Origin of the sequence: Bacillus sp. S71, from assembly GCF_016625265.1 — a bacterium.
GTDB lineage: Bacteria > Bacillota > Bacilli > Bacillales > Bacillaceae_G > Bacillus_A > Bacillus_A cereus.
Genome location: NZ_JACVUW010000002.1, coordinates 288,358 through 345,560, shown reverse-complemented (window position 1 = coordinate 345,560; position 57,203 = coordinate 288,358). Strand labels below are relative to the sequence as shown.

Genomic DNA, 57,203 nt, shown 5'->3' with positions numbered 1-57,203 from the left:
AGGGATTTTCATTGAGTTCATACGGAAGCTTTATCGCACTTTTATGTTACATAGTAACTGTACTGCTTCTATATTTTATTGGTGATGCCGCAAACATCTCCATTTTACAATTCCCAAAAGAAGAAGCATTCCAATTAGAATCAGAAAAACATACTGCACGATCCATTGTACCACTACTCCTAGCTCTTCCTGTATATATCATCGTTTTATATAAAAGTAAAAAAGTGTAAAGGCTACCTATTTCATTTATTTCGGTGGTTTTTACATTTTTTGTTATATTTCCCCTATTTTAAACATCATTCCGTACTAAACACCCAGCTAGTCATTTAAAATGAGAAAATCCCCTAGAAAAAATTCCACTCTCTGTCCAGTCACTCACTACCGAACTTACATAGATTATAAGTGTGAAGGGGGTGATGAGGATTATGTTTGGATCATTTGGATGCTGTGATAACTTTAGAGACTGTCATCATCATGAAAGAGAGTGCAGACATCATGAGAAAGAGAAAGAGAGAGAAGTAGTTAGACCACAACAACCAGCTGTATGTAACGTACTTGCTAGCATTTCAGTTGGAACAGAGCTTTCTCTTTTAAGCATTAGAGGTAATGGCACTTTCAACAATGTAATTTTTGAAGGTTTCGCTAACGGTGTTGCTCTTTTCTCTGCTTTAGCTCGTAATAACAAAGACGACAAAGATAACAATAAAGACGATAAGAACAATCAAAATCGAAATACTTTTACTGGTATTTTACGTGTATGCCCAACTGATATCGTTGCTATCGCTATCTAATTCCGTTCCTTATCCTCTATAGTAAGAAAATAAGATTTATTTTTCTCATAGAAAAAACCTGAGACCGATTTCAAATCGACTCAGGTTTTTTTATTGGTTATATGCTTTTAACTAGTTCAACAACTTCTTCAGCAGTTGACATCATTAATGCTTTTTCTGCTAATGTTTCCATTTCTGCTTTTGACAACTTGCTTAGTTGTGTTCTTGCAGGAAGAATAGATGTTGCACTCATACTGAACTCATCTAAACCTAATCCTAATAATAATGGGATAGCAAGTGAATCGCCTGCCATCTCACCACACATACCAGCCCATTTGCCTTCTTTATGAGCAGCATCGATAACCATTTTTACAAGACGTAAAATAGATGGGTTATATGGTTGGTATAAGTATGATACTTGTTCGTTCATACGGTCTGCAGCCATTGTGTATTGGATTAAATCATTTGTTCCGATAGAGAAGAAGTCAACTTCTTTCGCGAATTGATCTGCTAATACTGCTGAAGCTGGGATTTCAACCATCATACCAACTTCAATAGAATCAGAAACAGTTGTACCCGCTTCTACAAGTTTCGCTTTCTCTTCTAATAAAATTGCTTTTGCTTGACGGAACTCATCAAGAGTTGCAATCATTGGGAACATAATTTTTAAGTTACCGTATACGCTAGCACGAAGTAATGCACGAAGTTGTGTACGGAACACATCTTGCTCATCAAGACATAAGCGAATTGCACGGTATCCTAAGAATGGGTTCATTTCTTTTGGTAAATGTAAGTATGGAAGCTCTTTATCTCCACCGATGTCAAGTGTACGAACAACGACTGGTTGACCTTCTTTTACACCTTCAAGAACTGCTTTATACGCTTCGAACTGCTCTTCTTCTGTTGGAAGATTGTCACGACCCATGTATAAGAATTCTGTACGGTATAAGCCAACGCCTTCTCCGCCATTATCGATAATACCTTGTACATCATTTGGTGTTCCGATATTTGCAACAAGCTCAACATGATGTCCATCACTTGTTACAGTAGCTTGGTCTTTTAATTTTGCCCATTCAGTTTTTTGCTCTTCAAATTTCGCTTTCTTTTCTTCAAACGAACGAAGAGTTTCTTCTGATGGGTTTACAATTACTTCTCCATCTAAACCGTCAATGATAACGATATCGCCGTTTTGGATTTTCTCCATAACAACTTTCGTACCAACAACAGCTGGAATTTCCATAGAGCGAGCCATAATTGCAGAGTGAGATGTACGTCCACCGATATCAGTAGTGAAACCTTTTGCATACTTACGGTTTAACTGAGCTGTATCAGATGGTGTTAAATCTTCAGCAATAATGATTACCTCTTCAGAAATTGTACCAGGATTTGAGAAGTTAATCCCTAGTAAATGTGCAAGAACGCGTTTTGTTACGTCACGAATGTCCGCAGCACGTTCTTTCATATATTCGTTATCCATGTTTTCAAACATAGAAATAAACATTGATGCAACTTCATCCATTGCAAATTCAGCATTTACTTTTTCGCTATTTACTTTATCTTTTACTGGGTTTACTAGTTCTGGATCATTTAACACTAATAAATGTGCTTCAAAGATCGCAGCTTTGTCAGCACCTAGCTCAGCAAATGCGTGGTCCTTAATAGCTTCTAATTCAGTTTTTGCTTTCTCAAGCGCAGCGTCTAAGCGTGCAATTTCTGCAGCTTCGTTTGTAATTGATTTCTTTTCGATGTTAAATTCAGGATTTTCAAGTCTGAAAGCCTTTGCAATAGCAATCCCACTTGATGCAGCGATCCCTTGAATGTTAAGAGTCATTATTCTCCTAATCCTTCGTTTTTCATAGTTTCTTCGATAGCTGCTAGTGCTTGAGCTGCATCATCACCATTTGCAGTGATTTTAATTTCTGCGTTTTGTTGAATGCCTAAAGACATAACGCCCATGATTGATTTTAAGTTAACGTTCTTTCCGTTATACTCTAAGTTAATGTCAGAACCGAATTTGCTTGCAGTGTTTACAAGTAGAGTTGCTGGACGAGCATGAATTCCTGAGTCGCTAGTTACTTTAAAGATTTTTTCCATGATAATTTATCTCCTTTAAATTACAGTTTTTTTTAGTTGTATAGACGTGAGTACTACATCATCTATTGTATATAATAGGCGATGTTCGGTCAACCACATCGCCTATTATAATTATAAACATTTTGCGTCAAATTCCTACTGAATGTCAATAATAGCGGTTTCGCCCTTCTTAACATTTCCATCTTTTTTCAATTCGACTTGTTGCCCTTGTTGTAAGTTTGTAAATACAATTGGTGTAATGATAGATGGTGCATTTCCTTTTACAAATGCAAGATCTACTTTTAATAATGGTTGGCCTTGCTTCACTTTATCACCTTGTGCTACAAGTGCCTCGAATCCTTCACCATTTAATTTTACAGTATCAATACCAAAGTGGATTAAAATTTCTTTTCCACCTTCAGATTGAATACCAATCGCATGTTTTGTAGGGAATACATTGACAATTTCACCGTTAACTGGAGAAACTACTGTTCCTTCAGTTGGCTCAATTGCAAATCCGTCTCCCATCATTTTTCCTGAGAATACTTGGTCAGGCACTTCTGTAATTGGTAAGATTTTCCCTTCAATTGGTGATACAATTGTTTCATTTTCATCAACTTTTTGAGGAGTTTCTTCCACTTTTACAGGTTCTTCTTTTTCAACATGAGGTGTACGACCTGACATTATATCATGAATTTGTGATTTTAATGTGTCAGATTTCGGTCCGAAAATAGCTTGAATGTTATTTCCAACTTCAAGTACACCAGCTGCTCCAAGTTCTTTTAAGCGGTCTTTGTTTACATTCTTTTGTTCGTTAACTTGAACACGTAAACGAGTAATACAAGCATCTAAAGAAGCAATGTTTTCTTTACCACCAAGTGCTACTAATACTTCACGAGGAAGTTCGCCTGCTTCTGTTTTTCCTGCACCGTCATTCGCATTTGCCTCTTCACGACCAGGTGTTTTTAGATTCCATTTACGGATTGCAAAGCGGAATCCGAAGTAGTAAATAACTGCTAGTACAAGACCAACAATAATTACCCACCACCATGCTGTACGGCCTGGTAGTACACCGAATAATAAGAAGTCAATTAAACCACCAGAGAATGTCATACCAATTTTAACACCTAAAATTTGCATTGTCATAAATGATAGACCAGCAAATACAGCGTGAATTCCGAATAATACTGGCGCTACGAATAAGAATGAAAATTCAAGTGGCTCTGTAATACCTGTTAAGAAAGATGTTAATGCTGCAGAACCTAAAATACCTGCTGCTAATTTTTTATTTTCTGGACGTGCTTCATGGTACATTGCTAAAGCTGCTGCTGGAAGACCGAACATCATGAACGGATACTTACCAGTTGTAAATGTACCTGCTGTTAATTCTACACCGTCTTTCAACTGTGCCATAAAGATTTTTTGGTCACCACGGATTAATTCGCCAGCTGCATTTGTATACTGACCGAATTCGAACCAGAACGGTGAATAGAAAATGTGATGTAGTCCAAATGGAATTAATGAACGTTCAATTAAACCGAATATAAATGCTGCGATTGTTCTATTTGCATCAATCATTTGATGTGAGAACGTGTTTAAGCCACCTTGAATGTATGGCCAAACGAAGCACATGATAATACCTACTATTAAAGAGAATGTTGCAGTTGCGATCGGTACGAAACGCTTACCTGCAAAGAAACCTAAGTATGATGGTAATTCAATGTTGAAGTATTTATTATAGCAATATGCCGCTACTATACCGACGATAATACCACCAAATACCCCTGTTTGTAGCGTTGGAATACCTAATACGTTTGCATACGCTGGATCTGCAAATCCAATTTTTACTGGGTCTGCTCCAGAACTTGTTACTTTCACTAGCTTATCTACTTCTAAGAACACACTCATCGTTTTGTTCATAATTAAGTAGCCGACGAATGCTGCTAAACCAGCTACTCCATCTCCACCAGCTAAACCAATTGCTACCCCAACTGCGAATAATAATGCAAGGTTAGCGAAAATAATATCACCAGATTGTTCCATAATTTTTGCAACCATTACGAACCAATCTGCTTTTAAAGCAGGAATAACATTTGTTAACTGTGGATTTTGAAATGCATTACCAAATCCAAGTAAAATACCTGCCGCCGGTAAAATCGCTACTGGAAGCATTAACGCTTTTCCGACTTTTTGAAGAACACCAAAGATCTTCTTAAACATGGAAACCCTTCCTCTCTTATCTATATTGATACCTTCCGACAAACGCCAAAAAGACATGAGGAAAAAAAGATAGAACGATAGCTATACAAAGGGTAGTATATCCCTTTCTCTAGCTTACATTCCTTACTTTTCTCCACTCATGCCTGATCGAATCAGTAACACGTGTCAAAAATAGGTTTACGTATAAGTTCACTATAATTAAGGCAAACGTTTTCGTTACTCACCTTAATGTGTTTGTCGAAATTTGTATAACTTTGCAATAGTTATTATACATAACTATTGTAAGCGATTCAATCATTTTTTTTAACGTTTTCATTTTAGACAAAAATATATGACTTATTACACATGCTCTGCCTTTACTAAGCGTTGCAAGTGCATCGTTAAATAAATACTTTCAGCTTCATATACAGGTAGTTGCAACTCTTTTTGCATGACCTTGACTAGCTTCCAAGCTACGTTATAGCAAACTGGATACTCCGCCTTTAGTAAATCAGCAAAACTTTGCGATTCTTCTACTTTTTCTCCTTTTTTCACCCTCTCAATAGCATATTGAAGATGACGAATAAGGCGTAAATAATGAATGCTCTCTTGATCTAATGTAATTTCTAAGTTTGTCTCAATTAAAGATACAAGTTGTGCAATGAGACGGGAGTTTTGATTAACTGAAGATAAATCAGAATTTGTAAGCGAACTGTAAATGTGAAGTGCAATAAAACCAATTTCTCCTTCTGGCAATGTAATTTGCAAACGAGAATTTAAAAGTTCTACAACACCTTCCGCAATTTCATACTCCTCTGGATAGAGCATTTTTGTTTCAACTAAAAAAGGATTATCAATTGTAAGTCCTTGTTTTAACCTTTTAATTGCAAATGAAATATGATCTGTTAACGCAATATGAATATGTTCATTTAGTGGAGATTTCGCTTTTTCTTGAATGTACAGCATAATATCGTTCATCAATTCAATTAATTTTTCACTAACATGCGGCACTAATAATTTATATTGTTCACGATCACGTTCATTTTTTAAGACAAACATTTTTTCGATTTGTTCTTGCTCCAATACATCTTTCGCTTTTTTCCCAAATCCAATTCCTTTACCAATCACTACTACTTCCTCGTGTTCAGGATGGCTAGCAATGATGACATTATTATTTAAAACTTTTTTAATTTCTAGATAATTATTCATATAACACCACCCTCGTACTTAAATAGCCTACTTTTATGTTACAGAATATTCTTCTTTGTCGTCAATGTAAAACATCTGCCATTTAATAAAAATTCATTTTTTAGACATGTTTATATATGATGCGTATAATGTAAGAGCAACTGTACATAGAAAGGAGATAACAGCATGATTAAAATGTTTGTAAGTGATATCGATGGTACAATGATGCAACACGGAGGTCTTATTGATGAACAAGATGTTGCGGCACTACGCAGCCTCGCCGAGCAAAATGTTATTCTTTGCTTCGCTTCCGGAAGACTTGATAATGAAATTGCAGACTTAATGAAAGCTGTAAATACAAATTTTCATCGTATTAGTGTAAATGGTGTTTTTGTATATACACATGAAAATAAACAACTATTATCTGCAACTTTTGATTCCAGCATACTTCCCGATTTGTTAGCTATGACGAATGAAAATCCTTATTTCCGTTATGTAAGTGATGAGCATAATTATTACATTGAAGAGAAAACACCTTTTATTCAAGAACTTGAACAACAAGTAACAATGACTTCTGTTGAAGAACCAAACTTACTACAGAAGATTGATGATACAATTTTCCCAAATAAAATTTCTGTCGGTGGAACAAAGGAGAGCTTACAACTCCTTCAAAAAAAAATTGATGAAAAATTCCACGGGAAAGTTAGTACTTTCATCTCAGCAGAACAATGTTTAGATGTAATGCCACCGAATGTTAGTAAAGGCTCTGCCATTTCTGTTTTATTAAATGAGTTTGAAATAAAACCTGAGGAAATTGCTTGTATAGGGGATTCTTACAATGATATTCCTATGTTTTCTTTAACTCCTCACAGTTTTGCTATGTCGCAAGCAGATGATGCAGTAAAAAAACACGCTCACTATGTAGTAAATCACGTCAAAGATGCTGTTAACCACGTAATTGCTCATAATAAAAATACGACTCATTCCTTATAAGGATGAGTCGTATTTTTATTTCTTTACATGTTATCCATTTTCATTTCGACTGTACTTCACAAACTGAAATATACTATTTGTTACGTGCGATATTCGTAATAAATTTATAACGATCTCCACGATAAATACATTTCACGTACTCTAGCGGTATCTCACCTTCTGAATATGACCATTGACGCATTACAAGTACAGGCGCCTTTTTAGGAATATGCAGATGTTCAGCTTCATTTTCCGTCGCAACAGAAGCTTCAATTGACTGAGTAGCGCTAACAAGTTTAAAGCCCAGTTTTTTCTCTAAATGTTCATATAAAGATTGTTGCAATATCTCTTCGTTAATATCTTTTACAAGAGCTGGCGACAAATATGTCGTCTCAAAAGCAATCGGTTCATCATCAGCTAAGCGAATACGCCTCACTTCATAAACCGATTCCCCCTCCTGTATTCTCAACCGGTCTGCTATTTTAGCAGTAGCTGGAACTAGGCGGAAACTAAGTAATTGACTACTTGGGTTCATTCCACGAGAAATCATATCTTCTGTGAATCCCGTCATTCCTTGCAATTTTTGTTCCACTTTCGGAAGTTGGACAAATGTTCCAATTCCACGCTTCCGATATAAATAGCCTTGTTCCACTAAATTATTAATCGCCTGTCTGATTGTCATACGACTCACTTCGAACTTATCACAAAGTTCATTCTCAGATGGGATTTTATCTCCCGGCTTCCATTCGCCGTCCTCAATTAGCTGTTTCACCCACTCTTGAATCTGATAATAGATCGGAAATGGTGAATACTTGTCGATGTTCATCAGCAATCGCCTCACTGCATAAAGATAGAGCTTCTTGATCTGCGATTACGGTTACATTCGGATGACGTTGTAAAACTGTAGCCGGACACTCTTCACTATATTCACCTTGCAATAATTCTTTAACAGCTTCTGCCTTTTTAGAACCCATAGCAACAAGTAGAACTTGTTTCGCTTTCATAATGCTTCCAATTCCCATTGTAATCGCATGAGTTGGCACATCTTCTTCTTTTTCGAAGAAGCGAAGGTTTGCTTGGCGTGTAGATTCTGTTAATTCAACAATGTTCGTTGGAGAATTAAACGGTGTTCCTGGCTCATTAAATCCGATGTGACCGTTTTCACCGATTCCAAGAATCTGTAGGTCAACTGGGTTAGCAGTTAGAATGCCCTCGTAACGTTTGCACTCTTCCTCTAAATCACTTGCCATCCCGTTTGGTACATAAGTTTGTTTAAATGGAAGATGATCAAACAACTGTTCTTGCATGAAATAGTGATAGCTGTTTTTATCTTCATGTGGTAAATTTACGTACTCATCTAAGTTTACAGTGGTTACACGGCTTGTATCAAGTTTATTTTTTCGCATTTCTGCATAAATACCTAATGGAGAGCTTCCTGTAGCCATTCCTAATGTTGGATTTTCTTTTGTTTTTACAACTTCTTCAATTAATTTATAACCTGCTTCGGCTAGTTCTTCTGGAGTTTTTACAACAAGAATATTCATTTAATTACTTCCCTTCCTTCATATGAATTCCTAAACGAACCGTATCATATACATGTAAATCTTCATTCATCACAACAAAGTCTGCATCTTTTCCTACTGCTAATGCACCTTTATTATTTAATCCAAACTCTTCTGCTTGGTTAACTGATGTCATCAGTACTGCATCTTCGATTGAACAACCCGTAAATTCAATTACATTTCGGAAAGCTTGATCCATTTTTAGAATACTACCAGCTAACGTTCCATCTTCTAATCGAGCACTACCATCTTTTACATGTACTGGCTGTCCGCCAAGCTCATATAATCCATCTTCAAGACCTTTTGCGCGCATTGCGTCAGTAATAACACTTACTTTTTTCGGTCCTTTTAACTTATATGCTAATTTCACCATATCAGGGTGAATATGAATACCATCTGTAATTACTTCAACCATTACATCTGGATTTAATAACACATGACCAACAACTCCTGGTTCACGGTGATGTAATCCACGCATTTGATTGTATAAATGTGTCGCATGTGTAATCTTTCTATTTTTTAGTTGCGCATCAATTGCATCTGTATGCCCCATTGTGCCCACTACACCAGTTTCAGCAAGATATTGTTCAAACTCTAATGCTCCCTCTTCTTCTGGTGCATATGTTACTAATTTAATTAAATTCCCACTTGCTTCTTGCCATTGTTTAAATTGCTCAATATTTGCAGGAACGATATGTTCAAGTGGTTGTGCACCTGCACGTTTCTTTGAAACATAAGGTCCTTCTAAGTGAATATATTCGAAATGCGCTCCTTTTTCTTTTGCTTCTTTCGCAGCAGTTAGCGCTGCTTCAATTGCCTCTGGAGCTTGTGTCATTGTTGTCGGGAAGTAAGTTGTAACCCCTTCTTTTAACATTTCTTTACCTAGAGTTACTAACCCATCGCTATTTGCATCCATCGCATCAATATCGTATCCACCATGAATATGAACATCGATCATACCTGGAATTACAATCTTCCCTGTAGCATCAAAAACAGTTTCATTTTCTTGTGGTACATATTGAGCCATCAAACCAATTTCTTTAATGGTTTCTGCGTAACGGATAAATCCGTTTTCCACTATTTCTTGACCTGTGTAAATTTTGGCATTGATGACAATTTGCGTTTTCATTTTCATCGATCCTTTCCCATGAAATACCTACTTGTTATTATTACCTTATTCGCCTAGTTCCATCTTAATATATGCACGAGTAGTTGTCTATACATTCTAATGAAATTTCCTTTTTATTCAACAAAAAAGGAAATTTCTTACGTCCCTTATAATTATAATATATATTATTCATTTTTCCAAAAAGGGACAGTATCCACCCCTAATATAGAAATCACTTCAACAATGGCATTAACCCGCTAGACTCTAACATAACATGTTCACCATCTGTTTCTATTTCTACTGTACGTTTATTCGTTCTATATACCATTATACCGTGCCTTTTTAAGCGTTTTACTACACTTTGATGAGGATGTCCATACGGATTACTACTCCCGTAAGACAGAATAGCAAACTGCGGTTCCACTTTTTTTATAAACGTTTCACTTGTTGAAGTATACGAGCCGTGATGCCCCACTTTTAAAACATCTGCATGTACATCAAATTGTTTTAATATTTCATGTTCTGTCCGTACATCCGCGTCACCCATTAATAAAAAATCCGCTTTTCCATATCGCACCTTTAAAACAATTGAGGATTCATTATTTTCATCTTTTGATTTCCCATTGTTTAATACTTGTATAGAAACATGTGGATCCAGCGGTATATATTGTCCTTCCTTTACTGAAACGAAAGGTATCCCTCTTTTTTTAATATTATTCCGATATGTATGATAAGTAAGAGAACTATATGTTTTTCCGCTATCTAATATAAGCGATACCGGCATTTGCTCTACAATTGGAATTAGCCCCCCTATATGATCCATATCAGGATGGGTACTGACAATTACATCTAAATGATTAATCCCTTTCTCAATTAATTTCTGAATAATAACCTCTCCTGCTTCATAAGGTCCTCCATCAATTAACATTGTTTGTCCGTTTGGCATTATGATAAGTGTTGCATCACCTTGCCCCACTTTTAAAAAGCTCACTTTCATTTTACTAAGATGTTGCCGATGCATATGTAAAGGAGACGTAGTATGAATAGACATCATATACCTTTTAGCTGATGCGCTATTTAAAGAAAAACATAATAAAACAGAAACTAATAATAGAATAATCCGCATACCTCTCATAACTCGTCTCCTTTTTTCATTTAGTATGGCACTGTAAATAATTGATATACAAAAAAAAGCTTAGCAAAATGCTAAGCTTTTATTTCGATATCTCTTGTAGGGAACCGAAGAATAAATCCGCTTCATTCATTTGTTCATTCTCTTCAGAAAGCGGCGGTAAATCATCTAATGTTTTCAATCCAAATGTGTCCAAAAATTCTTTTGTTGTTCCGTATAAAATAGGACGCCCTGGTCCTTCTGCTCTTCCCATTTCTTTTATAAGTAAATGTGAAACCAACGTTTGTAACGCCTTATCGGTTTTAACTCCTCTAATCTCTTCCATTTCAGTCCTTGTGATTGGTTGACGATATGCAACAATCGCTAACGTTTCAAGGGCAGCTTGTGAGAGTGAAGCAGCTGTTGGTGTATCTATTAATTTTTGATAATATGAAGCATGTTCTTTCTTTGTAGCAAAACGATATACTTTTGCATACTGTACAATTTGCAAACCACGGTTTGCACCTTCACATTCTTGTTGCATTTCTTCTAAAATATTAATTACTTCATTCATTTCAATTTCAAGAACTTTCGCTATTTGTTCTGGATAAATCCCTTCATCACCAGAAACAAATAAAAGGCCTTCAATAATTGACTTTTGTTCTTTCCTATCCATTTCACGAGCTCCTTCCTTCTATTTTCCCATAAAAATACACATCAAAAAACCGAATCACAATCAATGCGTTCGGTTCAATATTTCTTCTCTTGTTCCAAACGATACATTAAAACATAGCATGAGATAAAGTGTTTCTATCCCAATTTCATATACTTGCTCTATGCAGATTTATTAGAGCTTGATACGAAAATTTCATCAAAATTATGTTCTTGCTCAATTATGATTTGTTGATTTTTCATAAGTTCCAGAACTGCTAAAAATGTTACAACCATTATTTCACGTTCATCATCAACAAACAAATCATGAAAACTTTGGCGACCACCCTTTATTTTTAACTGCTTTAAAATATCAGTCATTCGCTGTTCAATTGGTATTTCTTGACGAGTAATACGTGTTGTTACAGGTTTTTTTGCCTTTTTACGGCGCATTAATTTTTGAAATGCCGCTAGCATATCATATAACGTAACATCAAGAGGCAAGCTTGTCTCTTCTTCTTGTTGCAACGATGTAAAGTCAATTGGTGGACGTGTATATAGCTGTGCTCTTTCTTGTTCTCTTTCTTTTAACTCAGTAGCAACTTGCTTATATTTCTTATATTCAATTAACCTCTCCATCAATTCTTGACGAGGATCATCTATAAAATCATCACCGTTATCAAGTACATCTTCTTCATGTTTCGGCAACAACATTTTACTTTTAATTTGTAATAACGTTGCGGCCATTACTAAATACTCACTTGCAACATCTAATTGCAGTTCTTTCATCGTATGCACATAAGATAAATATTGCTCTGTAATATCTGCTACAGGAATATTATATATATCAATTTCATAACGATGTATTAAATGTAACAATAGATCTAAAGGCCCTTCAAAAGCCTCTACTTTAAAATTATATTGCACAAAGCATCCCACCACATTTTTTCTATAACAACATAAGTATAGAGCATACTCATGTTCTATCCAACCTTTTTAAGAAATTTAATTAAAAATAGACCGATGCCTATGTCATCATGCCCACCACTTCATATGATAACAGTGTAGTAAGAACAATGTAGGAGGTCAAAAAACTATGGGTCACGTTGATTGTGGTTTTAGCGGTGGGTTCGCATTACTTGTTGTACTGTTTATTTTGCTAATTATTGTAGGAGCAGCTTGCTTCTGCTAATATGAACAATAACGGCTAGGGGGAAATCTCCTAGTCGTTTATTGTTCATATTTCTATGATACACTTATATGTATAACCGTTAGATAGGGGCGAGAAAACATGTATCCTACCGAATACATACAATTTTTAATTCATTTCCAAGGAGATTACGACTATTTTGAATGCCACGAAATACTAGAAGAGTACTGGAAGACAAAACCAAGAGGAAATCGTGATCATTACTTAGTTGGTCTCATTCAAATTGCAGTTTCTTTATACCACCAAAGACGTGCTAACTGGAATGGTTCCACAAAAATGATGAAAAGCGCAATCACAATTTTAGAAAAAAGCGGTGTGTCTTTACAACGTTTAGGAATTAATCAAGTACAACTTCTTTCCTTGCTCAATGAAAGATTGCAATCTATCCATAAAAAAGAACGTTTTGTACCTTTATTTTTACCCTTATCAGATCCATTGTTAGAGAAGCAGTGCATAGAGTTATGCAAAAAACAAAACCTCTCTTGGAAAGACTTGAATGCTATTCCAAGTGAATATATTATACACAAGCACACTTTGCGTGATCGCACAGAGGTCATTACTGAACGAAACGAACAATTACAAAAAAGAAAGCAGAGATAATAAACTACTTATCCCTGCTTTCACGAATGTATATTTTGTTCTAGCCCTTTACATTTTTCGCAAAAACTTGCTGTTTGCTCATTTCCGCAAATTGTAAACTCAAGAAATTTACTCTTTAACTCTTGAACCATCTTCGTTCCAATCCCCACATGACGGTGAGACGGATTTACACTTAAATGCTGAATTTCTAATACTTGATTCTCTTTTTTTACAATCCCCATTATTCCAACAAAATCTTCATTTTCTTTCCACAAATACAATTGCCAATCATCTTTTGCTTCATATTCTTTCATTGTCAATTGTAATGTTTTCAAATCTTTTTCAGTTGGCATAAACGAAAGAAGCCCCATTGCGATTTTTTCATAACTTTTTTTAAAACGAATTAACATAACCCTTATCCCTTCTCACAAAAGTTACAAACTAGTAATCCCCTCAATCACTCTTTTCATATCACATTCATTTTACAATATTTTCAACAGAGTGAGAAGAGTCTAAAACAACTTGATAATCATACAAAGCGAAAAGAAGAAAGTCAAATCTATGTTTCAGCACTATTCCTTTAATAAATAGAGTGAAAAAAAGAAAATTTTATATAGAATGAAAAGAAACATATCATTCAACATCACTTCATTCATAGTTACCCTAAAGCAGCACAATTCTAGCAAAATTAATATAACAAAAAGTATTTGTGGAAACATATAATGTAATGTATTCTATGTAATTTGTTAAAGGTTTGTTCTCACAAGCAATATATTTTAGCAACAATACTACTTGTATGATGCTGCAGAAGAAGTACTCAATCTCATTAAAAATAAAAAAGAGAGCAAAAGCTCTCTTTTCCCTTACCTTATTCTTCCCAAACTTTAACTTCTTTCATTACATCGCCTTGACGCATTTTTAATACTGTTTCAATACCGCTTGTTGCTTTACCAAATACAGTATGAACGCCATCTAAATGTGGCTGTGGCTCATGAACAACAAAGAATTGGCTACCGCCTGTGTTACGGCCAGCGTGAGCCATAGAAAGTGATCCTACAAGGTGTCTATGAGGGTTTCCATCAGTTTCACATGGAATAGAGTAACCTGGACCACCAGCACCTGTACCTGTTGGGTCTCCACCTTGGCTTACGAAGCCAGGAATAACACGGTGGAATGTAACACCGTCATAAAATCCTTGCTCTGCTAATTTTTTAAAGTTTTCTACTGTTTTTGGCGCTTCTTCTGGGAAAAATTCCAATTCGATTTTTTCACCGTTTTCCATTAATATGTATCCTAAAGTTTTCATATGTATATGTCTCCTTTCAACTATCTCAGCACTATATTACCACATTCATGACTAGAAACAAAAAGAATCCGACAATCTAGATACTTCTTTTTTGAAATGTGGAAAAAGCTAGGTGACAAATAAGAAATATATACTATAATAACTTTGTTGCCCGAAAATTTTAGAAAGAGAAAGGGAGCGGTTTTTCGTGAAAACGAAATTATTAGCTCTGCTATTAGCTGTAACGGTATTTATGATGCCAACAGCTTCATTTGCAGACATCATCGAGGGAGAATCAATTGTTACACTAGGAGAGAACTTATCCGAACAACAAAAACAAGATCTGTTAAAAGAAATGAAAGCACCGAAAGATGCTACAATTATCACTGTATCTAATGCGGAAGAACATAAATTTCTAGAAGGCATTGTTCCAAAAGCACAAATTGGTACGAGAGCAATTTCTTCTTCTATGATTACATACACAAAACCAGGATCTGGTCTTATTGTACGATCAAAGAACATTAACTGGGTAACAGATGCAATGTACACTAACGCTTTGATTACAGCAGGTGTAAAAGATGCAGAAATTCAAATTACTGCACCTTTTAAAGTTTCAGGAACTGCAGCTTTAACTGGATTAATGAAAGCATATGAAACTGCGTCCAATAAACCAATTCCGGAAGAAGTTAAAAAAGTAGCGAATGAAGAAATGGTACAAACAGCCCAGCTTGGTGATAAAATTGGTGAAGAAAAAGCAGTTCAACTTGTTGCAAAAATTAAAGAAGAAATTGCAAAAGAACAGCCAAAAACAACAGAAGATTTACGTTCATTAATTAAAAAAATTGCTGATCAACTCGGCATTACATTAACAGATGAACAGTTAGATAACCTAGTAGCGTTATTTGATAAAATGAAGAATCTTAATATCGATTGGAATCAAGTTGGTAGTCAATTAAACAAAGCAAAAGAACACGTTTCTGCCTTTTTAGGATCTGAAGAAGGACAAAGTTTTCTAGATAAAGTGAAAGATTTCTTCTCAAGTATCATTGATTTTGTTAAATCTTTATTCAAGTAAAAAAGAAGCCCGCCAGTGACGGGCTTCTTTTTTATACAAGTAACGGTAATTTCATAACAGCCTCTTCAACCGAACGCACTATATGATTTGCTTTCTCCTTTACATATGGATGGGCATGATGAAGAGTAAATGAATGCGGGGTTACTTCAAACATAGAAATATCATTGAAGGAATCTCCAATACAAGCAACTTCATTTGCTTCAATTTGCAAATGGTCCATTAGTCGCTTTAGAGCACTCCCCTTACTCACGCCTCTTGGCATAATATCAACATAGCGTTTACCTGATATAAAAACTTCCGCTTCGCCTTGAAACATATCTCGTAGCTCTTGATCTAACGTCACAATTTTCTCTTCTTCTCCAAAAACAAACAATTTTGCAGGGTGTACAGTCTTACCAAACTCTTCTTCTAACGCTTCAATTTCAGCGATATGCACGCCCATATACGCTTCAAAATTATGGTGATGTTCATTTTTCCTTTTTGTATATCGTTGCTCATTTGCACAAACAATATCCGCTAGTCCTTTTTTATGTATATATCGATATATTTCCTGGGCAACCGTATTTTCAAAACTCGATTCATGAAATAAATTCCCATTTGGAAGTAACATTGTCGCTCCATTTAAGCCAGTTGTGTAATATGGGAATGAAAACCTTTTTACAACTTCATCAATTCTGTGTGTAAAGCGGCCAGAGGCAAAACAAATATTTGTCCCTTTCTCAGCTAACCAACACAGCGCACGTTCATCTTCTTTTTGCATATGATTCACATCGTAAACGAGCGTGTCATCTAAATCACTTACAAATAATTTAATCATGTCCTCTTCCCCTTCCATACACAATATCTACTCTAAGTGTACACAAAAAATGTTTGATTTTTGTTAAAAAACAATAAATTTTTACTAAAAAAAATAAACGGGTGTATAATCCCGTTTATTTTTGTCTTTTTACATTTTGAGGTCTTACAATACTTGGTCGTACTTTTAAACTAGACATCGTTGGACGGAGTAAAATTTTTGTTAACGCGCCCCAATCAAATGGTAAAAACGGCCATAAATAAGGTGTTTGTAAACTTTTTATAGACGTTAAAAATAAAATTAATATCGTCATACCAATTACAAATCCCATCTCATGGAAGAGACCTGTTAAAATAATAACAAACAATTTCCCAACCTTATTCCCTAATCCTAATTCATAACTCGGTGTTGCATATGCACCAATCATCGAAACCGCTACATACAAAATTACTTCTGGCACAAACAAACCTACATCAATTGCAATTTGACCAATTAATATGGCGGAAATCAACCCTGCTGCAGACGATAATGGGGTTGGAGTATGAATAGCAGCCATCCTTAAAAACTCAAGTCCGACCTCTGCCATTAACACCTGTAATAGGATTGGTAAATGCGTCATCTTAGTCGGTCCAATAAAAGCAAGATTTGCTGGTAAAAGAGTTGGATCAAATACAAACACTAACCAAAATGGTAATAAAAATAACGAGAATATAACACCTAAAAAGCGCACCCAGCGTAAAAATGTACCGACAGCTGGATTTTGTCTAAACTCTTCTGCATGCTGTAAATGGTGAAAATATGTTGTCGGTGTAATCATAGCACTTGGCGATGTGTCAACAAGTACTAACACATGTCCTTCTAGTAGATGATTTGCTGCTACATCTGGCCTTTCTGTATATCGAATAAGCGGGAATGGGTTATAGCTTTGCTTTACAACAAATTCTTCTACTGTTTTATCCGCCATCGTAATTCCATCTACATCAATGTTATTTAATTCTTGTTTTATAATCTTTACTAAATCTGGATTTGCAACATCTTGAACGTATGTAATACAAATATCCGTTTGTGATCTATCTCCTACTCGAACCATTTCATTTCGAAGTCGTGGATCTCGAATTCTCCTACGAATTAACGCTGTATTTACAACGATATTTTCAACAAATCCATCCCTCGCACCGCGTACTACCTTTTCGGTATCTGGTTCTGTCGGTGTTCGCCCTGGATAACTACGAACATCAATCGCGAACGCTTCCGTTTCACCTTCCACAAATATCACAATGAGCCCTGATAATACTTGGAGCATTACCTCATCCATCGTTTTCACTTTGCTTACTTGTTGATGGATTAAGCGATTCTCTAAAAGCTTCACTGTATCTTCTTCTACATCCCTTATCTCATTTGTATCCACCGCTTCTTCTAAAATAGGGATAATATAATTTGTATCACAAAGTCCGTTTACAAATAACACACCGATTTCTTTATTCAAAATTTGAAATTTACGAATGCCAACATCGTATGTAACGCCTAGTCCAACTGTCTGCTTTAAATAATTTTCATTATCACTTATGAAAGTTGATATAGGGATATCCACTTTTTTAGGCTTCGTCATAAAAACCACTCCTTTCCAAAATTAATTGAATCGCTTTTCTAGTAATAGGTGATCCCCTCTCCCATTCATCATTCCCGCACATCTTACCAATGTCACCGACTCCAACGATGACAGGAACATTCAAGTCATCTAAACAATAAATTGTATCTCCGCTAATTCTGCCAATTTCACCATCTGGAAGTCCAAATTTATCAACACCGTATTCGGTTAAATTTCCGTTCCGATCTACACTTACATCTACACGTGCCCATTCCCAATGATGCGTATTAGACGCTACCGCTAAAATACCGAGCACATCAATTTGTTTATGGGTAGCTACATATTTTAAAGCCTTTTCACCAGATCCTTCTCCAATAAATCCACTGTCATCAAACATGACAAATACAGGGTCATATGGCGTTTGCATAATAAGCTCAACAACTTTTTTCCCTGTCAATTTGGTTGGATTACTTTGTGATGCTGAAATACACCTTCCCCCAAATTCCTTTGTTAAAAGCTCAATTGTCCGCTTTGCATATTCATCTCCATCTGTGACCAAAACAACCCTTCGTCTCATTTGATTTATCCTTTCGGTTTACATATAAGTGCTATAAAAAACGAAAACAATATCGCTGCGGAAATGCCCGCAGACGTTAAACTAAACATGCCAATACCAATTCCTAAATATCCATGTTTTTCTGCTGCATGCATTGCTCCGTGCAATAGTGAATGTCCAAAACTTGTAATAGGGACTGTTGCTCCAGCACCTGCAAACTTTATTAGTTTATCGTACAATCCAAATCCATCTAAAATTGCTCCGATGACTACAAAAGTTGCCATTAAATGAGCTGGTGTTAACTTTGCGAAATCTAACAATAGTTGCCCAATTACACAAATAGCTCCACCTACAAGAAATGCATATATAAAATCCACAATTCACTCTCCTTTAACTCTCTCAAATACGACACCATGTGCAATTGTTGGAATCGTTTCTTTCTGTTGCATCATTATCGGGCTTAATAATGCGCCAGTGGCAACGACAAAAATTCGTTGTAAATTCCCTTTTTGCATCTCGTGTAATAAATGGCCATATGTGACAACTGCTGAACAAGCGCAACCACTACCACCTGCAAACACTTCTTCTTGACTTGATTCATAAATCATTAATCCGCAATCATTGTATATATGTCCAAGATCGTAACCTTCCTCAAGTAAAAGTTGTTTTGCAATCGGTGTCCCAACAGCTGATAAATCACCCGTAACAATCAAATCATAGTCATCGGCACTTCTTCTTAAATCTTCAAAATGCTGTTGAATTGTATGAGCTGCTGCTGGAGCCATCGCTGCCCCCATATCCAAAGGATTTGTGATTCCTAAATCTTGCACTTTTCCGATTGTAGCCGCCGTAATTTTAATTGCACTTTTTTCATTGCTAATTAATATAGATCCTGCACCAGTCACAGTTGAATTTGCTGTCCCTGGTTTTTGCCCACCGTACTCTGTTGGATAGCGAAATTGTCTTTCAGCCGTTGCATTATGACTACTTACTGTAGCTAAGACACGATTTGCAAATCCACCGTCTATAAAAGCTGAGCCAACTGCTAAAGTCTCCATAGACGTCGCACAGGCGCTAAACATTCCTAAAAAAGGAATGCCCCACTGACGCGCAACATAATTTGCTGTCACTGTTTGATTTAATAAATCTCCCGCTAAAAAGAAATCAATTTGCGATGTTTTTATATTCCCTTTTTGCACTGCTTGTTGAATTGAGTCTGACATTAATCTTCGTTCGGCGAGCTCCCAATTTTCCTCTCCACAATGCAAGTCATCATATGAAATATCAAAATCTTTTCCAAGAGGGCCTTCAGCTTCTTTCGGACCGACAGCAGTACCCGTTGCATTCACATATATGTCGTTTTGAAATACCCACGTTTGTTTTCCGGTCAACCTCATACTAGCCCCTCCTTTAAGACATAAAAATTTTAAAGGTATACCTTATTAACCCAATGATATATGCACCAACAACCCCAAATACAATCACACTTCCTGCCAGTTTAAACATATTTGTCGCAATCCCTAGAACAATCCCTTCACTCTTATGTTCTAAAGCAGCGCTTGCCATAGAATTTGCAAATCCTGTTACCGGTACCGCTGATCCTGCTCCAGCAAATTGACCGATTTTATCATATACACCACACCCTGTTAAAATCGCGGATAATAAAACAAGGGTTGCAACAGTTGGGTTTCCTGCCTCTTGTTCACTGAAGTGAAAATAATGTATATAAAATTTCATCAATACTTCTCCAACTGTGCAAATGAGTCCACCTACAAGAAATGCTTTGATACAATTTAGTAAATAGTTTGGCTTTGGATGATACTCCTTCACTTTATTTATGTAATCATCCTTCAATTTCTGACTTGTCATTTATATACTGCCTCCTACTTTACGAAATAAATCCAGTGAAACAACGATCCTATTACTTTCCCAAGTACAAGAGCAACGAGTAAAACAATAATCTTCCCCTCTACCCCTACTCGTTTCGCTAAAATAGGCAGAACATTTAACACCTCTGTTAATGCCGCAGCAAGCATTCCGATGAATGTGCCACAAAATATCCCTAATATAACGAGCCAATACTGCGACGTTTGAAATGTAATGTTTTTCAAACTGCACCAAGCCCCTGTTAAAGTACCTGCAATGACTGCCCACTCAAAATATTGAATATGCTTTCCACTTCTCGTTAATTGAGCTAAACGGGGGATTATACCAAGTACAGCTAAAAATGCGACATATCCGCTACCTACCGCTATCCCTCCAGCTAAACCAATTAAAATAACAAACCCAGACTCAATCATCGGCAAGTTGTTTCATATTATCCTTGTTTTCATTAACGATTACATATTGATCAAGTGACTGTTGGTATTGAAACATCTCAACTTCTAACGGACTCGGCTCTTCATTAATTCGCTTTTGAAATACATGATTAAAGAATAGAACCATCCCTAAACCAAGACCTACAGAATAAGGAATTTGAAATAAAAGTGGTTGTGCATTAAATTCTCCAGTAATCATGTAATATAACCGTTGATGTACTTGTTGCATACTTACATCCTCATGGAAATAAATGATTGCAAGAGCTGCTCCAATGAAAAGTAAAAGCCATACAAGCCCGAAAAAAATTGGGTGTGCCTTCTTTTTTTCGTATATAATTTCAACAAGAGTTTGTCCGGAACCGAGTAAATTAATTTGTACGTGAGATGCTTTCTGTTGAATAATCTCAATTACTTTCATAACATCAATTACAACATGCGTCTTATCATGCGCTGTTATTTTGTAAACTATCTCATTTTGTAACAACTCAACTACGGAAGAATCTCCGGCAAGTTGAGCAACATCGCCCAGCTTTACTTCATAAGTAGGAGAAACTTTTAAACGATTGCGCATTTTAATATAAATCGTTTGTTCCAACTTTCATTCACCCCTTCACTCTTCCTCGTAGTTGTAGTATGGTTATTGAATTTTTTTCTAATACAATTTTTTCATAAAAAAACATCTGCACCATTTTGGTACAGATGTTTTTTACTTATGCCTTTTTCTTAAATAAGTTTGCAATACTTAATGCAAGCCCTCCCCAAATGACTACTATTCCAATAACCATCATCATAATCGCTGATCCACTCATTATGAAACACCTCGATCTTTCCATTCTTTTTCAAGCTTGGCAGAATCCGAATGAATTTGTGCATCCCATTTTTTCAGGCCAATGATTATTGCAACTATGAGGAATGCTGCTGCTATCGACCAACCATACGTTACAACAAACTCAGTCGGATAATCTCCGTAGTTCTTTTTAATATTTTGGATTGTACCATCAATTAGCATATACCCTAACATAAGCGGAGTAATAACGAGTAAACTCACTCTCCAAAACGTTCCTAATTTAATATCAGATACAAAGTTTGCATGATTTTGATAAACTGGTAAACGGCGTAAAATGAGCCCTATCGTAACTACTTCCGCAAGTGCAATTGTAATTAATCCGAAATTATTAGCGAAATAGTCGACAACATCTAAGAACATAAGTCCACCACGTGTTGCAAAAACAAGAGAAACTAACACGAGAAGGGTTCCCATAATTCCAATAGTTTTTTCCCGACTTAAACTGAATTTTTCAGATACAGCGGCAAAGCATACTTCCGCGAGTGAAATAAGTGATGTAATTCCAGCAACCGTTAACGATAAGAAAAATAAAACACCAAACAACGGTGACATCGGCAATTCATTAATAATTTGGGGAAATACTACGAACGCAAGCCCAACGCCAGCACTTGCTACTTTATCAACCGGTACTCCCATATTATTTGCCATAAATCCAAGAGCTGCAAAGACCCCAATACCTGCTAATAATTCAAATCCTGAATTTGCAAATCCAGTAATAAAGGCATTATTTGTTGTATCCGAGTTTTTCGGTAAATAACTAGAATACGTAATCATAATTCCAAATGCTAAAGATAAACTAAAGAATATTTGACCATAAGCTGCAAGCCATACTTTCCCATCAAAAATACGACTCCAATCTGGTTTAAAGAATGCATCTAGTCCTTGCATAGCACCTTCCATCGTCACTGCACGAACGACGATAATAAGGAACATAACAACTAATAAAGGAATAAATATACGGTTAACAACTTCAATTCCTTTTTTAACTCCTTTAAATGCAACGCCAAGCACAATAATCCAAACGAGAGCTAACGGAATTAATACTTCCGGTACAAGTCCTCCAAATTGTCCTGGCTTATCTGCAACATGTAAGTACTCTTTAAATAAAAATGATTGCGTGTCTTTTCCCCACGCTCCAGTAATTGCAAAGTATGTATAGGATATAGACCAAGCAATAATTACTGCATAATATGTTGAAACGATAAATGTTACGCACATTTGCCACCATCCAATAAATTCGGCACGCGGGTTAATACGGAAAAATGTAAGTGGTGCTGAACCACGATGACGATGACCAAGGGCAAACTCAAACGCTAACAATGAAATACCAGTCGTTAATAATGCAAATAAGTACGGTAAAAAGAATGCTCCTCCTCCATTTTCATACGCTGTATAAGGAAAACGCCATATGTTTCCTAATCCAACGGCAGATCCGACCGCTGCGAAAATAAATCCAGCTCTCGTTCCCCATTGTTGCCTCGTTTCCATATTTCCTTCCCCCTTTATGACAAGTTCATACTTGGATTATATTTTAAATTGACTAAATTATCAATAAATTCTGTTAATTTTTGCGAAAATTAACATCTCTCTCCTATTAACGGCACAAAAAAATCGAATAGACAATTATTCGTCTATTCGATCTTTCATCTGTTTTAATATTTTCTTTTCAAGTCTTGAAACTTGTACTTGCGAAATGCCTATGCGCTCGGCTACTTCTGACTGTGTTTGATCTTTATAGTAACGCAAGTATACAATTAAGCGCTCTCGTTCATCTAGTTCTCTAATCGCTTCTTTTAAAGCAATTTTATCGAACCATTTCGTTTCAGATTGATCTGCAATTTGATCTAAAATAGTGATTGGATCTCCATCGTTTTCATATACAGTTTCATGTATAGATGAAGGGGCCCGGCTCGCTTCTTGTGCTAGAACAACTTCCTCTGGCGTTAGTTCTAGTGCCTCTGCCACTTCATTAATCGTTGGAGCCCTTCCGAATTCTTTCGAAAGCTCATCTCTCATCTTTCGAATTTTGTTTCCTGTTTCTTTTAAAGACCTACTAACTTTCACTGATCCATCATCGCGTAAGAAACGTTGTATTTCACCAATAATCATTGGAACTGCATATGTTGAAAATTTCACGTCGAAAGATAAATCAAATTTATCTACCGATTTCAAGAGCCCAATACATCCAATTTGAAATAGGTCGTCTGGTTCGTATCCTCGATTAAGAAACCGCTGTACAACCGACCAAACGAGGCGCATATTACTTTGAACGATTGTATCTCTCGCTTGTTGATCTCCATCTTGACTTTTTTGAATTAACGCTTTTAGCTCGTGGTCCTTTAACTGAGGTTTCTTCTTCTCATTTTTGACCTCTATGTCCATAGGCTATTCTCCTTAATTGCATAGAGCGTTACTATTTGATAAGTATTTTGTCAAATGGATTGTTGTCCCGAAAGATTCGTTTGAAATAACTTCTACTTCATCCATAAAATTTTCCATGATAGTAAATCCCATTCCGGAACGCTCTAATTCAGGTTTAGTTGTAAAAAGGGGTTGTCTCGCTTCATCTAAGTTAAAGATTCCAATCCCTTCATCTCGAATCGTGAGTTTCACCATTGCTTCTTCCAAAATTACAGAAATATAAACAATACCTTCTGCATTTCCTTCGTATCCATGAATAATTGCATTTGTAACCGCTTCTGACACAACTGTTTTAATCTCCGTTAATTCTTCCATCGTTGGATCTAGTTGTGCAATGAAAGCCGCCACTGTAACGCGAGCGAATGATTCATTTTGACTTAATGCTGAAAATTGAAGGTTCATTTCATTTCTCATCTATGCCACCCCCAACGTCGCGAGCGCGTGCGCTTCACTTTCTTCTAAGCGAACGATTTTGAATAAGCCCGACATTTCAAATAAACGCTTAACAGGCGGTGAAATTGCACAAACAACCATTTCTCCACCTAATCCCTTTACGTGTTTATATCGGCCTAATATAACACCTAGACCAGAACTATCCATAAACGATAAGTTCTCTAGGCTCAAAACAATATGATGAACACCATGTGTCTCAATCATATCTGTTACTTTCGTTCGCAACTCTTCAGCCGTATGATGATCTAATTCACCCTCTAGTCTCACACATAGGACGTCACGTTTTACTTCTAATTGCATGGAAAGACTCACACGATTTCCTCCTTATGCTCAAACTTTACTTATTCACATACATAAAGATTTTCGTGATATAAAATAAGAATCCTTCCTGCTGACAAAAGAAGAACTATTTCGTCATAAAGTGAAACCTTTCAGCATTATTCACTTACATACGAATAGAAAAGCGGCAAAATATTTGCCGCTATTTTGATGTTGAAAACATCCCAAAACTTCTTTTAAATAACTCCCACCAGCTCGCTGCAGCAACATCTTCTTTTGCTATAATTGTTTGTTTTAATAAAACATCTTTATCTTTTTTTATAACAAGGGTGCCAAGCGCGTCACCTTTTTTAATCGGTGCTTTTACTTTCTTTTCAGCAATTACTTCTTGTTTTACCTTGTCCATATTCTCGCCCTTCTTCATAAGAAGAGAAACATTATCTGACGCAACTAAATCTACTTTTTCTTTTTTCCCTTTTCCTACTTGAACTGTCTTAATTTTTTCGCCGCGCGTATACAATTTCTTTGTCATATATTGTCCAAATGCATAGTCAAGAAGCTTTGTCACTTGGTTGTTCCGTTCTTTTGATGTTGGTGCTCCCATGACAACTGAAATGACACGCATACCATTTTTTTCAGCCGATGCTGTTAAACAATATTTTGCTTCTGTCGTAAAACCTGTTTTTACTCCATCTACGCCAGGATAAAAACGTACTAGTTTATTCGTATTAACGAGCCAAAACTTTTTATCCGTATCTTCACGTAAATAATCTTCGTACTTACCTGTGTATTTACGAATAAGTGGATACTTCATCAATTCTCTCGCCATTATAGCCATATCATTTGCTGTCGAATAATGGTCTTTGGCCGGAAGACCTGTTGGATTTTGAAAATGTGTATTTTTCAGCCCTAAATCTTTCGCCTTTTTGTTCATCATATTTACAAATCCTTCTTCTGAACCTGCGATGTGCTCGGCTACTGCAACAGATGCGTCATTTCCAGATGCAATTGCAATACCCTTTAACATCTCATTTACAGTCATCTCTTCCCCAGGTTCTAAAAAGATTTGCGATCCACCCATTGAAGCTGCATGTTCGCTTGCTCTAACTTTATCGGTCAGTTTTAGTTTTCCTTTTTCAACTTGTTCCATAATTAAAAGCATTGTCATAATCTTTGTCATACTAGCAGGTGGTAATTTTTCATTTGGGTTTTTATCAAATAAAACTTTACCTGTATCTTGCTCAATTACGATTGCTGACGACGCTTGTTCCGCTAACTTCGGCGTTGTTTCTTCTGTTTTCTCCTGCTTCGTTTTTTCAGATTGCGCAAAACTCACTGAAGTTCCAGAAAGCAATAACATGAAACAAACAAGTATTCCAAAAACTCGCTTCATGACTAACCCTCCATTCTATATCAGACCTATTTTTTCCAATTCTCCTTTTTTTAATACCAATTTTTTCTATTATTTTCAGTTGACAAATACATTCGCCCCCTATATTGTATTAAGTGTATTACGCATAGTAGTACACTTAATACATATGAGGAAGGAGACATTGCTCTTGCATATTCAACTTGACCCAAGAAGCAACACTCCGATATGGGAACAAATTGTTCAAAATATAAAAGAACTCGTATTGAAAAACATGTTGGCTCCAAGTGATAAACTTCCTTCTGTACGCGAACTCGCTTCTTTACTCGTTATAAATCCAAATACAGTGAGTAAAGCGTATCAAGAGTTAGAGCGACAAGGAATTATTGAAACGTTACGAGGAAAAGGAACATTTGTATCCCAATCGATTACCCCAACATTAGACGAAAGGAAAATCGCTATGGTTGAAAAGCAATTTCATCAATTACTATTAGAAGCCTCTTATCTTGGTATTACGAAAGATAAAATTCATGATTGGATAGATTCATACTATAAAGAGATTGGAGGGAATACGGATGTTGAAAGTGACAAGCTTGAAGAAAACAATTGATAATCAAACAATTTTAGACGATGTTTCTTTCACATTACAAAAAGGTAGTATCATCGGGTTACTTGGAAGAAACGGCGCGGGAAAAACAACTTTATTACGAACGATGGTCGGCATTTTAGACCCGGACGAGGGAACTGTTACATATGAGGATATCGACATCCATAAAAATCCTGAAACGAAACAAAAAATCGTATATGTTCCCGATTCTACTAACATACTGAACGGTTATACAGTAAAAGAAATCGTGAAGTTTTATAAATCAGTTTATACAGCATTTGATGAACCATATTTCTATGAACTACTAGAACATTTCAACTTACCAAATAAACGAATTCGTAGTTATTCAAAAGGAATGAAAGCACTGCTTGCCATCATTTTAGCTGTTGCTGCACAGGCAGAATATATTATTTTAGATGAACCAACAAATGGACTTGATCCTATCGTTAAAAGACAGATTTTACAGTTTCTCGTTGGAGAAGTTGCAGAAAAAGAAATTACCATTTTCATCTCAACCCATCATTTAGATGAAGTGGAACAAATTGCAGATACAATCATTATATTAAAAGGCCATACTATCTCGTCTATTACATCACTAGACGATGCAAAATCACGATTTGCAAAAATACAAGTAGCTTACGAGCGTTCATTACCTCAAAAACTAGAAAACTTAAGCAATATTAAAATATTAAATCAAACGGGAAAAGTATATACAATCTTAATTGAGGGAAATGTGGCTACAACACTCGAGAAGTTTTATAAAGAACAACCACTGCTCATTGAGGAATTAGCCATGTCGCTCGAAGATATTTTTATCACAACGTTTGAGGAGGATTCACATGTTTCATAAAGCTTTATGGATAAGGCAATGGAAGCAAGGAAAATATATAATTCTATTATTTTGGTTAATTAGTTTATATCAACTACCTTATAAATATTATCAAGAAGCGCAAATGCAACTAAAACAATCAAAAATGAAGTTTGATGACTATGCATATTACTACTCCTACTATTTTCACGCATCTGATGGTGCCGTCCTCTTTCAAGGAGTTACTCTTATTGCACTTGCTTGTCTTTTAATTGGGTGGGAACGTAACAATCAATCAACTGATTTTCTCTTCTCGATGCCTTTTAAACGAAAAGATATTTTTTTAACAAAATGGTGGCTTGGTGTTTTGAATATTATTACAGTGCAAATTGTTTGCTGGATTAGCATGTACGGAATAAAGAACATGTCGTTTCACAATGAGTATCAAATCTTTACTCCGTTCTATAGTTACTTTCTATATGCTACCGTTGTACTTATCGCTATTTATACATTCACCTTATTTATCGGAACCATTACTGGACATATATTCTCTCAAAGTAGTTTAACTATCATTCTATTATTTTTACCATACGGTTTTGGATTGTTAATTTCCGGATTCATTTATTCCCATACACAATGGTCTTTAGATGCAATGGGAGAAATAGAGCAACGTACTCATGAGTACTTACAACATATAGATATCATTTCACCATTAGAATCTTTTTCTATTACTTATGATTATCACCCGATAGAAACATTTGATGACTATGGCAATAAACTTTCTAGTGTACCACAGGACAATCCAATGGAGCATACTTCTGTACCTTCTCCTTGGACACTATTAACACCATTTGCTTACATCATTATCTTTTTATCAATGGCAACCTTTCTATACACACGTACACCAAACGAACAAAACGGAAAAATACTATTGTTTCCTAACTTGCAAAAATGGTTCATGATTTGCACTGTTCTATGCTTCGCACTGCTTGGCGGTAGAATATTAGGCGGACGAGATGCACTTCTGTCTTATTATGTTGGATTTTTCCTATTCGCTATCATAAGTTACTTCATTTTTACACGTCTATTAAAATTGAAGTTTGCTTTTGGAGGGAAATAAACATACATTAAGGTATTGAATACATGTTTCAAAAAGCATTATAGATGTGAAACTATAAACACGTAACAATGGCATTAATAGAAGCTGACAAAAAAAGTCATACAATGACAAAAGAAAGATGTTATGAATTATTTAACTCTTATATGAACTAAATAAAAAGGCATTGCACAAGAGCAATGCTTTTTATTATATATCCCTATCTAAATAAAGAGGTTATTTCACATTCTCTCTCCTATCCCCATACACCATCTCTTCTTTCATCCCAAATCCATCACCATTTTGCACAATTTGCTCTGTCGGTGCAACTACACTTTCGGCAATTTTCCATTCCCCACGCTCTTTTACGAATACTTGTAGAAAATAGTTCATGCCATCTAATTGATATGCATTTTCTTTTTTCACATTATAGTGAATCGCAATGTAGTACACTTGAATGTTTTCTTTCCCTATTTTTGATACGTATTGCGATAGTCTCGGTATATAAAGTGCTGCTTTCTGAAAAGATAGTTGCTTCGCTTTAACAAGCGATGAACTTGTTACATTACGTAATGTGTCCCGATTACGAATATTATCGCTATGGTGGAATAATACTGCGTTTTGCATAGAACGAACCCATAATTTCGAATATAAGACTGTATTATCGTTTTCGATGTACTTCACTTCTTTTCGCACCACTTGGATAGGCGTATCTGCGTACGTGAATGTTTGAAAACAGAAAAAACTACCAAATAAAATGGTAAGTGCAGCAATATATTTCATAATCTTTCCTCCGATCTTTTAATTAAAGTATCGGAGTTTCAAAATATTTTTATTCAAAAGAAAAAGGATAGGAGTGCTTTCGCTTCCTATCCTCATTTATTATAATACGCGGCCAAATAGTTCTAAGACCATTTCTATTTCTTGGTCGCTCCAACCTTTAAATCTCTCTTTATAATATTCTTTACGCACAGCTTCAAGTTTTTCAGTTACTTCTCTTCCGTGCTCTGTAATTTCTAAGTACACGATTCGACGATCTGAATTAGAACGTTTTCTTTCTACTAATCCTTTTCGTACGAGACGATCTGTAACAGCTGTAATATGACTGGAGGTTACGTTTACTTCACTCGCAATTTGCGAAGCCATCTGTGGACTGTTTAAAAATAACGCACGTAATACAGAAAATTCATTATATGGCATATGTTCTGCAAAACGTGTATTAATATCATTTTGTAATAAACGTATCATTTTTCGAAATGATGCAGATAAATCTAAAATCAGCGTTTCTCTTTTTTCGTTCAATAGCCTCGTCCCTTTTTTATCATATTTACACATATTATAATCTATAAATACCTATGTTGTATATGCTTTCTTTCCTCAACATTCTCATTTATGTAACTTTTTTCATATAAATTTCTTTTTTGTTCACACATATACATATAAAAAGGATGGTGATGGAAAATGCAGGGTGGAATGAATCCTTATTTACACAACGTACGCACTGCTAATACTGGTAAAGAAGCTACTATTACTGTACAAGGAGAAGGTGTTGTAAAAGCAAAACCGAATGTTGTTATATTAACACTCGGCATTCGAACAGATGATAAAAATGTAAAACAGGCTCAAGAAGAAAATGCAGTGCAATCCAAACAATTGCTGGATGCACTTAAACAGCTTGGTATTGCCGATAAAGATATAGAGACGATTTCTTATACAATTACTCCTCAATACGAATATGTAAATGATAAAGCATTGCTACAAGGATACCGTGTAGAGCATTTGTATGAAATTACCGTTTTAAATGTACAAAAAGCTGGGGAAGTATATGATATAGCCGTTTCAAATGGCGCAAATGTAGCAAAAGGGTTACGTTTCCGAGTATCTCATCCAAATAAATATTATGAGCAAGCTCTCATTCAAGCTCTGCACCAGGCAGTAGAAAAAGCTCGTGCTATTGCGAGTACATATAATTTAAATATTAATCCTGTTCCCCTCTCATTCGTTGAAGAATCTGCCCAATTACCAAGGGAGGTTACGTCTTATGCTACTTTACATGCGCAAGCAGCTCCACCTATTCAATCGGGAGAATTAGAAATTATTTCAACAATACGGGCAATTTTTACGTATTTATAAATAATTTCATTTATAAGTAAACGTTATCATTTTCCTTGTTGTAAAAACATGATGTTCTGATATAATAAAGGACGGTGAGCTCTTACGAAAGAGATATCACGGGTGGGAGAGGGATATGAAAAAGAAGGTTTAACATGAAAGGAATACTTGAAAGAACATTTAAATTAGGTTTACACGAAACATCACCAAAACAAGAAGTTTTAGCTGGAGTTACGTCATTTTTCACGATCGTATATATTATGATTGTAAATGCGTCAATTTTATCCGATGCTGGCATTCCTCTTGAAGCTGGAATTTTAGCAACTGTTTTCAGTTCATTTGTCGGATGTCTACTCATGGCATTTTGGGCAAATGCACCTGCTATTCTTGTCCCTGGTATGGGTGTAAATGCATTCTTCACGTACACAGCTGTGCATACGCTTGGACTAACTTGGCAAGAAGCATTAGCTGCTGTCTTTATCTCTGGTATTATTTTTGCAATTGCCGCTTTTACACCAATCGCTCGCGTGCTATCAGTATCAATTCCAAAGTCATTAAAAGAAGCAATTACTGTCGGCATCGGATTATTTTTAGCGTTTATCGGATTGCAAAAAGGTGGTTTAGTCGTTTCGAACCCAAATACTGCTGTTGCAATGGGTAAATTAAGTAACCCTGTCGTTCTTGCGACCGTGCTTACTCTTATCGTTGCACTTGTACTATTTATTCGTAACGTACGTGGAAACTTTTTATGGACGATTGCAATAGGAACTGGTATTGCATGGCTATTTGGCCTTGTTGATACAAGTCAAATCGGAAATAGTTCATTCTCATTCGCTAATTACGGCGATGTGTTTGGAGCTATGTCATTTGGCAAACTTTCTTCCTTACCGTTTTGGATTGCAACATTCTCCTTAAGCATGGTGCTTATTTTTGAGAACATGGGACTTCTGCACGGTTTATTAGAAGATGACCGTAAATTCCCACGTGCTTACCAAGCCAATGCAATTTCAGCAATGACATGTGGTCTATTTGGCACAAGCCCTACCGTATCAACAGTAGAGAGTGCCGCAGGTATTACTGCAGGCGGAAAGACAGGTCTGACGTCTATCGTTACGGGGTTGTTATTCTTTGCATCATTGTTTGCACTTCCGTTTGTCAAACTAATTCCTGATAGTGCCATTGCACCAATCTTAATTATTATTGGCGGCCTGATGATTACAAGCATTCAGCAAATTCCTCTGAACGATTTTTCAGAAGGATTTCCAGCGTTCTTAATTATCGTCATGATCCCGCTCACATATAGTATCGCTGATGGCATTGCGTTCGGATTTATTGCTTACCCTATCTTAAAAGTTGCTCTTGGAAAGCGTAAAGAAGTCGCACCATCTATGTATATCATTACATGCTTATTCTTAGCTATGTTTGTATTACATGCTATTGGTTAAGAAAAAACACCGGGGAAATCCTCGGTGTTTTTTTACTTAAACCATCCTTTTTTATAAAACCAGGCCATCATTCCGCCGCCAATTAATGCCATTAGAAGAAGACAAATAAAATAACTATATTGTCCACCAAGCTCTGGCATATGCGTAAAGTTCATTCCATATACTCCCGCAATAAATGTTAATGGCATGAAAATAGTCGAGAATACAGTTAATGTTTTCATAATGTTATTCATATGATGTGAGTTTAATGAAAAATAACTATCCCGAATATCGGCCGTTAACTCTCGACTTGCCTCAATCATTTCCGTAAGTTTAAGTAAATGATCATGTATATCTTTAAAATAAATCTCATGATCACTTATACCGTAAAAACGAGTGGAATTCAAAATACGATACAATAAATCACGCATTGGAATAATTGTACGTCTTAACTTAGATAAATCTGCCCTAATATCAAATACTTCTTCTAGTACGGCTCCTGCTGTCTCACCTGTTAAATTATCATCAATCGCATTTAAATGATCTTCAATGTAATATACAGGTGCGAAATAATCATCTACAATTTGATCAGTGATCGTATGTGCTACATGTAAAGGTCCTTTCTTAATCCGCCTCTTCTCACCAAGTGTTTTCCATACTCTTTCAATTGCATTATTATGAGAAAAATGGAAAGAAACAATATAGCGATCACTAACAAACAAATCAATTTCATGTGGTTCTAGCCCATCTTCTCCAAACGCGTGAAGAACTAAAAAGTTATATCCATCATAAAAATCAACTTTTGGCCTCTGTACATATTCTAGACAGTCTTCAATTGCAAGGGGATGGAACTTAAAATGGTCTTGCAGAATATATGTATACTCTTCTTTCGTTGGCTTATATAAATCTAGCCAATACCATACAATATGGTCTTTCTTTGTTTCTTCTAGAGAAACATCATATAATACTTCATCTGTTTTTGTTACTGCACAAATTCTAATCATAATTTCACCCATTATTATTATAAACAAAAAATAGTAAAAAAAGCCAAGGAGAAATCTCCTCAGCTTTTTTTTATTACTTCGTTACGATACCGTGTACTAAAGTTGGTGCATCTACGTGTTCTTTAGAAATCTTCATGTTCTCATAAATTTTCGCTTTTACATCTTCAACATTTTCGCGGTTTGCGTAAATTGTAACAAGGGATTCACCTTGCTTCACGCCATCGCCTACTTTTTTGCGCAGCATTAGACCAACTGCTAAATCAATTTCAGACTCTTTCGTTGCACGTCCTGCTCCTAAAAGCATTGCTGCTGTTCCGATTTCGTCTGCAACGATTTCTGATACATATCCGTCTTCTTTCGCTTCCACTTCAATTTTAAATTGTGCTTGTGGCAATTTAGAAGGGTCATCAACAACAGATGCGTCGCCGCCTTGCGCTGATAAGAATGTTTTAAATGATTCTAGCGCTTTTCCGTTGTTCATTACTTCAATTAGCTTTTCACGTGCATCTTCTAAAGATGAAGCTTGTCCAGCAAGGTACACCATTTGACTTCCAAGTGTTAAACATAGCTCTTCTAAATCTTTCGGCCCTTTACCTTGTAATGTATCAATTGCTTCTTGTACTTCTAATGCGTTACCGATAGCTTCACCGAGTGGTTGACTCATATCAGAAATAACTGCCATCGTATTACGACCAACATTATTACCGATGCGTACCATTGCTTCTGCTAAACGTTTTGCATCTTCATCCGTTTTCATAAATGCACCTGCTCCAGTTTTTACATCAAGAACAATTGCATCTGCACCAGCAGCAATTTTTTTACTCATAATCGAACTTGCAATAAGCGGAATTGAGTTTACTGTTGCTGTTACATCACGAAGTGCATATAACTTTTTATCAGCAGGTGTTAAGTTACCACTTTGGCCGATAACAGCGATTTTGTTTTCATTTACAAGACGCATGAATTCATCGTTTTCAATTTCCACATGGAATCCTGGAACTGCTTCTAATTTATCAATTGTACCACCAGTATGTCCTAAACCGCGTCCAGACATTTTCGCTACTGGTACACCTAAAGCAGCTACTAATGGACCTAATACAAGTGTCGTTGTATCACCAACACCACCTGTCGAATGCTTATCTACTTTTACACCTTCAATAGCTGATAAGTCGATTGTATCACCGCTATTTACCATTGCCATCGTTAAATCAGCACGCTCTTGATCGTTCATATCTTGGAAGAAAATTGCCATTGCAAGTGAACTTACTTGATAATCAGGAATATCACCATTTGTATATCCTTCAACAATAAAGTTAATTTCTTCTGTCGTTAATGCATGTCCGTCACGTTTTTTTGCAATTAGGTCCACCATTCTCATTGTGAAGTCACCCCTTCATTTGTTTTACGATTGCTTTTACTAATGCTAAGAAGTTAGCTTTAACACGTTCTGTCGTTTCAATTACTTCATCGTGGTGAAGTGGCTGATCTAAAATACCAGCTGCCATATTTGAAATACAAGAAATACCTAATACTTTCATACCAGCATGACGCGCTACAATTACTTCAGGTACTGTTGACATACCAACTGCATCTCCGCCAAGTGTACGAAGCATACGAATTTCAGCAGGTGTTTCATATACAGGACCTGTCATTCCTACGTATACACCTTCTTGTACTTTAATATTTAAGTCTGCTGCAACTTGTTTCGCCATTTCGCGAAGTTCTACTGTATATGATGTAGACATATCAGGGAAACGTACGCCCATTTCAGAATCATTCGGTCCGATTAATGGATTCGTACCCATGAAGTTAATGTGGTCTGAAATTAACATAAGATCGCCTGGCTCAAATGATGTATTTACACCACCAGCTGCGTTTGTTACAACTACTGTTTCTACACCTAGTTCTTTCATAACACGAACTGGGAATGTTACTTTTTGCATGTCGTATCCTTCATAGAAGTGGAAACGTCCTTGCATTGCTACTACTGTTACACCTTGAAGTGTACCAAATACTAGTTGACCTGCATGGCCTTCTACAGTTGATACTGGGAATTCAGGGATTTCACTGTAAGGTACTGTTACTGCGTTCTCAATTTCGTCTGCTAATACACCTAGTCCTGATCCAAGGATTAGTCCTACTTGTGGTGTCTCTTGAAATTTCTCTTTTAAGTATGAAGCTGATTTTGTAATAAGTTCACGATTCATTTGTTTATCCCCCTATTTCTTTAGCTCATTTAAGAAGCTTGTTCCGTATTCTGGCATTTTCACACCGAAGTTTTCTGCTACTGTTGCACCAATATCAGCAAATGTTTGACGAAGTGGTAACTCTTGTCCGCCTTCTTTCATGCTTGGGCTATATGCTAATAATGGTACATATTCACGTGTATGGTCAGTACCAGGGTGAATTGGATCATTACCGTGGTCTGCTGTAATTAATAATAGATCATCTTCTTTTAGTTTTGCGAATACTTCTGGAAGACGTGCATCATATTCTTGCAGAGCTTCTCCGTATCCTTGTGGATCACGGCGGTGGCCGAATAATGCATCAAAGTCAACTAAGTTTAAGAAGCTAAGACCTGTAAAGTCCATATTTAATGTATCTACAAGCTTATCCATTCCATCCATGTTAGACTTCGTACGAAGTGATTCAGTTACCCCTTCGCCATCATAAATATCAGAGATTTTACCGATAGCAATTATATCGTAGTCACTATCTTTTAATTCATTCATTACTGTACGACCGAATGGTTTTAATGCATAGTCATGACGGTTTGGTGTACGTGTAAAGTTTCCAGGTTCACCAACGAATGGACGAGCAATAACACGACCTACCATGTATTTCTCATCTAATGTTAATTCACGTGCAATTTTACAAATTTTATATAATTCATCAAGTGGCACTACTTCTTCGTGTGCTGCAATTTGCAATACGCTATCAGCAGAAGTATAAACGATTAAAGAGCCTGTTTCCATTTGCTCTTGACCAAGTTCATCAAGAATCTCAGTTCCAGAAGCTGGCTTATTACCGATAATTTTACGGCCTGTTTTTTCTTCTAATTCATCAAGTAATTCTTTCGGAAATCCTTCCGGGAACACTTGGAATGGTGTATCAATGTAAAGGCCCATGATTTCCCAGTGACCTGTCATTGTATCTTTACCAGTAGATTTCTCTTGCATTTTTGTGTAATATCCAAGTGGTTTCTCTACTTTAGAGATACCTTTCATTTCTCGAATGTTACCAAGACCTAATTTCACCATGTTAGGCATTTGTAACCCATTCATATGTTCAGCAATGTGACCAATTGTGTCAGATCCTAAATCACCAAATTGCTCAGCATCTGGTGCTTCACCGATTCCCACAGAGTCCATTACGACTAGGAATATACGTTTATATTTATTCATAACTGCGACCTCCTATAAGTTCAGTTCTACTTCTTGTAGTATGTTCAAAACGCTATAAAGTGAAACTGTTATCCATAAGAATTCTCATTGTCAAACAGTACTTCTTTAAATCATTTTCTAACCTATTTCGTTTTACTTGAAACGACTCAAAAACATTTCTAGTTTTTTCTAAGTCAGATGTCAGACATCTGATATTGATATCATAACATGTTTACGCTTTCTTTTTAATACATTTTCGTAGAATTTCTCATTTTCTTCACACTTCTATTGTAATCCATTCTGCAACGAAGTGCTAATTTTTTTATGATTTATTTCTTCATATTAAAAATAAAAAGTAGCTCTAAAGAGCTACTTTTTATTTTACTTCTACCGTTTCTTCTTTATGTTCATGCAATTCGCCTTTTCTTACATGCACTTTCACTTTGTAAGAGCCGTTCTCTTTGAAAGTATGTTTCGTTTCATACTCTCCTTTATTCCCTTCTTTCGCTGGAATAAATTCGTGTTTTTCAACACCATCTTTCCAAATCTCTAGTTGTACTTCAGCACCAGTTAATGCTTCTTCTTTTTGCTTTAAATGAACTTTCATTGTAGATTCAGCATTTGCCTTTATGTCTCCAGCCATAAGATGGATCATTGTGTCACTTTTATGATCTCCATGTCCTGCACTGTGATCACTATTTTCTTTTTTCGCATCTTCTACTTTCGCATTTCCTACAGCAACTTTCACTTCTGGCATAACGTGCATTTCACGTGCATTTGTATGAGGAATAATGTGATATACTCCATCAGTTTCAAATGTTTTCTCGACTGCATAAACACCTTTTCCTTTATGCTTACCATCTAACATCTCGTGTTTCTCGTCGCCATCTTTCCAAATTTCAAACTTTACGTCATCAGCATCCGTTACTCTTTCTTTTCCTTGTGTAACAAGTGCTTGTACTTCTGTTTTTTCACCTGGTTTAATTTCTTTCGGATTTGTTTGGACTGCTACTTTTATAGCTTCAAGTTTCTGTTCTTTTTTCGGTTCTTCTTTGTTTGTATTACAGCCAGCCAACGCTAGCATCGCGATAAATAAAGTTATAATCAGTTTTTTCATCATCATTTCCTCCTTTATACTTTATTTAGTATAGAGGAAATACATTGTAATATTCCAGTCTTCTGCTGAAAACAATATACGAAATGTTTGTGAAGTTTCTGTGAAACGCTCTTCCCCTCTTAATCTATGAAAAAAAGAGCATAGTAACTATGCTCTCGGATGAAACTGTTTATATACATCTTTTAATCTAGTTTTTGAAACGTGCGTATAGATTTGCGTCGTTGAAATATCTGCATGTCCAAGCATTTCTTGTACAGCACGTAAATCTGCTCCATTTTCTAATAAGTGCGTAGCAAACGAGTGACGCAACGTATGAGGTGTAAGCTCTTTTTCAATATTTGCTTCTTTCGCTAATCGTTTTAATATTTTCCAAAATCCTTGTCTTGATAATCGATTACCATGATGGTTTAAAAAGAGTGCATCTACTACTTTTTTCCCCATTAATTCTCTTCTTCCTTTTTCAATATACTTTTGAATCGCTTCCGTTGCTAAACTTCCTAGTGGAATAATTCTTTCTTTATTCCCTTTCCCTATGCAACGAACAAATCCCATCGTTAAATGTACATCTTCTAAATTGAGTGCAATCAATTCTGAAACACGAAGTCCTGTCGCATACAGTAACTCTAGCATCGCCTTATCACGAATCCCAAAAGCACTTGTCATTTTTGGTGTTTGAAGTAACGCCTCTACTTCATCAACTGATAATACTTTTGGTAATTTCCGTTCCCCTTGTGGCGTTTCAATATGTACGGATGGGTCGTGTTCTACCGCTCGTTCACGAAGTAAAAATTGGTGGAACGAACGAATTGATGCGATATGACGCGCCAATGTTTTCGAAGATTTTCCGTTTTCTTTTAAATACTGCAAAAAGTTAACAATGTGTAAACGGGTCACTTCATGAAAAGTTTTCGTCTGTTCCACATTTTGCAAATACTTTACGTAGCTTTTTAAATCCCGTTCATAAGATACTACTGTATTCTTTGCTAATCCTTTTTCGACAACCATATAATGAATAAAATCTTTTAATTGATCTTCCACTCTACACTACTCCCCATTTTCATAGAAAAACATCATTCTATTTACGAAAGCATCCTTTGCCGGTTCTTCATTCCCTGATACTTTTTCTACAGTCTCTTCTTTAGGTTTTTCATAACGATGATAGCTTTCATATTCTTCATTTATCCATAGTATAGCGAAATAAAACAAAATCGTACAACTTGTAAATAATAAAAATACTTTTATTCCATCAAAAGTTAATTTTAAAGCTCGGCGCATTGTAAATTCCTCCAAAATATAAGTTATTACAACATATGCCAAGCTTTCACCAATTTATACCTTATTCAAATAAAAAACCTCTTCCTAGATAAATAGGAAAAGGTTATTTTTCATCCGTTTCATTTTCTTGACAGTTTTTACAAATCCCATGGAATGTTAAACGATGATCTTTCACCTTAAAGCTCCAGTCTCGTTCTACTTTCCTTTCCACTTCACCAAGTAAATCTTCTTGTATTTCTTGTACAGCACCACATTGTGTACAAATCAAATGATGGTGGAAACGCTGCGCACCTTCTTGGCGTAAGTCATAGCGTGAAACACCGTCTCCGAAGTTAATCTTATCGACAACTTTTAACTCAGATAATAGTTCTAAAGTTCGATAGACGGTTGCTAATCCGATCTCTGGCGACTTTTCTTTTACAAGGAGGTAAACATCTTCTGCGCTTAAATGATCTTCTTCATTTTCTAGCAGCACACGAACTGTTGCTTCACGTTGCGGTGTTAATTTGTAGCTCGCTGCATGTAATTGCTTCTTAATTCGTTCAATTCTTTCTTCCATTCGGTACTACTCCCTCCTCGCCACTCTTACACCATTATATCAGAAGAAGGGCTTCTGTCAAAAGAAAAAACAATAAAAACAAATTGATAATTATTCTCAAAAAGTATTTATTTTTTATTAATAGCCTCAACGACTTCTTTCATTAAAACTGGTGATGCGTAAGCCTCCACACTAGAAGCAAGTGCTAACACCACTCCAATTACGAGAAAGAAGCATGTATAACGGATTAATAATGGTAATAGTGGCTCGGTTATTTTTCTAATAAATTGATGCCTAATCATCCGTAAAGAAAAACTTGCAGCAATGGTTGTCATAACGAGAAAGACTGGAATGATAATTAAATTTTGTGGCAAAACAGATACAAATGCTAATAATAGTCCATTCCATCCATGCTGACTTACTAAAAAACCAACTGTAAATCCAACGACAACTCCTTTTACAAATAATAAAATAAAAATAAGTGGTAATCCAATAATTGAAATTCCTAAAATCCAAATAAATCCGATGTATTTTAATTGCGAAAAGTAACTTTCTCGAAACATTTCGCCCGCAATGGCAAATTCTCCTTTAGAGACTTGTCCAAAAAAACGTTGTAAATAAAATGATAAATCTTGTTTTTGATTGATTTGTAAACTATTCACGAGAATGGCTCCGAATATTACTCCCATCAATAATAAAACAGCGTTAAATATATATAATGAAGAGTTTTCCTGTATGTGAGACATTACACGGTCTTGCCAATTTTTTCGCCACATTTTTCTTCCCTCCGTTCACACTCTTATTAAAAATGTATGAAAGAAAGAAAAAAGTATGACGAATTAACATTGAAATTCCGCTCTACTTTGCTAAACTAAAAAGTAGAGAATAGGAGGGATTTCTCTTGAAACCATTATTATTAGATTTTCCAACATTATTTCAAACTGAACGCTTGCAAGTTCGTAAACCATTTCCAGGTGATGGTGCAGAAGTATATGAAGCAATCCAAGCTTCTTTAGAAGACTTAGTACCGTGGATACCAATTAACGCTGAAACAGAAGAGAGTGCTGAAGAAATTGTTCGCGAAGCTCACGGACAGTTTTTACTTCGTGAAACACTTGATTTTCACTTATACGATAAAGTATCTGGTACATTCATCGGAGCAATTACACTAAAGCCTGAAAACTGGGATATTCCAAAGTTTTCACTTCACTTCTGGCTACATAGTGCCTATACAAAACAAGGCTATATGACCGAAGCTGTTAAAGGTGCAATTCAGTTCGCCTTTGATAAACTAGGCGCTAGAAGAATTGAAATTCGTACTGATGCAACAAATATAAATGCATGTAGCTTAGCAGAACGTCTAGAATTCATTCTAGAAGGGACAATGGAAAATGATTTCCTAGCACCAGATGGTAGCTTACGTGATGCACGTGTATATGCAAAAATCAATTAAAAAACACTCGCCTTTGGCGAGTGTTTATTTTTGTAGTTGTAAATATTGTACTGCAAACATCGTCTTCGCATCATGAATACGAAGATCTTTCATAAGAGTAATCGCTTCTTCTAACGATACTTCCATTAATTCCACAAACTCATCTTCATCTAACTCAGCTTTATTTTCTTTTCTTGTCAAACCTGTCGCTTTATATACATATAAAATTTCATCTGCGAATCCTGGAGATGTATAGAAAGAAGTAATGAGCTCCATATTTTCACATACATATCCTGTTTCCTCTTCTAATTCACGAACTGCTGTTACCTCAGGTTTTTCACCAGGTTCTAACTTGCCAGCCGGAATTTCTATAATCGCCTTTTCAAGTGCTTTACGATACTGCTCAACAAGCACAATTTTCCCCTCATCAGTAATAGCAATAATAGCAACTGCACCAGGGTGATTTACAATTTCACGTTTACTCATTGCTCCATTTGGTAATACTACATCATCAACACGAACTTTTATAACTCTACCATCAAAAATTGGCTCAGTTTTTACTGTTCTCTCTGCAAGATTACTCATACTACTTCATCTCCCTGTTCTATTTCCTATTCTTTCCTCATACATTTTACCACATTGAAAGGAGCGTGATAGAAATGAAAGTTTATATTTTACCAAATCGCGTCACTTTAGTCGGAAAAGCATGGCAAATTCGCCATAAGCTAAAGCAATATAGCAAAGAGTATACAACTGTACAAGAGTGGATTACAGCAAATAAAGTGAAACATTAATCATGCTTTTACGGGCAGTTAATGCGAAGCGGAAAGTAAACGTTTGTCAACCTCTTTTCCCTCTCGTACAATAAAGGTAAGGAGGTTGACCTATGAAAAAACGTCAATTAGGAAACTCAGATTTGTTTGTTACAGAAATGGGCCTTGGCTGTATGTCTCTCGGTACATCTGAAACAGAAGCTATGCATATTATCGATGAAGCTATCGATTTAGGAATTAATTTTTTTGATACAGCAGATTTATATGATTACGGATTAAATGAAGAATTTGTTGGAAAAGCCTTGAAGGGAAGAAGAGACCAAATTGTACTTACAACGAAGGTTGGAAATCGTTGGACAGAAGAAAAAAATGGCTGGTCTTGGGATCCTTCTAAAGCTTACATAAAGACTGAAGTAAAGGAAAGTTTACGTAGACTTCAAACTGATTATATTGACCTTTACCAACTTCATGGCGGAACAATTGAAGATCCAATAGATGAAACAATTGAAGCTTTTGAAGAATTGAAAAAGGAAGGTATTATTCGCCATTACGGTATTTCTTCTATACGCCCAAATGTCGTTCGTGAATATGCAAAACGCTCAAACATCGTTAGTGTACTAATGGAATATAACCTTTTAAATCGTCGTCCAGAAGAATGGTTCCCCCTTCTAAATGAACACCAAATTAGCGTCATTGCCCGCGGGCCACTTGCAAAAGGAATTTTAACTGACAATAATGCAAGAAAGATAGAAAGAGTAAAGGAAAAGGATTATCTCTCTTATTCTTACGATGAATTACATGCAACTCTAGCAAGTGTAAAAGAAATGATTGGAGAACGCTCTTTAACAGGAACAGCTATTCAATATTGCTTACATAATAAGACTGTTGCAGCTGTTATACCTGGTGCAAGCTCTCTTCAACAATTACAGGAAAATATACGAGCTAGCCAACAGTTACCTTTAACAAAAGAAGAATATATACAACTTCAAAAGATTGTTAAATATGACACATATGCTTTGCATCGTTAAAAATATCGAATTACCGATAAAACAGAAGACTGCCTCCAGTATTAGGAGACAGTCTTTTTTATAACGTATCATATTTATCAGGATTCGTTCCTACATGTAAATCACGATTCAACGTGTTAATTTGACGTATCTCTTCTTCATTTAGTGCAAAATCAAAAATAGTAAAGTTTTCTTTAATGCGAGATGGTGTAACAGATTTAGGAATCGTCACAATCCCGCTTTGAATATCCCACCTTAATATAACTTGCGCAGGTGTTTTTTCATATTTAGTAGCAATAGCCTGAATAATCGGGTGCTGAAATACTTCTCCGCCTCTCATTAATGGACTCCATGCTTCCATTTGAATCTGCTCACCTTGACAGAAATTACGCAACTCAAATTGCGTCAACATCGGATGAAGTTCCACTTGGTTTACCATCGGCTTCACTTTGCAATTTGGTAATAATAGTTCTAAATGATGTTTATGAAAATTAGAAACACCAATCGCACGCACTTTACCTTCTTCATACAATTTCTCTAAAGCTCGGTACGTATCAACATACTTCCCTCTTACCGGCCAATGGATTAAATATAAATCTACATAGTCCATTTGTAATTTTTTCAAACTCTTTTCAAACGCCTCGAGTGTCTCCTCATATCCTTGATCGTCGTTCCATACTTTTGTTGTAATAAATAGGTCTTCTCTTGGAATTCCTGATTCACGTATCGCCTCTCCGACACCGCTTTCATTTTCATATACAGTCGCTGTATCAATCAAACGGTATCCAACCTCTAACGCTGTTTTTACTGCTTGTTTTACTTCGTCTCCTTCTTTCGCTTTATATACGCCTAGACCAATCATCGGCATTTTCACGCCATTATGAAGTGTAGTTGTTGGAATATGCACAGTCGTCTCCCTTTCATTGTTACATTATTTATAAGCCACAACTTTATTTCAACAATATTCATACAAAAAGTCAAAACATACGTACAGTTTACATAACACTTTTATATAGCTAAAAAATAACGTGAACTCATTCATTCACGTTATTTTCTCTCCATTCTTTCGCTTTTTTATCCACATTGCGCACAAACTCATTTTTCCCTTCCGTATATAACGTGCCATCATATGTATACTTTTCGGCTAATTCTTTCTTTAAGGTTGCATATGCCTCTGCTTCTTCACAATGAGCCATCATATAATCACGAAACGCTAAATGCCTTACTATCTCTGGATTTCCTTTTTCAAACACGTGTAAATGATACGAACGTTTTTCCTCAGTTCCATGAATAAAATATCGGCGTCTTGAAATACCATTTTCCCCTTTTACGATGTAACCAAGCTCTATAAATCGTTCATTCCACCCATCTACTCTTTCGATATTTTCTACTTCCATGATCATATCAATAATAGGTTTAGCTGCCAGTCCGGGCACTGACGTACTTCCAATATGATGCATTTTCACCGTTTCTGGCATCGCTGATTTTAATCTTTCAGCCTCCATTTGAAATTTTTCAATCCAATGGTTTTCATGCGGAACAACGACAATTTTTCTCATTCTAACTCCCCTTTTCTTACAAGCTCGTCAAAAAATGATCAGTGGTATTTCACTGATCATTTTTTTATTATTTAAAGTCTTTCCAAGTAAGGTTACTTTCACTTAGCAGTTCTTCAAATGATTTATTCTTTTCACGTTCTTTTTGTTCTTGGCGCTTTCTTTCCAGTTCAGCTGCCTCTTTTTCCTCTTCTCTCACTTGCAACTCTTTCTTCTTACTCTTTAATTGTTGCATGAGTGAATCATTTAATTGATCGCCTAATGTAAGTGTTTCTTTCTTTGGTTGATTCACTTGCGATTGTCTTTGCATTTGTCTTTGTTTCTTTTTCTTCATGCTACTCACCTTTTACTTTTTTCTCCATTATAGTAGATACACGATGAAATCGACAATAAAAAAGGGTCTTTACTCTATTATTCACTTTTTGTAAATATGTTAATTTTTCGAAAAGACTAAATTTTTATGTAGCTATAATCCTATGAATCTATTAAAATTATGTCGTATGATGTCAGATTATAAAAAGAGGAGAATTATATTATGTGGAAAAAAATTATTCCTGCCGTTGCTGTTTTAAGCACTATTACTTTTTCAAGCGTATTTGCCGCTCCCCCATCTCAGAATCCAGCTGAACAAAACCGCTACATAGACGTACAAATGCTTGGTATTAATGATCTCCATGGACAACTAGATACTGTTAAAAAAATCAATAATAAAGAAGCTGGTGGCGCTGATTACTTAGCTACTTATTTAAAAGAACGTAAAAAACAAAACCCTAATACACTTCTCGTACATGCTGGTGATATCGTCGGAGCTAGTCCACCAGTTTCAGCATTATTACAAGATGAACCGACGATTGAATTTTTAAATGATTTAAAATTTGATGTTGGTACAATCGGAAACCATGAATTTGATGAAGGCATTGATGAAATGAAACGCCTCATTTACGGTGGATATCATGAAAAAACAGGGAATTTCAAAGGGGCTAACTTCCCCTATGTAGCTGCTAACTTCTATAACAAATCAACTGGCCGCTTATTTTTACCACCATTTACTGTAAAAATGGTAGATGGTGTTCCTGTTGGATTCATTGGTGTTGTTACAACTGATACACCAAATGTTGTTATGCCTACGATGCTTAAAAATGTACAAATTACTGATGAAGTAGAAGCAATTAATAAATCAACACAACAATTAAAACGCCTCGGCGTTAAATCGATCGTCGTTCTTGCTCATGTCGGTGGAACAACCGATGAGTCTGGGGTAACAAATGGCGATCTTACTCGAATTGCAAATGAAACAGACCCAGAAGTTGATGTTATTTTCGGTGGACATAGTCATACGTATGTAAATGGTACAGTAAATAATAAACTAATTGTCCAAGCAAATTCATACGGAACGGCTTTCTCAGACGTGGATGTAACAATTGATCGTAAAACAAAGGATATTGTAAAGAAAAAAGCTGAAGTTGTTACAACGTATCATGAAGGTGTAGAACCTGATAAACAAGTAAAGAAAAAACTAGATCAATATAAAGAAAAAATCGCACCACTTGTAAATGAAGTGGTCGGAAAATCTACAGCACCTATCGACCGTAAACAAAATGATGCTGGTGAGTCCACTCTTGGAAATTTAGTTGCCGATGCTCAGCGTCAAACGATGCAAACTCAAATCGCCCTCATGAATCCTGGTGGCATTCGTAATGACTTAGATGCTGGTGATATTACGTGGGGTGAGTTGTACGGCATTCAACCTTTTGGAAATCAATTGATTAAAGTAGATTTAACAGGTCAAGACATTCGCGATATTTTAAATCAGCAATGGCAAAAAGGAACAACAAGAATGCTTCAAATTTCAGGTATTCAATATACGTGGGATGCAAATAAAACAAACGGTGAAAAAGTTACAAATATACGTTTAACAAACGGAGAAGAATTATCTCCATCTAAAACGTATAGCGTAGTTGCAAATGCCTTCTTAGCTTCTGGCGGTGACGGATTCGTATCATTTAAAAATGGTAAAAATGCAGAAACTGGTCCAAACGACTTTGAAGCGTTAGTCGATTACGTAAAACAATTAAAAGAACCAATTCAGCCAGTTATTGATGGAAGAATTCAAAAAGTAAATTAAGTGTTTCTCTAATAATAAATTTTATTTTTCACGCCATAAAGGATTTGTACTGATCCTCTATTTTATACGTAATATACATCATAAAAAGGATACTCGTTCTTCCAATGAACATAGTATCCTTTTCTTTAGTTATCAAAATGTGATGTTTTGTCAACTTTATATTGCTGTAAAAATTGTTGCAACGCCTCTTCTACAAGTTTAGACTTTTGAATTCCTTTCGATTCTGATATAAGGTCCAATCTTGCTAATATTTCTGTATTAATAGAAAAGGTTCGTCTCTTTTTCTCTGTACTCTTACTCATAATTGGTGCAATTACTTCGCCTCTTTTTCTTAGTAACTCATAAATGCTTTGTAATTGCTCGTAAATTAATAATTGATAATCTGTTTTCTCATATTGAAGGGCGGTCGCTTCTTGGAGTTGTAAGTGACGTGGTTCTTCTCCATCTCCTACAAAAATACGTTTCTTCTGCTCTCCATCATATTCGTATCCAATCAATCTTAATTTCTTCGATAATGTATACGGGCTTATTTCAAGACGTTTTGCTATAATAGCGATGGATTCACGTCTATTTAAACCATCTATAATTTCTCCAATCGTCACAATTTCCCTCCTCCCGTGTTGAAATGACACTAGTATGGTATGTTACAATGATTTTCTAACAGTATATGCAAAATGAATAGCCTGTGCGATTCATACGATTTCACAAAAGGAGGTTTTCAATATGCTTTTTCGTAGCTACACCCCTCAGTTCTATAACGAAAACAAACAACTCATTCCTAATAGTATCGCTACGATAGAAAGCGTTATGATAAATAATCGAAAACAAACTCTCCTTATGCGTGGACAAAACGTAGAGCAACCTATTTTATTATGCTGTCACGGCGGACCTGGGATGGCACAAATCGGATTTATTCGCCATTTTCAAAAAGAATTAGAGAAGCAATTTATTGTTATTAATTGGGATCAGCGCGGGGCTGGTAAATCCTTTTCAATGAAAGATTTCGGAGCAAATTTCACAATTGAACAATTCGTTTCCGATGCAAAAGAAGTGATTCAATATGTACTTAAAAGGTTCAACAAACAAAAACTATTTCTCGCTGGTCATTCTTGGGGAAGTATTATTGGGCTTAACATAGCACATCAATATCCAAAGTATATCGAGGCTTACATCGGTATTGGGCAAATTGTACATATGAAACAAAATGAAGAATTGCTATATCAACATTTAATTCATTCTGCAAAAAAACATGATCATAAAAAAGCATTAGCTTCCCTTTTAAAATTAGGCAAACCACCATTTTTAGATACGAGACGTCTCATTATTCAAAGAAAGTGGCTTGGCACATTTGGAGGCGCAATCCAAAACGGATCTTCCTTTTCTTTCATACGAAAAGGTTTCTTTTCTCCTGAGTATACGCTATTAGATTGGTTCAAGTTTCTCGCAGGAAATTTAAAATCTGGAATTTTATGGGAAGAAATGCTGACAATCGATTTCTTTTCTTCTATCTCAAGTTTATCTATTCCAGTTTATTTTTGTTCTGGTCGCTATGATTATCAAACTCCTTATGCACTCGTTCAGGAATATTGCGATATTATTGAAGCGCCTATAAAAAAGATGATTTGGTTCCCAAATTCAGCACATTCTCCTGATTTAGAAGAACCAGAATTATTCGCTAATTCTTTGCAATCAATTAAACAAGAGCTAGCTTTTCAGCATTAGTAACAAAAGGCTCTTTTACATTTCATAGAAAACATTTTATAATAATATGTCGCAAGTATGTATAAACATCGCAAAATGTTTCATATTTACTTGTCTTAACAGAATAAAAATTTAGGGAGATTACATTTATTATGAACGCTGTACTCGTCGCAGTAGCAATTATGCTATTGCTTAGTTTGTTACGTGTCCAGGTCATTGTCGCCATCATTGTTGGAGCTTTAACAGGCGGAATTATCGGCGGACTCGGTATTTCAGAAACGATTAACACTTTTACAACTGGTCTTGGAAACAGTGCTCCAATCGCTTTAAGTTATGCAATGCTTGGTGGTTTCGCTATTTCCCTTTCCAAAACAGGACTTCCAGATGCTATGATTCAAACTGCATTAAAATGGATTGGCAATGAACAAGACACGAAAAAACAAGTTTATTCTAAAATACTTATTTTATTCATTATTTTAACGATGGCTTGTTTCTCACAAAATGTGATTCCTGTTCACATTGCTTTCATCCCCATCTTAATTCCAGCACTTTTAAAAGTATTAAATGAGCTGAAAGTGGATCGCAGACTTGTCACATGTATTATTACATTTGGATTGATTACTCCTTATATGTGGATCCCTGCAGGATTCGGAAAAATTTATCATGACGTATTACAAACCAACGCTGCGCAAAGCGGCCTTACATTTGATGTCACACTTATTCCAAAAGCAATGACTATTCCAGCAATTGGTATGATTATTGGATTATGTGTAGCGGTATTCATTACGTACCGAAAACCTCGTACGTATGAAACAGAACAAATTCATACTACCGAAAATGAAATCGTTCCCTATACAAAACGTAGCATTACTTTCGGGTTATTATCTATCATTGCTACATTAACTGTTCAATTAACAACAGAATCAATGATTTTTGGTGCTTTAGCAGGTATTATCGTCTTATCGGTTAGTGGCAGTCTACCACTTAAAGAAGCAGATGCGATATTAACAAGCGGAATGCGTATGATGTCCTTTATTGGCTTTGTTATGATTGCTGCCGCTGGATTCGGTGCTGTTCTTCGAAAAACAGGACATGTTGAATCTCTGGTGCAAACGAGTGCACATATAATCGGAAATAACAAACCACTCGCTGCATTTCTTATGCTCGTTATTGGACTTCTCGTTACAATGGGAATTGGTTCATCCTTTTCAACCATCCCTATCTTAACAACCATTTTTGTACCTCTTTGCATTCAGCTTGGATTTAGTCCAATGGCCACAATTGCAATTATCGGTACAGCCGGAGCACTAGGTGACGCAGGATCTCCAGCATCGGATAGTACCCTTGGACCAACATCCGGTTTAAATGCTGATGGTCAGCACCATCATATATGGGATACATGTGTACCCACTTTTCTACATTACAATATACCGTTACTTATATTTGGTTTTATTGCCGCAATTACATTATAAAAAGGTGCGTATAAAACGCACCTTTTACTTTTTTATTTTTCCTTTTAATTGTTGAAAAGCTAATTTTCCATTATCTTTGACATAGCTTTCAATTGCCGGTAGTGATGAACCTATCCATTCACACTCTATGCTCCCATTAGGTCCAACAATTTTTAATTTATCTGGTATATGTATATTTAGAAATCTCGCTGACCGAATTAACTCAATAGCAATCTGATCACTTGAGGTTACAATTCCATCTATATACGGATTGTTTTGCAATAATGTAATAAATTGTTTATTTGTATACCCTTGTACACATTCTTCTCGATAAGAGATTCCTTCATCCCAAACAGCGTCTAAAAACCCTGCTATATAATCTTCCATTTCTTCACGTTCTTCTCCCTCACCGAAATATGCAAGAAAGTGACACCCTTTCTCTTTTAATAAAGAAACAGCTCTCTGTCCACTTTCATAATAATTTCTATGTGATTGTTGCTCATCGATCACAACAAACGGAAATGGAATTTCTCCTACACTTTTAAAAACTGCTCTCGTCAAAATAACACCTGCAATGTTATTTTGCTTCAGCATATGTATGTATCTATCTTTATTCTCTATATTACAAATAATGATTTGATAGCCTTCTTTATATGCTATTTCCTCAATACAATGTAGCAAAGTGATGTTTGATTGGTTACATAAATTATCTACAAGTAATGCAATTATCGTTGAATTCTCTTTAAATAGTGGCTTCGCTGCACTGTTTGGCCTATAACGTAATTCTTCAATTGCTTCCTTTACTTGTTTTACTGTGTCCTCATGAACGTATCCTTTTTCATTAATAACTCGTGAAACGGTTGCGACTGAAACACCTGCCAATTTTGCAACATCACGTATAGTTGCCACATCGTCACCCCTTAATATGGTAATAGATTACAATTTTACGGTAACCTAAATTACACTATCCGTCAAGATTAATAACTCACATTTCTGAAAATTGTTACATCATTTCACTAAACGATACTCCAACTGAATTTCATGTAAAATTGGGATATTATCATATCCAATACGTGGAATTTCTTTCTTTATTTTTCGCGCCTCCTCTACCGCATTCACATATAAATTAGTCATTACAAAATTACGTTTTTGGTAAAATCGTAACGCATTCATATTATCATTTGTTGTAATAAGCCAAACCTGTCTGCACCGTTCTTCTTCTGCAACTTGTAATACACAATCCACAAGTTTCGTCCCTATTCCTTTTCTTTCTTCAAAGCTATCTAGCGATACAATTTCACACATATTTCCGGTCACTTCATACGTTATAATTCCGATTATTCTGTCATCTGAGAGCGCAACAAATCCTGGCAACTCTTCTAACTGGTGTCCCTTACCACGTGAAACCATCAATGAACTTCCCCAGTTCTTACACATGAACATTCGGATTGTTTCTTTCATCGCTGGCGTAATTTTTTGTATATGCAGCATTTCCTATTTCTCCCCTTTTATATCATTGTGATACAATATAAGTGTATCACATGTAACGGTATTTGGAGGATGAGGTAAAGTATGAAACGTTTTTTTGCAGCATTGTTTACTATACTAGGTGCAATAACTGCCCTTGGGATTTTCTTTACAAATAAAGTGATGTACTTAAAGAAAAAAACAGAGGAAGAAGTACTCGAAAGAGAAACGAAAAAACATTTTCGTATAGAGGATTTTGATGCTCTTCATAAAGAAGAAATTCATATCCCTTCACAATTCGGATACGACCTTCACGGATATTACATTCCTGCTGGTCATTCCAATAAGTTTATGGTTTTTTGCCACGGTGTAACTGTAAATAAAATAAACTCTGTAAAATATGCAAACTTATTCTTAAAAAGGGGATATAATGTCCTCATTTACGATCATCGTCGTCATGGTAAAACTGGCGGAAAAACAACAAGCTATGGATACTATGAAAAGCATGATTTGAAATCCGTAGTTGACTGGCTAAAAAACCGTTTTGGAACCAATATTACACTTGGTATTCATGGTGAATCTATGGGAGCCGCAACAATTCTTCAATACGCAGGACTTGTAGAAGATGGCGCTGATTTCTATATTGCAGATTGTCCTTTCTCTGATTTTCACGGACAATTACAGCACCGTTTAAAGGTTGAATTCCATTTACCAAAATGGCCTTTATTACCTTTAGCAAACGCATTTTTAAAAGTTCGTGACGGTTATACAATTCGTGAAGTTTCACCAATCGACTGTATAAAAAACATTAACAATCCCGTTCTCTTTATTCATAGTAAAGATGACGACTATATTTTAGCTGATATGACAAAAGCGTTATATGAAGCGAAAGAAAATAATAAGCAACTTTATATTGCAGAACACGGTGCACACGCTTGCTCTTATAACGAAAATAAAGAAGAGTACGAAGCAGCCATCGATCAATTTTTAAACACATATGTGAAAGAAACAAAAAACAGGCTTGCATAAGCCTGTTTTTTTATTGCGCTAAAACGTCTGTAACTTGTTCCATATTTTCAGAAATCCATTGCATTGCATCATCTAACGTTGGAAATTCTGTCGTTTGAAATGTTACTTCATCTTGAAGTAACCAAACATCCTTTACCTCTTGTCCTACACCTGCAATGGACCAATGTAACAAACTATATGGATGATTATCATTCAAAAATGATGCCCACGTGCGCTCATTTGCAATGTTTCGTAATGTATGTAATTGTTTATCCATCTCTCGTCACCTTACTCTAGTCAGTTATGAAAACTATTATAACACTCTCTTCTTTCTCAAACAAAGTGCTCTTTTTTCCCCGCTATTTGCGGGCAGTAAAACTCCCACCTCAAAATTCGGCTGAAACAAAGAAGTTAGGCAGGAGATTAACTGCCCCTAAAAGCCCGATTGGTTCAAATAATAATTAGTGGTGGATGCCTCCCCCACTAATTAAAGTTTCACTTTATATTGCCAAGCACTTCCCTTGATTATATGATGAAATTAAGCGTTTGGGAAGGAGGGATAACGTTGGCAAAAGTACAAATTAAAGTAAATGATAATGGCTCTTTTCGCGTTACAGGGGACGTGGAATTAGTCGACTCACAAGGGAATGTATTCCCAGCAAAACCGGCATTTTCTTTATGCCGTTGTGGTTTATCAAAAAATATGCCTTATTGCGACGCTTCGCATAAAGGTAAATTCGAGTCTGTTGTTAGAGCACCAGAGGCAGAATAATTTTACATGTGACATGCACATTTTTTTGTGCATGTTTTTTCTTTTTAGCAACTCCGTTATATCCCTTCTCCTTACAACATTTCTAATACTTTTATTTCCATTCCAGCCTGCATATATTTTCACACAATTCTTCACATTCGAATATTTTTTACTAGCCTTTTATTTTTTTTGTGCTATAATTTGAGCAAACAGCATCCTTCGGGGTCGGGTGAAATTCCCAACCGGCGGTGATGAAGTGAAAACTTCTAAGTCCGTGACCCGTTTTCAACTCGAAAACGGTGGATCTAGTGAAACTCTAGGGCCGACAGTATAGTCTGGATGGGAGAAGGATATGTTTCTAGTTTTTTATATAGTGAATACACTTTTATTTCAGTATGCATATTTTTAAAGATTCATTTTGATTCTTTATATATGTTTAATTTTCTATACTTATTTTTTATACTGAAATAAAAAGAGACAACTAGCGTTTAAAAATTCGATATTTTGCTAGGTTTTTTCCTTATGCAGAAATATCAATTATCGTTAGGTTTCTTTCCTATGCTTTCGTATTCAAACTATATTTCTAGAAATCACGTCTCCCAAACCCCAAGGATATTAAATCCTTGGGGTTTTTTGATTTTTTTAGGAGAGGTGAAGAAAATGACAGATCAAGAATATATGAGGATTGCCCTGCAGTTAGCAGAAGGAACATCAGGACAAACAAGTCCAAATCCTATGGTTGGTGCTGTTGTTGTAAAAGATGGAAACATCGTTGGTATGGGGGCTCATTTACGGGCTGGTGAAGAACACGCAGAAGTTCATGCCCTTCAAATGGCTGGTCAGAACGCCAAAGACGCTACCGTTTATGTAACACTGGAACCGTGTAGCCACTTTGGAAAAACACCACCTTGTTGTGAATTGCTCATCGAAAAAGGAGTTAAGCGTGTTGTAATTGCTACTCTCGATTGTAATCCGCTCGTTTCTGGTAACGGAAAAAGAAGATTAGAGGAAGCTAGAATTGAAGTAACTACCGGTGTTCTTGAAGCAGAAGCAGTTTTATTAAATCGCTACTTTTTTCACTACATGAAAACGAAACGCCCTTTTGTAACAATCAAAACAGCGATGAGCTTAGATGGAAAAACAGCAACTGTAACTGGTGAAAGTAAGTGGATTACAGGTGAAGAAGCACGTGCTGATGTTCACCAATATCGCCATACACATGATGCAATTCTTGTTGGAGTGAATACAGTTATAGCTGATAATCCTCATTTAACAACAAGAATTCCAAATGGTGGGAAACATCCTATTCGCGTTGTTTTAGATACCCATTTACGAACACCACCATCTTCTCATGTTATAACAGATGGTTTAGCACCTACATGGATTATTGTCGGTAAGGATGTAAAGAAAGAGAAGATATCTTCTTATGAATCTAAAAATATAGCTATATTCCAAATGGAAACGAAGCATATAGAAATCGAGGACCTTCTTTCCTTTCTTGGAGAAAAACAAATTCTTTCTCTATTCGTTGAAGGTGGCCAATCGATTCATGCAAGTTTCTTAAAAACAAACAATTTTAATGAAATTGTAACCTATATAAGCCCGAAATTAATTGGTGGGAAAGATGCTCCTACTTTATTTGGAGGAAATGGTTTTTCAAAATTACAAGATGCGCTTTCCTTGAAAATTCAAGAGATGAAACAAATTGGTGATGATATAAAAATCGTTGCGAATGCCCGAAACGAGGTGACAAAATGTTTACAGGAATTGTAGAAGAATTAGGAACGATAGCAAACATGCAACAAAGCGGAGAAGCGATGAAATTAACGATTCATGCAAAGAAAATTTTATCAGATGTTCACTTAGGTGATAGTATCGCGGTTAACGGTATTTGCTTAACTGTAACAAGCTTTACAACTACTTCATTTACAGTTGATGCAATGCCTGAAACGATGCAGTCGACATCACTTCGCATGCTTAAACCGCACTCTAAAGTAAATTTAGAGCGAGCAATGGCTGCAAACGGACGATTCGGTGGACATTTCGTTTCAGGACATATTGATGGCATCGGAACGATTTTAAATAAAAAACAACATTACAATGCCGTCTATTACAAAATAGCAATTTCTGATGAACTGCTGCGCTATTGTTTGCATAAAGGATCCATTGCTGTTGATGGAACGAGTTTAACGATATTTGATATAGACGAATCTTCCATAACAATTTCACTCATCCCGCACACAGTAAGCGAATCTGTCATTGGAGAAAAAAATGCCGGAGATATCGTAAACATTGAGTGTGACATGATTGGTAAATATATCGAACGCTTTATTACTAAACCTACAAAACGAGTAGGTTCAATGACTGAAAGCTTTTTACAAGAAAACGGATTTCTATAAGGGGGAAGCACAATGTTTCATCGTATTGAAGAAGCTCTAGAAGATTTAAAACAAGGTAAAGTCGTTATCGTATGTGATGATGAAAACCGAGAAAATGAAGGCGATTTTATTGCTTTAGCAGAGTACATTACACCAGAAACAATTAATTTTATGATTACACATGGCCGTGGTCTCGTTTGTGTACCGATTACAGCCGGGTACGCAGAACGTCTACAATTAGAACCAATGGTATCTCATAATACAGATTCACATCATACTGCGTTTACAGTGAGCATTGACCATGTTTCTACAACAACAGGGATTAGCGCTCACGAACGTGCAACTACGATACAAGAATTGTTAAACCCCGCATCAAAAGGCGCTGATTTCAATCGACCTGGACATATCTTTCCATTAATTGCGAAAGAAGGCGGTGTCCTGCGTCGTGCAGGTCATACAGAAGCTGCTGTTGATTTAGCGAAGCTATGCGGTGCCGAACCAGCTGGAGTTATTTGCGAGATTATAAATGAGGACGGCACGATGGCACGTGTACCTGATTTAATAGAATGCGCAAAACAATTTGATATAAAAATGATTACAATAGAAGATTTAATTGCTTACCGCCGCCATCATGAAACACTTGTGACGAGAGAGGTGGAAATTACATTACCTACAGATTTCGGTACTTTCCACGCAATTGGCTATTCTAACTCATTAGATACGAAAGAACATATCGCACTTGTAAAAGGTGATATTTCAATAGGTGAACCGGTACTTGTGCGTGTTCATTCTGAATGCTTAACAGGAGATGTATTCGGTTCACATCGCTGCGATTGCGGACCACAACTCCATGCAGCACTTGCTCAAATTGAGCGTGAAGGAAAAGGTGTTCTTCTTTATATGAGACAAGAAGGAAGAGGCATTGGGCTTCTTAATAAGCTTCGTGCTTATAAATTACAAGAAGAAGGATTCGATACTGTAGAAGCAAATGAAAAACTCGGCTTCCCTGCTGATCTTCGTGATTACGGTATCGGAGCACAAATATTAAAAGATTTAGGTTTACAAAGTTTACGATTATTAACGAATAACCCAAGAAAAATTGCTGGCTTACAAGGTTACGATTTAGAAGTAGTCGAGCGTGTACCGTTGCAAATGCCAGCAAAAGAAGAGAATAAATCGTATTTACAAACGAAAGTAAACAAATTAGGACACTTACTAAACTTATAATTAAAGGAGAGATTTATTATGGTATTCGAAGGTCATTTAGTTGGTACAGGATTAAAAGTTGGAGTTGTTGTTGGACGTTTTAACGAATTTATTACAAGTAAGTTACTTGGCGGCGCTTTAGACGGATTAAAGCGTCACGGTGTAGAAGAAAATGATATTGATGTTGCTTGGGTTCCTGGTGCATTTGAAATTCCTTTAATCGCTAAAAAGATGGCTAGTAGCGGAAAGTATGATGCTGTTATTACATTAGGTACTGTAATCCGAGGTGCTACAACTCACTACGATTACGTTTGTAATGAAGTAGCAAAAGGTGTTGCGTCTTTATCACTACAAATGGACATCCCAGTTATTTTCGGCGTATTAACGACAGAAACAATTGAACAAGCGATTGAACGCGCAGGTACGAAAGCTGGTAATAAAGGATATGAATCAGCTGTTGCTGCAATTGAAATGGCTCACTTATCAAAACAATGGGCATAAAAAAAGAGGCTGCGGCCTCTTTTTATTTTTTCACCTTTTTTTGTACATCTTTTATTAATTCATTCATCGTTTT

The 57,203-nt window shown here is 36.0% G+C and carries 69 protein-coding genes and 1 riboswitch (1 of these 70 running past the window's edge); of the genes, 23 read left to right on the top strand and 46 right to left on the bottom strand.

Translation table 11 applies throughout. The annotated features are described in order from the left end of the window. Positions 1-11 precede the first annotated feature (11 nt). Together IBT51_RS05310 and IBT51_RS05305 are read left to right on the top strand one after the other, a co-directional pair. Positions 12-230 (top strand): hypothetical protein, encoded by a 219-nt coding sequence (locus tag IBT51_RS05310; protein ID WP_000100485.1) that lies wholly within the window; start codon positions 12-14, stop codon positions 228-230. Positions 231-425: 195 nt separating this feature from the next. Next, positions 426-791 (top strand): DUF3915 domain-containing protein, encoded by a 366-nt coding sequence (locus tag IBT51_RS05305; RefSeq protein ID WP_000468017.1) that lies wholly within the window; start codon positions 426-428, stop codon positions 789-791. 97 nt (positions 792-888) lie between these two features. On the opposite strand, the gene ptsP is transcribed toward IBT51_RS05305, so the two are convergent. The 4 genes from ptsP to glcT all read right to left on the bottom strand — a co-directional run bounded on the left by ptsP (position 889) and on the right by glcT (position 6,251). Next, positions 889-2,601, bottom strand: coding sequence for a phosphoenolpyruvate--protein phosphotransferase (gene ptsP, locus IBT51_RS05300; protein WP_000174216.1), 1,713 nt, complete (start codon positions 2,599-2,601; stop codon positions 889-891). Continuing rightward, positions 2,601-2,864, bottom strand: a complete 264-nt coding sequence (ptsH, locus tag IBT51_RS05295; RefSeq protein ID WP_000411080.1) for a phosphocarrier protein HPr — start codon at positions 2,862-2,864, stop codon at positions 2,601-2,603. Before ptsH ends, ptsP begins: the two co-directional genes overlap by 1 nt. A 135-nt stretch (positions 2,865-2,999) precedes the next feature. Continuing rightward, positions 3,000-5,063, bottom strand: a complete 2,064-nt coding sequence (gene ptsG / locus IBT51_RS05290) for a PTS glucose transporter subunit IIABC (RefSeq protein ID WP_016080402.1) — start codon at positions 5,061-5,063, stop codon at positions 3,000-3,002. Positions 5,064-5,402: 339 nt separating this feature from the next. After that, on the bottom strand, positions 5,403-6,251 hold the full coding sequence (glcT, locus tag IBT51_RS05285) for a glucose PTS transporter transcription antiterminator GlcT (RefSeq protein WP_001067322.1): 849 nt from the start codon (positions 6,249-6,251) through the stop codon (positions 5,403-5,405). Positions 6,252-6,416: 165 nt separating this feature from the next. On the opposite strand from glcT, the gene IBT51_RS05280 reads away from it, so the two are divergent. Then, the gene (locus IBT51_RS05280) at positions 6,417-7,223 is read left to right on the top strand and encodes a Cof-type HAD-IIB family hydrolase (protein WP_000594249.1); all 807 of its coding nucleotides are present in this window, start codon (positions 6,417-6,419) and stop codon (positions 7,221-7,223) included. A gap of 73 nt (positions 7,224-7,296) precedes the next feature. Here the strand turns inward: IBT51_RS05280 and IBT51_RS05275 are convergent, their stop codons facing one another. From IBT51_RS05275 to scpA, 6 genes are all read right to left on the bottom strand, one after another. Next, positions 7,297-8,028 carry a GntR family transcriptional regulator gene (locus IBT51_RS05275; protein ID WP_014894892.1) on the bottom strand — a complete coding sequence of 244 codons (732 nt, stop codon included), beginning with the start codon at positions 8,026-8,028 and terminating at the stop codon, positions 7,297-7,299. Then, positions 7,958-8,746 (bottom strand): glucosamine-6-phosphate deaminase, encoded by a 789-nt coding sequence (gene nagB, locus IBT51_RS05270; RefSeq protein WP_001024208.1) that lies wholly within the window; start codon positions 8,744-8,746, stop codon positions 7,958-7,960. The genes IBT51_RS05275 and nagB overlap by 71 nt, the downstream gene beginning before the upstream one ends. 4 nt (positions 8,747-8,750) lie before the next feature. Continuing rightward, on the bottom strand, positions 8,751-9,893 hold the full coding sequence (nagA, locus tag IBT51_RS05265; RefSeq protein WP_001987227.1) for an N-acetylglucosamine-6-phosphate deacetylase: 1,143 nt from the start codon (positions 9,891-9,893) through the stop codon (positions 8,751-8,753). A gap of 211 nt (positions 9,894-10,104) precedes the next feature. Beyond that, positions 10,105-11,007 carry a ComEC/Rec2 family competence protein gene (locus tag IBT51_RS05260; RefSeq protein ID WP_001214828.1) on the bottom strand — a complete coding sequence of 301 codons (903 nt, stop codon included), beginning with the start codon at positions 11,005-11,007 and terminating at the stop codon, positions 10,105-10,107. 79 nt (positions 11,008-11,086) lie between these two features. Further along, positions 11,087-11,659 carry a segregation/condensation protein ScpB gene (gene scpB / locus IBT51_RS05255; RefSeq protein ID WP_000375171.1) on the bottom strand — a complete coding sequence of 191 codons (573 nt, stop codon included), beginning with the start codon at positions 11,657-11,659 and terminating at the stop codon, positions 11,087-11,089. A 158-nt stretch (positions 11,660-11,817) separates the two neighbouring features. Next, on the bottom strand, positions 11,818-12,561 hold the full coding sequence (gene scpA, locus IBT51_RS05250; protein ID WP_001199751.1) for a segregation/condensation protein A: 744 nt from the start codon (positions 12,559-12,561) through the stop codon (positions 11,818-11,820). Between the two features lie 169 nt (positions 12,562-12,730). Here scpA and IBT51_RS05245 point away from each other — a divergent pair, with 169 nt between their 5' ends. Both IBT51_RS05245 and IBT51_RS05240 read left to right on the top strand, forming a co-directional pair. Continuing rightward, complete coding sequence (locus IBT51_RS05245) at positions 12,731-12,826, top strand: YjcZ family sporulation protein (RefSeq protein ID WP_000510194.1); 96 nt, start codon at positions 12,731-12,733, stop codon at positions 12,824-12,826. Between the two features lie 99 nt (positions 12,827-12,925). Next, positions 12,926-13,444 carry a DUF309 domain-containing protein gene (locus IBT51_RS05240; protein ID WP_000283610.1) on the top strand — a complete coding sequence of 173 codons (519 nt, stop codon included), beginning with the start codon at positions 12,926-12,928 and terminating at the stop codon, positions 13,442-13,444. A 20-nt stretch (positions 13,445-13,464) separates the two neighbouring features. On the opposite strand, the gene ribT is transcribed toward IBT51_RS05240, so the two are convergent. Next, entirely contained in the window at positions 13,465-13,833 is a 369-nt protein-coding gene (gene ribT, locus IBT51_RS05235; protein WP_025118450.1) for a GNAT family N-acetyltransferase RibT, read from the bottom strand. Positions 13,834-14,291: 458 nt separating this feature from the next. Next, positions 14,292-14,729 carry a peptidylprolyl isomerase gene (locus tag IBT51_RS05230; protein WP_016080395.1) on the bottom strand — a complete coding sequence of 146 codons (438 nt, stop codon included), beginning with the start codon at positions 14,727-14,729 and terminating at the stop codon, positions 14,292-14,294. Positions 14,730-14,916: 187 nt separating this feature from the next. Here IBT51_RS05230 and IBT51_RS05225 point away from each other — a divergent pair, with 187 nt between their 5' ends. Further along, the gene (locus tag IBT51_RS05225) at positions 14,917-15,783 is read left to right on the top strand and encodes a DUF1002 domain-containing protein (RefSeq protein WP_000850513.1); all 867 of its coding nucleotides are present in this window, start codon (positions 14,917-14,919) and stop codon (positions 15,781-15,783) included. Positions 15,784-15,814: 31 nt separating this feature from the next. Here the strand turns inward: IBT51_RS05225 and IBT51_RS05220 are convergent, their stop codons facing one another. The 14 genes from IBT51_RS05220 to dacF all read right to left on the bottom strand — a co-directional run bounded on the left by IBT51_RS05220 (position 15,815) and on the right by dacF (position 26,434). Next, a complete protein-coding gene (locus tag IBT51_RS05220; protein ID WP_200458047.1) occupies positions 15,815-16,618 on the bottom strand; it encodes a Cof-type HAD-IIB family hydrolase in 804 nt (267 codons plus the stop codon). A gap of 97 nt (positions 16,619-16,715) precedes the next feature. Further along, complete coding sequence (gene spoVAF / locus IBT51_RS05215) at positions 16,716-18,188, bottom strand: spore germination protein SpoVAF (RefSeq protein ID WP_000165595.1); 1,473 nt, start codon at positions 18,186-18,188, stop codon at positions 16,716-16,718. Next, positions 18,175-18,744 carry a stage V sporulation protein SpoVABEA gene (gene spoVAEA / locus IBT51_RS05210; protein WP_001254416.1) on the bottom strand — a complete coding sequence of 190 codons (570 nt, stop codon included), beginning with the start codon at positions 18,742-18,744 and terminating at the stop codon, positions 18,175-18,177. The genes spoVAF and spoVAEA overlap by 14 nt, the downstream gene beginning before the upstream one ends. 5 nt (positions 18,745-18,749) lie before the next feature. Further along, on the bottom strand, positions 18,750-19,100 hold the full coding sequence (gene spoVAE, locus IBT51_RS05205) for a stage V sporulation protein AE (protein ID WP_000345907.1): 351 nt from the start codon (positions 19,098-19,100) through the stop codon (positions 18,750-18,752). 3 nt (positions 19,101-19,103) lie between these two features. Beyond that, on the bottom strand, positions 19,104-20,120 hold the full coding sequence (gene spoVAD / locus IBT51_RS05200) for a stage V sporulation protein AD (RefSeq protein ID WP_001241140.1): 1,017 nt from the start codon (positions 20,118-20,120) through the stop codon (positions 19,104-19,106). A 13-nt stretch (positions 20,121-20,133) separates the two neighbouring features. Continuing rightward, a complete protein-coding gene (gene spoVAC, locus IBT51_RS05195) occupies positions 20,134-20,592 on the bottom strand; it encodes a stage V sporulation protein AC (RefSeq protein ID WP_000203808.1) in 459 nt (152 codons plus the stop codon). A gap of 14 nt (positions 20,593-20,606) precedes the next feature. Next, a complete protein-coding gene (gene spoVAB / locus IBT51_RS05190; RefSeq protein WP_000572936.1) occupies positions 20,607-21,023 on the bottom strand; it encodes a stage V sporulation protein SpoVAB in 417 nt (138 codons plus the stop codon). Continuing rightward, the gene (locus IBT51_RS05185; protein WP_053563708.1) at positions 21,016-21,636 is read right to left on the bottom strand and encodes a stage V sporulation protein AA; all 621 of its coding nucleotides are present in this window, start codon (positions 21,634-21,636) and stop codon (positions 21,016-21,018) included. Before IBT51_RS05185 ends, spoVAB begins: the two co-directional genes overlap by 8 nt. A gap of 115 nt (positions 21,637-21,751) precedes the next feature. Beyond that, a complete protein-coding gene (locus IBT51_RS05180) occupies positions 21,752-21,850 on the bottom strand; it encodes a methionine/alanine import family NSS transporter small subunit (RefSeq protein WP_000016826.1) in 99 nt (32 codons plus the stop codon). Beyond that, a complete protein-coding gene (locus IBT51_RS05175) occupies positions 21,850-23,376 on the bottom strand; it encodes a sodium-dependent transporter (RefSeq protein WP_029443184.1) in 1,527 nt (508 codons plus the stop codon). The genes IBT51_RS05180 and IBT51_RS05175 overlap by 1 nt, the downstream gene beginning before the upstream one ends. A 135-nt stretch (positions 23,377-23,511) precedes the next feature. Next, entirely contained in the window at positions 23,512-24,270 is a 759-nt protein-coding gene (sigF, locus tag IBT51_RS05170) for an RNA polymerase sporulation sigma factor SigF (RefSeq protein WP_000350729.1), read from the bottom strand. A 12-nt stretch (positions 24,271-24,282) separates the two neighbouring features. Beyond that, entirely contained in the window at positions 24,283-24,723 is a 441-nt protein-coding gene (spoIIAB, locus tag IBT51_RS05165) for an anti-sigma F factor (RefSeq protein ID WP_001243398.1), read from the bottom strand. Continuing rightward, entirely contained in the window at positions 24,724-25,074 is a 351-nt protein-coding gene (spoIIAA, locus tag IBT51_RS05160; protein WP_000059135.1) for an anti-sigma F factor antagonist, read from the bottom strand. 169 nt (positions 25,075-25,243) lie between these two features. Then, entirely contained in the window at positions 25,244-26,434 is a 1,191-nt protein-coding gene (gene dacF, locus IBT51_RS05155) for a serine-type D-Ala-D-Ala carboxypeptidase DacF (protein WP_000831997.1), read from the bottom strand. Positions 26,435-26,600: 166 nt separating this feature from the next. Here dacF and IBT51_RS05150 point away from each other — a divergent pair, with 166 nt between their 5' ends. From IBT51_RS05150 to IBT51_RS05140, 3 genes are read left to right on the top strand one after another with little or no spacing between them, the layout of a single operon-like run. Next, complete coding sequence (locus tag IBT51_RS05150) at positions 26,601-27,020, top strand: GntR family transcriptional regulator (RefSeq protein WP_000548027.1); 420 nt, start codon at positions 26,601-26,603, stop codon at positions 27,018-27,020. Then, entirely contained in the window at positions 26,986-27,867 is an 882-nt protein-coding gene (locus tag IBT51_RS05145) for an ABC transporter ATP-binding protein (RefSeq protein WP_200458048.1), read from the top strand. The genes IBT51_RS05150 and IBT51_RS05145 overlap by 35 nt, the downstream gene beginning before the upstream one ends. After that, complete coding sequence (locus tag IBT51_RS05140; protein WP_197242715.1) at positions 27,857-28,945, top strand: ABC transporter permease subunit; 1,089 nt, start codon at positions 27,857-27,859, stop codon at positions 28,943-28,945. Before IBT51_RS05145 ends, IBT51_RS05140 begins: the two co-directional genes overlap by 11 nt. 213 nt (positions 28,946-29,158) lie before the next feature. Here IBT51_RS05140 and IBT51_RS05135 read toward each other — a convergent pair whose 3' ends face one another. Both IBT51_RS05135 and IBT51_RS05130 read right to left on the bottom strand, forming a co-directional pair. After that, entirely contained in the window at positions 29,159-29,704 is a 546-nt protein-coding gene (locus IBT51_RS05135; protein WP_000873787.1) for a hypothetical protein, read from the bottom strand. Positions 29,705-29,803: 99 nt separating this feature from the next. After that, positions 29,804-30,223, bottom strand: coding sequence for a MarR family winged helix-turn-helix transcriptional regulator (locus IBT51_RS05130; RefSeq protein ID WP_001003307.1), 420 nt, complete (start codon positions 30,221-30,223; stop codon positions 29,804-29,806). Between the two features lie 159 nt (positions 30,224-30,382). On the opposite strand from IBT51_RS05130, the gene IBT51_RS05125 reads away from it, so the two are divergent. Together IBT51_RS05125 and IBT51_RS05120 are read left to right on the top strand one after the other, a co-directional pair. After that, complete coding sequence (locus tag IBT51_RS05125) at positions 30,383-31,054, top strand: SIMPL domain-containing protein (RefSeq protein WP_001161449.1); 672 nt, start codon at positions 30,383-30,385, stop codon at positions 31,052-31,054. Positions 31,055-31,188: 134 nt separating this feature from the next. After that, on the top strand, positions 31,189-32,478 hold the full coding sequence (locus IBT51_RS05120) for an NCS2 family permease (RefSeq protein ID WP_000676248.1): 1,290 nt from the start codon (positions 31,189-31,191) through the stop codon (positions 32,476-32,478). 32 nt (positions 32,479-32,510) lie between these two features. Here the strand turns inward: IBT51_RS05120 and corA are convergent, their stop codons facing one another. The 9 genes from corA to spoIIM form a co-directional block, all read right to left on the bottom strand. Beyond that, the gene (corA, locus tag IBT51_RS05115) at positions 32,511-33,473 is read right to left on the bottom strand and encodes a magnesium/cobalt transporter CorA (RefSeq protein WP_002026281.1); all 963 of its coding nucleotides are present in this window, start codon (positions 33,471-33,473) and stop codon (positions 32,511-32,513) included. A 61-nt stretch (positions 33,474-33,534) separates the two neighbouring features. Continuing rightward, entirely contained in the window at positions 33,535-34,839 is a 1,305-nt protein-coding gene (locus IBT51_RS05110) for a pyrimidine-nucleoside phosphorylase (RefSeq protein ID WP_069356161.1), read from the bottom strand. Between the two features lie 7 nt (positions 34,840-34,846). After that, positions 34,847-35,668, bottom strand: a complete 822-nt coding sequence (locus IBT51_RS05105; protein WP_001078446.1) for a purine-nucleoside phosphorylase — start codon at positions 35,666-35,668, stop codon at positions 34,847-34,849. Between the two features lie 12 nt (positions 35,669-35,680). Then, a complete protein-coding gene (gene deoB / locus IBT51_RS05100) occupies positions 35,681-36,865 on the bottom strand; it encodes a phosphopentomutase (protein ID WP_200458049.1) in 1,185 nt (394 codons plus the stop codon). A 355-nt stretch (positions 36,866-37,220) separates the two neighbouring features. Beyond that, the gene (locus IBT51_RS05095) at positions 37,221-37,964 is read right to left on the bottom strand and encodes a FixH family protein (protein WP_200458050.1); all 744 of its coding nucleotides are present in this window, start codon (positions 37,962-37,964) and stop codon (positions 37,221-37,223) included. Between the two features lie 144 nt (positions 37,965-38,108). Next, a complete protein-coding gene (gene xerD / locus IBT51_RS05090; RefSeq protein ID WP_000390088.1) occupies positions 38,109-38,999 on the bottom strand; it encodes a site-specific tyrosine recombinase XerD in 891 nt (296 codons plus the stop codon). 6 nt (positions 39,000-39,005) lie between these two features. Further along, entirely contained in the window at positions 39,006-39,236 is a 231-nt protein-coding gene (locus IBT51_RS05085) for a YqzK family protein (protein WP_001250432.1), read from the bottom strand. Positions 39,237-39,339: 103 nt separating this feature from the next. After that, on the bottom strand, positions 39,340-39,795 hold the full coding sequence (gene fur, locus IBT51_RS05080) for a ferric iron uptake transcriptional regulator (protein WP_000392657.1): 456 nt from the start codon (positions 39,793-39,795) through the stop codon (positions 39,340-39,342). Positions 39,796-39,902: 107 nt separating this feature from the next. Further along, positions 39,903-40,520, bottom strand: coding sequence for a stage II sporulation protein M (gene spoIIM, locus IBT51_RS05075; protein WP_013142149.1), 618 nt, complete (start codon positions 40,518-40,520; stop codon positions 39,903-39,905). Positions 40,521-40,675: 155 nt separating this feature from the next. On the opposite strand from spoIIM, the gene IBT51_RS05070 reads away from it, so the two are divergent. Further along, a complete protein-coding gene (locus IBT51_RS05070) occupies positions 40,676-41,227 on the top strand; it encodes a GNAT family N-acetyltransferase (protein WP_000803479.1) in 552 nt (183 codons plus the stop codon). A gap of 24 nt (positions 41,228-41,251) precedes the next feature. On the opposite strand, the gene IBT51_RS05065 is transcribed toward IBT51_RS05070, so the two are convergent. Beyond that, entirely contained in the window at positions 41,252-41,791 is a 540-nt protein-coding gene (locus IBT51_RS05065; protein ID WP_000067042.1) for an NUDIX hydrolase, read from the bottom strand. Between the two features lie 74 nt (positions 41,792-41,865). On the opposite strand from IBT51_RS05065, the gene mciZ reads away from it, so the two are divergent. Both mciZ and IBT51_RS05055 read left to right on the top strand, forming a co-directional pair. Next, entirely contained in the window at positions 41,866-42,000 is a 135-nt protein-coding gene (gene mciZ / locus IBT51_RS05060; RefSeq protein ID WP_000870302.1) for a Z-ring formation inhibitor MciZ, read from the top strand. Between the two features lie 92 nt (positions 42,001-42,092). After that, on the top strand, positions 42,093-43,007 hold the full coding sequence (locus IBT51_RS05055) for an aldo/keto reductase (protein ID WP_000747210.1): 915 nt from the start codon (positions 42,093-42,095) through the stop codon (positions 43,005-43,007). Positions 43,008-43,065: 58 nt separating this feature from the next. Here IBT51_RS05055 and IBT51_RS05050 read toward each other — a convergent pair whose 3' ends face one another. From IBT51_RS05050 to IBT51_RS05040, 3 genes are all read right to left on the bottom strand, one after another. After that, complete coding sequence (locus tag IBT51_RS05050) at positions 43,066-43,893, bottom strand: aldo/keto reductase (RefSeq protein ID WP_075716915.1); 828 nt, start codon at positions 43,891-43,893, stop codon at positions 43,066-43,068. Between the two features lie 127 nt (positions 43,894-44,020). Further along, entirely contained in the window at positions 44,021-44,545 is a 525-nt protein-coding gene (locus tag IBT51_RS05045; RefSeq protein ID WP_001227176.1) for a GrpB family protein, read from the bottom strand. 67 nt (positions 44,546-44,612) lie between these two features. Then, positions 44,613-44,876 carry a YqkE family protein gene (locus IBT51_RS05040; protein WP_000727561.1) on the bottom strand — a complete coding sequence of 88 codons (264 nt, stop codon included), beginning with the start codon at positions 44,874-44,876 and terminating at the stop codon, positions 44,613-44,615. A 201-nt stretch (positions 44,877-45,077) separates the two neighbouring features. Here IBT51_RS05040 and IBT51_RS05035 point away from each other — a divergent pair, with 201 nt between their 5' ends. After that, entirely contained in the window at positions 45,078-46,667 is a 1,590-nt protein-coding gene (locus IBT51_RS05035; protein ID WP_000265556.1) for a bifunctional metallophosphatase/5'-nucleotidase, read from the top strand. Between the two features lie 125 nt (positions 46,668-46,792). Here IBT51_RS05035 and IBT51_RS05030 read toward each other — a convergent pair whose 3' ends face one another. Then, positions 46,793-47,269, bottom strand: a complete 477-nt coding sequence (locus IBT51_RS05030; protein WP_069356164.1) for a ribbon-helix-helix domain-containing protein — start codon at positions 47,267-47,269, stop codon at positions 46,793-46,795. Between the two features lie 121 nt (positions 47,270-47,390). Between IBT51_RS05030 and IBT51_RS05025 the strand changes: the two genes are divergently transcribed. Beyond that, a complete protein-coding gene (locus tag IBT51_RS05025; RefSeq protein ID WP_069356165.1) occupies positions 47,391-48,389 on the top strand; it encodes an alpha/beta fold hydrolase in 999 nt (332 codons plus the stop codon). 131 nt (positions 48,390-48,520) lie between these two features. Beyond that, a complete protein-coding gene (locus IBT51_RS05020; RefSeq protein WP_000994810.1) occupies positions 48,521-49,840 on the top strand; it encodes a Na+/H+ antiporter family protein in 1,320 nt (439 codons plus the stop codon). Between the two features lie 24 nt (positions 49,841-49,864). Here IBT51_RS05020 and IBT51_RS05015 read toward each other — a convergent pair whose 3' ends face one another. Further along, positions 49,865-50,728 (bottom strand): LacI family DNA-binding transcriptional regulator, encoded by an 864-nt coding sequence (locus IBT51_RS05015; RefSeq protein WP_200458051.1) that lies wholly within the window; start codon positions 50,726-50,728, stop codon positions 49,865-49,867. Between the two features lie 99 nt (positions 50,729-50,827). After that, positions 50,828-51,310, bottom strand: a complete 483-nt coding sequence (locus IBT51_RS05010; RefSeq protein ID WP_000902441.1) for a GNAT family N-acetyltransferase — start codon at positions 51,308-51,310, stop codon at positions 50,828-50,830. An 81-nt stretch (positions 51,311-51,391) separates the two neighbouring features. Here IBT51_RS05010 and IBT51_RS05005 point away from each other — a divergent pair, with 81 nt between their 5' ends. Beyond that, positions 51,392-52,315 carry an alpha/beta hydrolase gene (locus IBT51_RS05005; protein WP_000819228.1) on the top strand — a complete coding sequence of 308 codons (924 nt, stop codon included), beginning with the start codon at positions 51,392-51,394 and terminating at the stop codon, positions 52,313-52,315. 10 nt (positions 52,316-52,325) lie between these two features. On the opposite strand, the gene IBT51_RS05000 is transcribed toward IBT51_RS05005, so the two are convergent. Next, positions 52,326-52,571 carry a DUF2552 family protein gene (locus IBT51_RS05000; RefSeq protein ID WP_000360796.1) on the bottom strand — a complete coding sequence of 82 codons (246 nt, stop codon included), beginning with the start codon at positions 52,569-52,571 and terminating at the stop codon, positions 52,326-52,328. Positions 52,572-52,859: 288 nt separating this feature from the next. Here IBT51_RS05000 and IBT51_RS04995 point away from each other — a divergent pair, with 288 nt between their 5' ends. The 5 genes from IBT51_RS04995 to ribH all read left to right on the top strand — a co-directional run bounded on the left by IBT51_RS04995 (position 52,860) and on the right by ribH (position 57,130). Then, complete coding sequence (locus IBT51_RS04995) at positions 52,860-53,066, top strand: CDGSH iron-sulfur domain-containing protein (RefSeq protein WP_001151582.1); 207 nt, start codon at positions 52,860-52,862, stop codon at positions 53,064-53,066. Positions 53,067-53,256: 190 nt separating this feature from the next. After that, positions 53,257-53,400, top strand: a riboswitch (FMN riboswitch). A 305-nt stretch (positions 53,401-53,705) separates the two neighbouring features. Beyond that, entirely contained in the window at positions 53,706-54,818 is a 1,113-nt protein-coding gene (gene ribD / locus IBT51_RS04990; RefSeq protein ID WP_000131988.1) for a bifunctional diaminohydroxyphosphoribosylaminopyrimidine deaminase/5-amino-6-(5-phosphoribosylamino)uracil reductase RibD, read from the top strand. Next, on the top strand, positions 54,800-55,444 hold the full coding sequence (gene ribE / locus IBT51_RS04985; RefSeq protein ID WP_000493907.1) for a riboflavin synthase subunit alpha: 645 nt from the start codon (positions 54,800-54,802) through the stop codon (positions 55,442-55,444). Before ribD ends, ribE begins: the two co-directional genes overlap by 19 nt. 12 nt (positions 55,445-55,456) lie before the next feature. Continuing rightward, the gene (ribBA, locus tag IBT51_RS04980; protein WP_000468981.1) at positions 55,457-56,650 is read left to right on the top strand and encodes a bifunctional 3,4-dihydroxy-2-butanone 4-phosphate synthase/GTP cyclohydrolase II; all 1,194 of its coding nucleotides are present in this window, start codon (positions 55,457-55,459) and stop codon (positions 56,648-56,650) included. 18 nt (positions 56,651-56,668) lie between these two features. Next, positions 56,669-57,130, top strand: a complete 462-nt coding sequence (ribH, locus tag IBT51_RS04975; protein WP_000230895.1) for a 6,7-dimethyl-8-ribityllumazine synthase — start codon at positions 56,669-56,671, stop codon at positions 57,128-57,130. Positions 57,131-57,152: 22 nt separating this feature from the next. Here the strand turns inward: ribH and IBT51_RS04970 are convergent, their stop codons facing one another. Continuing rightward, positions 57,153-57,203, bottom strand: partial view of a hypothetical protein gene (locus IBT51_RS04970; RefSeq protein ID WP_000280032.1) — the 3' end only. Its footprint extends 270 nt past the window's final position; the window shows 51 of its 321 coding nt (coding positions 271-321); its start codon lies beyond the right edge, outside the window; the stop codon is at positions 57,153-57,155.

Bases quoted from the DNA above. Each gene is read 5' to 3' on its own strand.
- IBT51_RS05120 (WP_000676248.1), top strand. From the start codon at position 31,189: ATGAAAGGAATACTTGAAAGAACATTTAAATTAGGTTTACACGAAACA.
- IBT51_RS05280 (WP_000594249.1), top strand. From the start codon at position 6,417: ATGATTAAAATGTTTGTAAGTGATATCGATGGTACAATGATGCAACAC.
- IBT51_RS05145 (WP_200458048.1), top strand. From the start codon at position 26,986: ATGTTGAAAGTGACAAGCTTGAAGAAAACAATTGATAATCAAACAATT.
- corA (WP_002026281.1), bottom strand. From the start codon at position 33,473: ATGGGTGAAATTATGATTAGAATTTGTGCAGTAACAAAAACAGATGAA.
- IBT51_RS05140 (WP_197242715.1), top strand. From the start codon at position 27,857: ATGTTTCATAAAGCTTTATGGATAAGGCAATGGAAGCAAGGAAAATAT.
- ribT (WP_025118450.1), bottom strand. From the start codon at position 13,833: ATGTTAATTCGTTTTAAAAAAAGTTATGAAAAAATCGCAATGGGGCTT.
- ribH (WP_000230895.1), top strand. From the start codon at position 56,669: ATGGTATTCGAAGGTCATTTAGTTGGTACAGGATTAAAAGTTGGAGTT.
- IBT51_RS05020 (WP_000994810.1), top strand. From the start codon at position 48,521: ATGAACGCTGTACTCGTCGCAGTAGCAATTATGCTATTGCTTAGTTTG.
- IBT51_RS05025 (WP_069356165.1), top strand. From the start codon at position 47,391: ATGCTTTTTCGTAGCTACACCCCTCAGTTCTATAACGAAAACAAACAA.
- dacF (WP_000831997.1), bottom strand. From the start codon at position 26,434: ATGAAGCGAGTTTTTGGAATACTTGTTTGTTTCATGTTATTGCTTTCT.
- IBT51_RS05135 (WP_000873787.1), bottom strand. From the start codon at position 29,704: ATGAAATATATTGCTGCACTTACCATTTTATTTGGTAGTTTTTTCTGT.
- ribE (WP_000493907.1), top strand. From the start codon at position 54,800: ATGTTTACAGGAATTGTAGAAGAATTAGGAACGATAGCAAACATGCAA.
- IBT51_RS05005 (WP_000819228.1), top strand. From the start codon at position 51,392: ATGAAACGTTTTTTTGCAGCATTGTTTACTATACTAGGTGCAATAACT.
- IBT51_RS05000 (WP_000360796.1), bottom strand. From the start codon at position 52,571: ATGGATAAACAATTACATACATTACGAAACATTGCAAATGAGCGCACG.
- IBT51_RS05180 (WP_000016826.1), bottom strand. From the start codon at position 21,850: ATGAGTGGATCAGCGATTATGATGATGGTTATTGGAATAGTAGTCATT.
- spoVAC (WP_000203808.1), bottom strand. From the start codon at position 20,592: ATGACAAGTCAGAAATTGAAGGATGATTACATAAATAAAGTGAAGGAG.
- nagB (WP_001024208.1), bottom strand. From the start codon at position 8,746: ATGAATATTCTTGTTGTAAAAACTCCAGAAGAACTAGCCGAAGCAGGT.
- IBT51_RS05045 (WP_001227176.1), bottom strand. From the start codon at position 44,545: ATGAGAAAAATTGTCGTTGTTCCGCATGAAAACCATTGGATTGAAAAA.
- mciZ (WP_000870302.1), top strand. From the start codon at position 41,866: ATGAAAGTTTATATTTTACCAAATCGCGTCACTTTAGTCGGAAAAGCA.
- IBT51_RS05055 (WP_000747210.1), top strand. From the start codon at position 42,093: ATGAAAAAACGTCAATTAGGAAACTCAGATTTGTTTGTTACAGAAATG.
- spoIIM (WP_013142149.1), bottom strand. From the start codon at position 40,520: ATGTCTCACATACAGGAAAACTCTTCATTATATATATTTAACGCTGTT.
- IBT51_RS05065 (WP_000067042.1), bottom strand. From the start codon at position 41,791: ATGAGTAATCTTGCAGAGAGAACAGTAAAAACTGAGCCAATTTTTGAT.
- scpB (WP_000375171.1), bottom strand. From the start codon at position 11,659: ATGGATAGGAAAGAACAAAAGTCAATTATTGAAGGCCTTTTATTTGTT.
- IBT51_RS05260 (WP_001214828.1), bottom strand. From the start codon at position 11,007: ATGAGAGGTATGCGGATTATTCTATTATTAGTTTCTGTTTTATTATGT.
- spoVAEA (WP_001254416.1), bottom strand. From the start codon at position 18,744: ATGAGACGAAGGGTTGTTTTGGTCACAGATGGAGATGAATATGCAAAG.
- IBT51_RS05085 (WP_001250432.1), bottom strand. From the start codon at position 39,236: ATGCGCCGAGCTTTAAAATTAACTTTTGATGGAATAAAAGTATTTTTA.
- IBT51_RS05040 (WP_000727561.1), bottom strand. From the start codon at position 44,876: ATGAAGAAAAAGAAACAAAGACAAATGCAAAGACAATCGCAAGTGAAT.
- IBT51_RS05035 (WP_000265556.1), top strand. From the start codon at position 45,078: ATGTGGAAAAAAATTATTCCTGCCGTTGCTGTTTTAAGCACTATTACT.
- IBT51_RS05305 (WP_000468017.1), top strand. From the start codon at position 426: ATGTTTGGATCATTTGGATGCTGTGATAACTTTAGAGACTGTCATCAT.
- spoVAB (WP_000572936.1), bottom strand. From the start codon at position 21,023: ATGATTGAGTCTGGGTTTGTTATTTTAATTGGTTTAGCTGGAGGGATA.
- IBT51_RS05095 (WP_200458050.1), bottom strand. From the start codon at position 37,964: ATGATGAAAAAACTGATTATAACTTTATTTATCGCGATGCTAGCGTTG.
- IBT51_RS05220 (WP_200458047.1), bottom strand. From the start codon at position 16,618: ATGGAAGGGGAAGAGGACATGATTAAATTATTTGTAAGTGATTTAGAT.
- IBT51_RS05240 (WP_000283610.1), top strand. From the start codon at position 12,926: ATGTATCCTACCGAATACATACAATTTTTAATTCATTTCCAAGGAGAT.
- IBT51_RS05175 (WP_029443184.1), bottom strand. From the start codon at position 23,376: ATGGAAACGAGGCAACAATGGGGAACGAGAGCTGGATTTATTTTCGCA.
- ptsG (WP_016080402.1), bottom strand. From the start codon at position 5,063: ATGTTTAAGAAGATCTTTGGTGTTCTTCAAAAAGTCGGAAAAGCGTTA.
- spoVAF (WP_000165595.1), bottom strand. From the start codon at position 18,188: ATGACGAAGCCTAAAAAAGTGGATATCCCTATATCAACTTTCATAAGT.
- glcT (WP_001067322.1), bottom strand. From the start codon at position 6,251: ATGAATAATTATCTAGAAATTAAAAAAGTTTTAAATAATAATGTCATC.
- IBT51_RS05245 (WP_000510194.1), top strand. From the start codon at position 12,731: ATGGGTCACGTTGATTGTGGTTTTAGCGGTGGGTTCGCATTACTTGTT.
- IBT51_RS05275 (WP_014894892.1), bottom strand. From the start codon at position 8,028: ATGAACATCGACAAGTATTCACCATTTCCGATCTATTATCAGATTCAA.
- fur (WP_000392657.1), bottom strand. From the start codon at position 39,795: ATGGAAGAAAGAATTGAACGAATTAAGAAGCAATTACATGCAGCGAGC.
- ribBA (WP_000468981.1), top strand. From the start codon at position 55,457: ATGTTTCATCGTATTGAAGAAGCTCTAGAAGATTTAAAACAAGGTAAA.
- IBT51_RS05010 (WP_000902441.1), bottom strand. From the start codon at position 51,310: ATGCTGCATATACAAAAAATTACGCCAGCGATGAAAGAAACAATCCGA.
- ribD (WP_000131988.1), top strand. From the start codon at position 53,706: ATGACAGATCAAGAATATATGAGGATTGCCCTGCAGTTAGCAGAAGGA.
- spoVAD (WP_001241140.1), bottom strand. From the start codon at position 20,120: ATGAGGTTGACCGGAAAACAAACGTGGGTATTTCAAAACGACATATAT.
- nagA (WP_001987227.1), bottom strand. From the start codon at position 9,893: ATGAAAACGCAAATTGTCATCAATGCCAAAATTTACACAGGTCAAGAA.
- sigF (WP_000350729.1), bottom strand. From the start codon at position 24,270: ATGGACATAGAGGTCAAAAATGAGAAGAAGAAACCTCAGTTAAAGGAC.
- spoIIAB (WP_001243398.1), bottom strand. From the start codon at position 24,723: ATGAGAAATGAAATGAACCTTCAATTTTCAGCATTAAGTCAAAATGAA.
- deoB (WP_200458049.1), bottom strand. From the start codon at position 36,865: ATGAATAAATATAAACGTATATTCCTAGTCGTAATGGACTCTGTGGGA.
- ptsH (WP_000411080.1), bottom strand. From the start codon at position 2,864: ATGGAAAAAATCTTTAAAGTAACTAGCGACTCAGGAATTCATGCTCGT.
- IBT51_RS05110 (WP_069356161.1), bottom strand. From the start codon at position 34,839: ATGAGAATGGTGGACCTAATTGCAAAAAAACGTGACGGACATGCATTA.
- IBT51_RS05230 (WP_016080395.1), bottom strand. From the start codon at position 14,729: ATGAAAACTTTAGGATACATATTAATGGAAAACGGTGAAAAAATCGAA.
- ptsP (WP_000174216.1), bottom strand. From the start codon at position 2,601: ATGACTCTTAACATTCAAGGGATCGCTGCATCAAGTGGGATTGCTATT.
- IBT51_RS05125 (WP_001161449.1), top strand. From the start codon at position 30,383: ATGCAGGGTGGAATGAATCCTTATTTACACAACGTACGCACTGCTAAT.
- IBT51_RS05105 (WP_001078446.1), bottom strand. From the start codon at position 35,668: ATGAATCGTGAACTTATTACAAAATCAGCTTCATACTTAAAAGAGAAA.